Origin of the sequence: Planomicrobium okeanokoites (assembly GCF_003428875.1) — a bacterium.
GTDB lineage: Bacteria > Bacillota > Bacilli > Bacillales_A > Planococcaceae > Planococcus > Planococcus okeanokoites.
On sequence record NZ_QQRS01000009.1, the window covers coordinates 1 to 57,671 of the forward strand.

At 45.9% G+C, this 57,671-nt stretch carries 53 protein-coding genes and 2 pseudogenes (1 of these 55 running past the window's edge); 6 read left to right on the plus strand and 49 right to left on the minus strand.

Going from position 1 to position 57,671, the window contains the following annotated elements:
* Positions 1-231: 231 nt before the first annotated feature.
* From D2910_RS14275 to D2910_RS14285, 3 genes are read right to left on the minus strand one after another with little or no spacing between them, the layout of a single operon-like run.
* Entirely contained in the window at positions 232-789 is a 558-nt protein-coding gene (locus D2910_RS14275) for a GNAT family N-acetyltransferase (RefSeq protein WP_338088706.1), read from the minus strand.
* Positions 786-1,277 (minus strand): LURP-one-related/scramblase family protein, encoded by a 492-nt coding sequence (locus D2910_RS14280; protein WP_117313957.1) that lies wholly within the window; start codon positions 1,275-1,277, stop codon positions 786-788. The genes D2910_RS14275 and D2910_RS14280 overlap by 4 nt, the downstream gene beginning before the upstream one ends.
* 12 nt (positions 1,278-1,289) lie before the next feature.
* Entirely contained in the window at positions 1,290-3,359 is a 2,070-nt protein-coding gene (locus D2910_RS14285) for an ATP-binding protein (protein WP_117313959.1), read from the minus strand.
* Between the two features lie 249 nt (positions 3,360-3,608).
* On the opposite strand from D2910_RS14285, the gene D2910_RS14290 reads away from it, so the two are divergent.
* Entirely contained in the window at positions 3,609-4,166 is a 558-nt protein-coding gene (locus D2910_RS14290) for an ECF transporter S component (protein ID WP_101801018.1), read from the plus strand.
* Between the two features lie 71 nt (positions 4,167-4,237).
* Here D2910_RS14290 and D2910_RS14295 read toward each other — a convergent pair whose 3' ends face one another.
* From D2910_RS14295 to D2910_RS14305, 3 genes are all read right to left on the minus strand, one after another.
* A complete protein-coding gene (locus tag D2910_RS14295; protein ID WP_117313960.1) occupies positions 4,238-4,576 on the minus strand; it encodes a hypothetical protein in 339 nt (112 codons plus the stop codon).
* Between the two features lie 445 nt (positions 4,577-5,021).
* A complete protein-coding gene (locus D2910_RS14300) occupies positions 5,022-6,566 on the minus strand; it encodes a malate:quinone oxidoreductase (RefSeq protein WP_117313962.1) in 1,545 nt (514 codons plus the stop codon).
* 357 nt (positions 6,567-6,923) lie between these two features.
* Positions 6,924-7,703: a nitroreductase family protein gene (locus D2910_RS14305; protein ID WP_117313963.1), complete on the minus strand. Its 780-nt coding sequence runs from the start codon at positions 7,701-7,703 to the stop codon at positions 6,924-6,926.
* Between the two features lie 146 nt (positions 7,704-7,849).
* Between D2910_RS14305 and D2910_RS14310 the strand changes: the two genes are divergently transcribed.
* Complete coding sequence (locus tag D2910_RS14310) at positions 7,850-9,034, plus strand: hypothetical protein (RefSeq protein ID WP_117313965.1); 1,185 nt, start codon at positions 7,850-7,852, stop codon at positions 9,032-9,034.
* Positions 9,035-9,054: 20 nt separating this feature from the next.
* A pseudogene (locus D2910_RS14315) lies at positions 9,055-9,638 on the plus strand (YdeI/OmpD-associated family protein).
* 50 nt (positions 9,639-9,688) lie between these two features.
* Here D2910_RS14315 and katG read toward each other — a convergent pair.
* From katG to D2910_RS14340, 5 genes are all read right to left on the minus strand, one after another.
* On the minus strand, positions 9,689-11,953 hold the full coding sequence (katG, locus tag D2910_RS14320) for a catalase/peroxidase HPI (protein ID WP_117313967.1): 2,265 nt from the start codon (positions 11,951-11,953) through the stop codon (positions 9,689-9,691).
* A gap of 366 nt (positions 11,954-12,319) precedes the next feature.
* Positions 12,320-12,961: a Yip1 family protein gene (locus D2910_RS14325; RefSeq protein WP_117313969.1), complete on the minus strand. Its 642-nt coding sequence runs from the start codon at positions 12,959-12,961 to the stop codon at positions 12,320-12,322.
* A 225-nt stretch (positions 12,962-13,186) separates the two neighbouring features.
* Entirely contained in the window at positions 13,187-14,245 is a 1,059-nt protein-coding gene (locus tag D2910_RS14330; protein WP_117313970.1) for a GGDEF domain-containing protein, read from the minus strand.
* Between the two features lie 176 nt (positions 14,246-14,421).
* Positions 14,422-15,615, minus strand: a complete 1,194-nt coding sequence (locus tag D2910_RS14335) for a DUF4317 domain-containing protein (protein ID WP_101801010.1) — start codon at positions 15,613-15,615, stop codon at positions 14,422-14,424.
* A gap of 104 nt (positions 15,616-15,719) precedes the next feature.
* Entirely contained in the window at positions 15,720-16,673 is a 954-nt protein-coding gene (locus tag D2910_RS14340) for a VOC family protein (RefSeq protein ID WP_117313972.1), read from the minus strand.
* A 39-nt stretch (positions 16,674-16,712) separates the two neighbouring features.
* Between D2910_RS14340 and D2910_RS14345 the strand changes: the two genes are divergently transcribed.
* Positions 16,713-17,288, plus strand: a complete 576-nt coding sequence (locus tag D2910_RS14345) for an alpha/beta hydrolase (RefSeq protein WP_117313973.1) — start codon at positions 16,713-16,715, stop codon at positions 17,286-17,288.
* Positions 17,289-17,385: 97 nt separating this feature from the next.
* Here the strand turns inward: D2910_RS14345 and D2910_RS14350 are convergent, their stop codons facing one another.
* Positions 17,386-17,868: a nucleoside deaminase gene (locus D2910_RS14350; RefSeq protein WP_117313975.1), complete on the minus strand. Its 483-nt coding sequence runs from the start codon at positions 17,866-17,868 to the stop codon at positions 17,386-17,388.
* A gap of 15 nt (positions 17,869-17,883) precedes the next feature.
* Complete coding sequence (locus D2910_RS14355; protein WP_117313977.1) at positions 17,884-18,489, minus strand: TetR/AcrR family transcriptional regulator; 606 nt, start codon at positions 18,487-18,489, stop codon at positions 17,884-17,886.
* 211 nt (positions 18,490-18,700) lie between these two features.
* On the opposite strand from D2910_RS14355, the gene D2910_RS14360 reads away from it, so the two are divergent.
* On the plus strand, positions 18,701-19,480 hold the full coding sequence (locus D2910_RS14360) for an SDR family NAD(P)-dependent oxidoreductase (protein WP_117313978.1): 780 nt from the start codon (positions 18,701-18,703) through the stop codon (positions 19,478-19,480).
* 111 nt (positions 19,481-19,591) lie between these two features.
* Here the strand turns inward: D2910_RS14360 and D2910_RS14365 are convergent, their stop codons facing one another.
* From D2910_RS14365 to rpsF, 23 genes and pseudogenes are all read right to left on the minus strand, one after another.
* A complete protein-coding gene (locus D2910_RS14365; RefSeq protein ID WP_117313980.1) occupies positions 19,592-20,035 on the minus strand; it encodes an SRPBCC family protein in 444 nt (147 codons plus the stop codon).
* A 6-nt stretch (positions 20,036-20,041) separates the two neighbouring features.
* The gene (locus tag D2910_RS14370) at positions 20,042-20,551 is read right to left on the minus strand and encodes a GNAT family N-acetyltransferase (protein WP_117313982.1); all 510 of its coding nucleotides are present in this window, start codon (positions 20,549-20,551) and stop codon (positions 20,042-20,044) included.
* 24 nt (positions 20,552-20,575) lie between these two features.
* The gene (locus tag D2910_RS14375) at positions 20,576-21,532 is read right to left on the minus strand and encodes a hypothetical protein (RefSeq protein ID WP_117313984.1); all 957 of its coding nucleotides are present in this window, start codon (positions 21,530-21,532) and stop codon (positions 20,576-20,578) included.
* 423 nt (positions 21,533-21,955) lie between these two features.
* Positions 21,956-23,179 carry a TerD family protein gene (locus D2910_RS14380; protein WP_117313986.1) on the minus strand — a complete coding sequence of 408 codons (1,224 nt, stop codon included), beginning with the start codon at positions 23,177-23,179 and terminating at the stop codon, positions 21,956-21,958.
* Positions 23,180-23,521: 342 nt separating this feature from the next.
* Positions 23,522-25,030 carry a DUF1846 domain-containing protein gene (locus tag D2910_RS14385; protein WP_117313988.1) on the minus strand — a complete coding sequence of 503 codons (1,509 nt, stop codon included), beginning with the start codon at positions 25,028-25,030 and terminating at the stop codon, positions 23,522-23,524.
* Between the two features lie 392 nt (positions 25,031-25,422).
* Positions 25,423-25,902: a 23S rRNA (pseudouridine(1915)-N(3))-methyltransferase RlmH gene (rlmH, locus tag D2910_RS14390; protein WP_084243459.1), complete on the minus strand. Its 480-nt coding sequence runs from the start codon at positions 25,900-25,902 to the stop codon at positions 25,423-25,425.
* An 89-nt stretch (positions 25,903-25,991) separates the two neighbouring features.
* Entirely contained in the window at positions 25,992-26,165 is a 174-nt protein-coding gene (locus tag D2910_RS14395; protein WP_338066462.1) for a CxxH/CxxC protein, read from the minus strand.
* A 297-nt stretch (positions 26,166-26,462) separates the two neighbouring features.
* Complete coding sequence (locus tag D2910_RS14400; RefSeq protein WP_117313990.1) at positions 26,463-26,966, minus strand: DinB family protein; 504 nt, start codon at positions 26,964-26,966, stop codon at positions 26,463-26,465.
* A 106-nt stretch (positions 26,967-27,072) separates the two neighbouring features.
* Positions 27,073-28,287: a S1C family serine protease gene (locus D2910_RS14405; protein WP_117313991.1), complete on the minus strand. Its 1,215-nt coding sequence runs from the start codon at positions 28,285-28,287 to the stop codon at positions 27,073-27,075.
* A gap of 663 nt (positions 28,288-28,950) precedes the next feature.
* Positions 28,951-29,739, minus strand: coding sequence for an MBL fold metallo-hydrolase (locus D2910_RS14415; protein WP_117313995.1), 789 nt, complete (start codon positions 29,737-29,739; stop codon positions 28,951-28,953).
* A 12-nt stretch (positions 29,740-29,751) separates the two neighbouring features.
* Positions 29,752-30,564: a two-component system regulatory protein YycI gene (locus D2910_RS14420; RefSeq protein ID WP_084243454.1), complete on the minus strand. Its 813-nt coding sequence runs from the start codon at positions 30,562-30,564 to the stop codon at positions 29,752-29,754.
* A complete protein-coding gene (locus D2910_RS14425; protein ID WP_084243453.1) occupies positions 30,551-31,879 on the minus strand; it encodes a YycH family regulatory protein in 1,329 nt (442 codons plus the stop codon). The genes D2910_RS14420 and D2910_RS14425 overlap by 14 nt, the downstream gene beginning before the upstream one ends.
* The gene (walK, locus tag D2910_RS14430; RefSeq protein WP_117313997.1) at positions 31,876-33,702 is read right to left on the minus strand and encodes a cell wall metabolism sensor histidine kinase WalK; all 1,827 of its coding nucleotides are present in this window, start codon (positions 33,700-33,702) and stop codon (positions 31,876-31,878) included. Before walK ends, D2910_RS14425 begins: the two co-directional genes overlap by 4 nt.
* Before the next feature lie 5 nt (positions 33,703-33,707).
* Positions 33,708-34,415, minus strand: coding sequence for a response regulator YycF (yycF, locus tag D2910_RS14435; protein WP_117313999.1), 708 nt, complete (start codon positions 34,413-34,415; stop codon positions 33,708-33,710).
* 247 nt (positions 34,416-34,662) lie between these two features.
* Positions 34,663-35,952, minus strand: a complete 1,290-nt coding sequence (locus tag D2910_RS14440) for a M23 family metallopeptidase (protein WP_165850191.1) — start codon at positions 35,950-35,952, stop codon at positions 34,663-34,665.
* Positions 35,953-37,015: 1,063 nt separating this feature from the next.
* Positions 37,016-38,302, minus strand: coding sequence for an adenylosuccinate synthase (locus D2910_RS14445; protein WP_084243448.1), 1,287 nt, complete (start codon positions 38,300-38,302; stop codon positions 37,016-37,018).
* Between the two features lie 131 nt (positions 38,303-38,433).
* The gene (gene dnaB / locus D2910_RS14450) at positions 38,434-39,789 is read right to left on the minus strand and encodes a replicative DNA helicase (protein ID WP_117314003.1); all 1,356 of its coding nucleotides are present in this window, start codon (positions 39,787-39,789) and stop codon (positions 38,434-38,436) included.
* 12 nt (positions 39,790-39,801) lie between these two features.
* A complete protein-coding gene (gene rplI / locus D2910_RS14455) occupies positions 39,802-40,251 on the minus strand; it encodes a 50S ribosomal protein L9 (RefSeq protein ID WP_117314005.1) in 450 nt (149 codons plus the stop codon).
* A pseudogene (locus D2910_RS14460) lies at positions 40,248-41,696 on the minus strand (DHH family phosphoesterase); the annotation flags it as partial. The gene rplI and the pseudogene D2910_RS14460, both read right to left, overlap by 4 nt.
* A 51-nt stretch (positions 41,697-41,747) precedes the next feature.
* Complete coding sequence (locus D2910_RS14465; protein WP_084243444.1) at positions 41,748-42,707, minus strand: YybS family protein; 960 nt, start codon at positions 42,705-42,707, stop codon at positions 41,748-41,750.
* A 342-nt stretch (positions 42,708-43,049) separates the two neighbouring features.
* A complete protein-coding gene (gene rpsR / locus D2910_RS14470) occupies positions 43,050-43,286 on the minus strand; it encodes a 30S ribosomal protein S18 (protein WP_084243442.1) in 237 nt (78 codons plus the stop codon).
* Between the two features lie 51 nt (positions 43,287-43,337).
* Positions 43,338-43,817, minus strand: a complete 480-nt coding sequence (gene ssb, locus D2910_RS14475) for a single-stranded DNA-binding protein (RefSeq protein WP_084243441.1) — start codon at positions 43,815-43,817, stop codon at positions 43,338-43,340.
* A 50-nt stretch (positions 43,818-43,867) separates the two neighbouring features.
* Positions 43,868-44,155 (minus strand): 30S ribosomal protein S6, encoded by a 288-nt coding sequence (gene rpsF / locus D2910_RS14480; RefSeq protein ID WP_084243440.1) that lies wholly within the window; start codon positions 44,153-44,155, stop codon positions 43,868-43,870.
* 257 nt (positions 44,156-44,412) lie between these two features.
* On the opposite strand from rpsF, the gene D2910_RS14485 reads away from it, so the two are divergent.
* The gene (locus D2910_RS14485) at positions 44,413-44,976 is read left to right on the plus strand and encodes a DUF3267 domain-containing protein (RefSeq protein ID WP_117314006.1); all 564 of its coding nucleotides are present in this window, start codon (positions 44,413-44,415) and stop codon (positions 44,974-44,976) included.
* A gap of 253 nt (positions 44,977-45,229) precedes the next feature.
* On the opposite strand, the gene D2910_RS14490 is transcribed toward D2910_RS14485, so the two are convergent.
* The 13 genes from D2910_RS14490 to yidC all read right to left on the minus strand — a co-directional run.
* Positions 45,230-45,604 carry a gamma-glutamylcyclotransferase family protein gene (locus D2910_RS14490; protein WP_117314008.1) on the minus strand — a complete coding sequence of 125 codons (375 nt, stop codon included), beginning with the start codon at positions 45,602-45,604 and terminating at the stop codon, positions 45,230-45,232.
* Between the two features lie 120 nt (positions 45,605-45,724).
* The gene (gene ychF, locus D2910_RS14495; protein WP_084246658.1) at positions 45,725-46,825 is read right to left on the minus strand and encodes a redox-regulated ATPase YchF; all 1,101 of its coding nucleotides are present in this window, start codon (positions 46,823-46,825) and stop codon (positions 45,725-45,727) included.
* An 87-nt stretch (positions 46,826-46,912) separates the two neighbouring features.
* Positions 46,913-47,119 (minus strand): DUF951 domain-containing protein, encoded by a 207-nt coding sequence (locus tag D2910_RS14500; protein ID WP_084243437.1) that lies wholly within the window; start codon positions 47,117-47,119, stop codon positions 46,913-46,915.
* Positions 47,120-47,172: 53 nt separating this feature from the next.
* Positions 47,173-48,027, minus strand: coding sequence for a mechanosensitive ion channel family protein (locus D2910_RS14505; protein ID WP_372867904.1), 855 nt, complete (start codon positions 48,025-48,027; stop codon positions 47,173-47,175).
* Positions 48,028-48,106: 79 nt separating this feature from the next.
* The gene (locus tag D2910_RS14510) at positions 48,107-48,823 is read right to left on the minus strand and encodes a DUF554 domain-containing protein (protein WP_117314011.1); all 717 of its coding nucleotides are present in this window, start codon (positions 48,821-48,823) and stop codon (positions 48,107-48,109) included.
* Between the two features lie 85 nt (positions 48,824-48,908).
* Positions 48,909-49,742, minus strand: coding sequence for a ParB/RepB/Spo0J family partition protein (locus D2910_RS14515; protein WP_084243435.1), 834 nt, complete (start codon positions 49,740-49,742; stop codon positions 48,909-48,911).
* Positions 49,735-50,496, minus strand: coding sequence for a ParA family protein (locus D2910_RS14520; protein WP_084243434.1), 762 nt, complete (start codon positions 50,494-50,496; stop codon positions 49,735-49,737). Before D2910_RS14520 ends, D2910_RS14515 begins: the two co-directional genes overlap by 8 nt.
* Before the next feature lie 155 nt (positions 50,497-50,651).
* Positions 50,652-51,512 (minus strand): nucleoid occlusion protein, encoded by an 861-nt coding sequence (gene noc, locus D2910_RS14525; protein ID WP_101800993.1) that lies wholly within the window; start codon positions 51,510-51,512, stop codon positions 50,652-50,654.
* Between the two features lie 105 nt (positions 51,513-51,617).
* On the minus strand, positions 51,618-52,331 hold the full coding sequence (gene rsmG, locus D2910_RS14530) for a 16S rRNA (guanine(527)-N(7))-methyltransferase RsmG (protein ID WP_117314013.1): 714 nt from the start codon (positions 52,329-52,331) through the stop codon (positions 51,618-51,620).
* Between the two features lie 143 nt (positions 52,332-52,474).
* Positions 52,475-54,364 (minus strand): tRNA uridine-5-carboxymethylaminomethyl(34) synthesis enzyme MnmG, encoded by a 1,890-nt coding sequence (gene mnmG / locus D2910_RS14535; protein WP_101800991.1) that lies wholly within the window; start codon positions 54,362-54,364, stop codon positions 52,475-52,477.
* Positions 54,365-54,386: 22 nt separating this feature from the next.
* A complete protein-coding gene (gene mnmE / locus D2910_RS14540) occupies positions 54,387-55,772 on the minus strand; it encodes a tRNA uridine-5-carboxymethylaminomethyl(34) synthesis GTPase MnmE (protein WP_101800990.1) in 1,386 nt (461 codons plus the stop codon).
* A gap of 381 nt (positions 55,773-56,153) precedes the next feature.
* Positions 56,154-56,915, minus strand: a complete 762-nt coding sequence (gene jag / locus D2910_RS14545; protein WP_117314014.1) for an RNA-binding cell elongation regulator Jag/EloR — start codon at positions 56,913-56,915, stop codon at positions 56,154-56,156.
* Positions 56,912-57,671, minus strand: partial view of a membrane protein insertase YidC gene (gene yidC, locus D2910_RS14550; protein ID WP_117314016.1) — the 3' portion only. 20 nt of this gene lie beyond the right edge of the window; only the last 760 of its 780 coding nucleotides appear in the window; its start codon lies off the right edge, out of view; the stop codon is at positions 56,912-56,914. The genes jag and yidC overlap by 4 nt, the downstream gene beginning before the upstream one ends.

Genomic DNA, 57,671 nt, shown 5'->3' on the forward strand with positions numbered 1-57,671 from the left:
TCCGTCTTTTAAAAGATAAGAACTCACGGAAAAACCTCTTTGAAAATGATTAAAAACTATTGACTAATCGTAAGAAACACCCTGCCAAAAGGCAGGGTGCATCGATATTTGCGGCGTCCAAGCCACGCTCCACAACGTGTTCCTCTAGGGAATGCTTGTCCGTCTTACGCAAATGAGCTCATCGCGTCTCTAACAATAAGCCCTAAACGGCAATAAGTCAATGCATTTCGCTCATCGCAACGCGTATTCGGCCGCTGTGATCTTGTAGAGCACATGTCTTTTCAACGGGCTGCCGTCTTTCAGTTTCGGGTGGTCGAACTCGCCCGCTTTTTTCATGCCGATCCGTTGCATGACCGTTTCGGAAGGATGGTTGAGCGTCGCTGTAAATGACAGAATTTCATTCAAACCCAAAACACCGAACGCGTAATCCAGACAGGCTTTTGCCCCTTCTGTGGCATAGCCCTGTTTCCAGAATTTATTGTCCAGCCGCCAGCCAATTTCAACTGCACCTTGGAAACCGGCGTCAAAGCCCACTTCCAGCAATCCGATAAAACCGATGAACGCAACGTCTTCCTTGCGTTCGACTGCCCAGATACCAAAACCTCTTTCATCTGTATGCTGCTCGAAGCGCTCGATCAGACCATCGGATTCAGCTTGCGTCAGCATGTTCGGAAAATACTCCATTACCTGCGGATTTGCATTCATGCGGGCAAACGCTCCTCTATCGTCAGCCTTCCATCTTCGGAAACCCAGCCGTTCTGATTCGAAAATGTACCTGCCGTCCATCATGTCGCCGCAGCCGCAGCTGCTTCATCCGCCTTCACGCAATCGATTGCCACGACAAGCGCAATCAGAAGATGTTCCATCTCTTCGTCGATCACTTTAACCTCGTACGTGTCGCCCCAGGTCAGCCATTGCTTGCTGACGGAACCGACGACTTTGCCGTGCTGCAATACTTCGAAATTCATATCCCACCAATTGCCCTGCACTTCGACCCCTTCGGCATCAATGGTGTATTTCGCTTTGAAAAAAGTGAATTCCTTTTTGATTGTCAGCACTTCACGGCCATCCACTTCCACGAAAAACTTCGGCAGCAGGCTGAATGTTTTTTTGGTGATCAACGCAATTTCCTTGCGGGTAGGATCCATGATGGTGAATGTCTTCGGAATTTGCAGGAAGCTGCCTTCAACGTAATAGATATCCTGCTGTTCCTTGTCCTTCACCGTGAATTTGCCGCTTAGACTAAAGACTTTCTGCTTCATGTAAAGCTGTCTCATTGCCGTTCCCCCTTATTCGTTTTCAATTGACTTATCAATCGGAAATCGTGTGAAGAAAATCGTGCCTTCAGGACTGGTTTCAATTTCGATTTTAGCGTTGTGCCTCGCTGCTACAGCGTAGCAGATGCCAAGGCCAAGACCCGTCCCTTCATCTTTGGTCGTGTAGAAAGGCGTGCCGATTTTCTCGATGATTTCGGAATCGATTCCGCAGCCCTGATCCTGCACCGCCAGCACGACACAATTATCATTCTCCACATAAGTCCCGATTGTCAGCGTCCGTCCCGGTTCCATCGCTTCCAGGCCGTTGCGGTATAAATTGATGATCAATTGACGGATTTCGTTATGATTCAGCAATAAATCAGGAATTTCCTGCGTATAGATCTCAAGGTGTTTATTTTGATTGAACGTATCGACTTTGATCAATGGCGAGATATCATTGATGATGGTATTCAGATTCATCTTTCTCATATCCGAAGTCCGGGTGTTGCCGACCGACAGGAACTCTGTGATGATGGCATTGGCACGATCGAGTTCATCAATCATCAGATTGAAATGCCCTTCGTGCGGCGCCAATAATTCATCTGTTTTCAGCAATTGCAGGAAGCCTCTCACCGTCGTCATGGGGTTGCGGATTTCATGGCTGATTCCTGCTGCCATCTGGCCGATCAAGTCCAGATTCGCTAACCTCTTCAGCTCTTTTTCATACTTCTTTTTTTCCTTGACGTTTTTGAGCATACAGCAAATGCCATCGTCGAAAGGATACGCCGTTACTTCATACCAATAATCTTCCTCGTCGGATTGCGTCTCAAAACGCACGGTCATCCGCTCATCCATCGCCCGGTGGAATTCAGTATAGATGACGGTATCCACTGTATCCGGGTAGACTTCCCAGATGTTTCTTCCCATCACATCTTCCGCTTTTTTTCCTCCAGGCAGAAAATGATGCTGATTCATGAAGACATATTCCCAATTTTTATTCAGCGCGAAAAATCCGTCGGTAATACTTTCGACGACACTGTTGACCCGCTTGTTTGCAGCGTACAGTGCACTCGTCCGCTCTTCGACCATCACTTCCAATTGATCCATGTACAATAAATTCGAGAATACCGGCGCAGTAGCGTCCACAATCGATTGAGCCAGAAGAATCTGCGGATCTTCAATATAATTCTCCCGTTCCAACGAGCTTATCGCTGAAATGACGCCCTGCACTTTCCCCATCGAAACCAACGGAAACAATAGTAGATCTTTATCGCCGTTCAGGACCAGCCGCATCCGCTTCCTTAAAGAAACCGCGTCATCCAGTAATTCCTTATAGCTGGCCAGCGAACCCAGCTGTATCAGGTGTTCATTCCATTCCGCTTCCGTCTTTTCGCCTGCCTTATAGAATTCCAGCCGCTTGCCGCCTTGTTCCAAGGAAGGCTTTACAATATGCGCTGCAAGCTCACAGCCGGCAGCCGTTTTATCCAGGTAAGTGAAACAGGTTTTCAAGCTTTCCCGTATCGTCGAACACAGCGACAGCTCTTGGGCAAGATCCAGCAGCAATTGCTTTTCTTCAAGCAATTTTTCTTTCTGGGAAATGGATTTCGCATTTTGAATGGCGACGGCCGCCATATTCACGTAAGCTTCAACACTTTCTATCTCGGACTGGGTCAAATCCATCGGTGTGCCGGAATCGAACAGAAACACCAGGCCGAATAATTCCCCGTTATAGGAAATCGGCAACGCCAGCAGCGACTTGATCTGGAATGCTTCAACCGAACGCGGATCCGGACGATGGTCGGTCGCGGTGTCCCGTATATAGATGGTTTTTCGGGTTGCAATGACATCCGCTGCGAGGGGATCGTTTGCCGGATCGATTACCTGCGATTGCAAAGTCATACCACCCATCAGCTCAGGTTTCCCCACGAAGCCCCGGTAAGTGCCATCTTTTTGCGGCAGGTAGATGCCAACTGAATTGCATCGCACAATCTCCTCTGAAATGGCCGTTGTCACCTGCTCCAGCACTTCCCGCAATTCCAGTTTCGTATTAATGATTTGGGTGATATTGGCAAGCCTCGAATATCGCGACTGTTCGTTCTCCATACAAGTATTCTCCAATCTATGCCTGGCAAATTAAAAATCATGTATCTCTCGAATCAATTTCATACTGACATTGATTCGATTGCTCCCTACATTTTACCAAAAAGAACCCACAGATACGCGGGTCAACCTACTTTATTAAACTGACCCCTAAGAATTTATCGGAATTGGCACTTTTAAGTGGGTCAACCCTTTGCTATTCTTATCAGGAAAGTAAGATGACTAAAAGAACCGAAGAAAGAAGGTAAATCCATGCAAAAAACAACTGCCCCAACAACTGTTTCCAGCAAAAGCACGTTCGACCTGATCCTGACGTCGATGGCGATTGCGCTGGTATTCGTAGCTACATTATTATTGAACATCCGATTGCCGATTGCCGCAAACGGCGGACTTGTCCATCTCGGAACAGCGATGCTGTTCATCATCGCCATGCTTTTCGGCCCGAAAAAAGCCGCGCTTGCCGGCGCTTTCGGTATGGGATTATTCGACCTGGTATCCGGCTGGACAGCCTGGGCACCGATTTCATTTATCGCACGCGGCCTGCAGGGCTATATCGTCGGCCAGATCGCCTGGTCCGCTAGCCGCATGGGCAACAGCAAAACTTTCAACATCGTCGGAGCCATCGCCTCTGTGCCGGTCATGCTGGCCGTCTATTACATCGGTGAAGCCATCATCTTCAGCAACCTGATCATCCCGGCCGCTTCGATTCCGGGCAACCTTGTCCAAAACGCTGTCGGTCTCATCGTCGCCATTCCGGTGGTCATCGCGTTGAAGAAAGTGCCGTTCTTCAAAAGAGATTTCCAAAAATAAAACCAATAAAGGAGAGAGCTTCCGTGACGGAAGCCTTCTCCTTTTTATGTGCAGAAAAATTCTTTCTCATTCTATCCTATGTAATGGCGAATAATTTGATAGCACGCAATGGCCAAACCTAAAAAGCAGGCTTTCATTTTAGCTGTATGATACCTTTCACTCCGGAATAAGTAAAAGAAAACAACGACAAACCCGATAGGAAACATGAGCTGAAATTCACCGTCTCGGTCTGAATAGCTGGAGTAAATCGGCATGATATAAGCACTGATCAAAAAATAGAAGTAAACCGTAAACTGACGGTTCTCCAGTTGCTTGCTCCACTTCACTAAAAGGTAAATAATAATGACCGCCATAATCATGACATGCAAAGAAGGCAGCATAAGCGTCCCGTTTCCTAGTTTGAACTCCATTCGGATTCACCCATCTTTTCTATTACGTATTCTGGTATACAGCAAAATTTGAAATACCAATTTATAGTATTTCCACATATTTTATGTAAAACCCTTTATTGGGGGTTAAAAGCTTTAGGATGAAAAGCTTTCGCGGACGCGAAAGCTCCTTTTAAGACATTGGAGTTTTTCGCATGGCGAAAAACATCCGCTTTAAGCTTTTGAATTTTGGTGTGGGAAATAGGAAGCTGGGTCAAGCTTTACAGATTACGTAAATTCACTAAATTTCGCACATATTTGGTACTGCGCACATAAATTTTATTCACCGCACACAAGTCTCTCTCACCGCTCGCAAATCTCGTTCACCGCACACAAATCTCGCTGTGCGCACATAAATCCCACTCACCGCACACAAACCAAAAAAAGAAGAAAGCCCCACCCGGGACTTTCTCCTCCACTCATCTATTTACGCTTTTTCTTTAACAGACTTCGCTCCTGCTCCGACTGTTTCATTTGTATCAACTTCAATATTATTCAAACCAAGTGCTTTATCGGTCATTTCATGGATTTCCTTGAACAATTCAGGGTTGTCCACTAATGAGACGCCGTACGATGGCACCATTTCACGGATTTTCGGCTCCCATGCTTCTTTTTGTTCCGGGAAGCATTTATTGAAAATCTCGAGCATTGCATGCACTGCTGTAGAAGCACCCGGGGATGCGCCAAGAAGTGCGGCAATCGAACCGTCTTCAGCTGTTACGATTTCCGTACCGAATTGAAGTGTTCCTTTGCCTTTGTCGTCTGTGTCTTTGATGACCTGGACGCGCTGGCCGGCTACGACTACGTCCCAGTCTTCAAGTTTTGCGTTCGGGATGAATTCACGCAATTCTTCGACGCGTTTTTCATCTGACAGCATAACTTGCTGGACGAGGTATTTCGTCAAGCCCATTTCTTTAGCTCCAGCTGCAAGCATCGTCAAGACGTTGTTCGGTTTAACCGATCCGATCAAATCCAGGTTCGATCCAGTTTTCAGGAACTTCGGTGAGAAGCCTGCAAATGGTCCGAACAGCAATGATTTTTTATTGTCTATATAGCGTGTGTCCAAATGCGGCACGGACATCGGCGGTGCGCCGACTTTCGCTTTACCATAGACTTTACCGTGGTGCTGATTGACAAGCTCCGGTTTGTTGCAGACCAGGAACAAGCCGCTTACCGGGAAGCCGCCGATTTGCTTGGATTCCGGGATGCCTGTTTTCTGCAATAAAGGCAAGCTTCCACCGCCGCCGCCGATAAAGACGAATTTTGATGTATGGTATTCGATTTTGTCGTTTTTCACATCGTGGACTTTGACTTCCCACGTGCCGTCGCTCAACCGTTTGATGTTTTTGACGGTATGCTCGTAGTTCACTTCGACATTTTCCTGCTCCAGATATTCGAACAGCATTTCAGTCAATGCGCCGAAGTTTACATCCGTCCCAGTGTCGATTTTCGTTGCCGCGATCGGCTCCGCAGAAGTACGGCCTTCCATAATCAACGGGAACCATTCTTTCAATTTTTCAGGAGAATCCGTGAATTCCATGCCGTCGAACAATGGAACCTGCGTCAACGCTTCAAAACGGTTTTTTAGGAATCGCACATTGTTTTCACCTTGCACCATACTCATATGTGGAATCGGCATAATGAAGTCCTGTGGATTCGTGATGCGTTTGTTATTTACAAGGAACGACCAGAACTGTCTGGAAAGGTGGAACTGTTCATTGATCTTGATCGCTTTGTCGATTTCGACAGTGCCATCCGCTTTCTCCGGGGTGTAGTTCAATTCGCATAACGCCGCATGTCCTGTACCCGCATTATTCCACTCGTTGGAGCTTTCCGCTCCCGCTTTCTCGAGTTTCTCAAATACTTTGATTTCCCAGTCCGGTGACAGCTCTTTCAACATTGAGCCCAATGTCGCGCTCATCACGCCGGCTCCGATTAAGATAACGTCTGTTTTCTTTGGTACACTGCTCATTATACCCTTCCTTATCCTATAAATTTGCAAAAAAATGCCGGCCATCCTGCCTCATTCGTTCTCAAGCCAGTCTTTCCGGAAGTCATCTCTTTGCCTCAGTTTTTCGTAAAATCTATCGCAACTTGCCATAAAGTAAATAGTTCTACTTCTAAATGATAATTATATACCATTTCCGGGCGGCAATAAAGAAAAGCTACCTATTTTACAGGGTATGAACGTAAAATTCTTTAGCTGGCTCAAAAATCTTTTAATTTCCTATGGAGAGGATAAAAAGTCGGCACAAGAATAAAAACACAAAGCAAAAGCCCACGATTCCGATATATCCGGAATGCGGGCTTTCAGTACTTGTAAGGAAACTCAATCGTTATTCATGAAGTTCTGCTTCTCCAAATAGCTCAGCACTTTCTGCGAAAAGGCCGTATGCGATTCTTTCGTGTACTTCGCCATCGTATACACTTGGGCCAGGTTTTTCACACCCAGCTCTTCCACCATTTCTTTCAGGCGCGGAATGGCCATATACCGGTTCCATCCGTTTTCATTCCGTTCCTCATAGATCTTCAAAATGTCGTCCTCTGAATAATCCTGGTACTGCTCATAATGGACGATCCCCTCCAGCGGCAAACGGTCCCGCGGCGCCGGATCTTCTGCCGGATAGCCAAGCGAAAAGCCGACAATCGGGACAACGTTTTCCGGCAGATTCAATAATTCGCCGACCTGGTCACAGTTCGCCAGCGTCGATCCCATATAACAGATCCCGAGCCCCCGGTTTTCCGCCGCCAGCGCGCAATTCTGCGACGCCAAAGTGGCATCGATGGCGCCGATCATGAGGCTCATGAAATTATCGAAATGGACCGGCGCGTCATTGAGCACCAGCCATTTCCGCATCCTATTGAAATCCGCGCAAAACGTCACCAATACCGGTGCATCCACTACCATCGACTGCTTCATATGCGCTTCGTACAATTTCTCACGCAACGCTTTATCTTTCGTCACCACAATCGAATAGGTCTGCATATTGCCGCTCGAAGAAGCCCGTATTCCCGCTTCCAGTATCTCATCCAGCAATTCTTGGCTGATTTCACGGTCCTCGTATTCGCGTATTGATTTATGGTTATGTATAACATCCTTCAATTCCAAATTCACCACTCCCTATGATAAATAATAGCATTAATAGGAATGTTCAGATATTGGTTTTAAGTAATTGAGTTCGGATTCCTTTTTATCAAACAAGGAAATTCCTCCCCCAACGTCAAATAGTTACAGAATAAAGAGGGGGAATTGTCATGCAGGAACTGGCTGAAAAAATTTTGACGGCATTGCCGACGATGGACTTCGAAAAATATTGGGACGCATTCCATGGAAGCGCATTTGCCATTTACAACGCCGACGAAGTCTGTCTGTTCAATCATCCGAAATGTGCCGGCAATTCCTATATCTCCATTCCCAAGACTGATCAATTTGTTTCCTGCACTTACATATTCTTTGAAGAAGTTCCCACCGCGATCGTCGATATCCGGTATTTTGATTCGTTTGAGGATATTTATTCGCTTATCGTCCATGAATCGTTTCACGCCTACCAGAATTCACTTGGTGAAAGCCGTTTTCCAAACGAAGCCATCGGTCCCGCCTTCCCTGCCGATTTTCAGCTCATCCAGCTGCGCATCCTGGAACGAAAGGTGCTTTTTGATGCTGTAATGCAAGGTTCGAACGGCCATCTGCTGGATGAATTTATTGCGCTGCGCGATGAACGGCTACGGCTTTTCCCCGCGGTGGTCGAATATGAAAACCGCGTCGAAACGATTGAAGGTCCTGCTTTTTTCGTAGAATACCAGGCGCTGCGTGAGATCGACGACAGTGAAACCGCTCTCCAGCGCTATTCCAGCCTGCTGTTGAATGCTGAAGATTCCCATGTCCATATCCGCAAAAGCTGCTATGGCTCGGGGCTGTTTCTCTGTCTGCTGCTCGATCAGATTGCTTCCCGCTGGCAAGACGATTTCATGCATTCCGAACTCGACCTTTATCATTTTTTCAAAACGCTGAAACCTGATTATCGCTCTGCCCCCATTTCGTTGGATGGCAATAAAGACGAAGTAAATTACATCATCGAGAAAATGCAGCAGCAAAAAAAGGATGCTTTTCAATCCTTCAATGATCATTCCGGCATCAAGCTGACGCTTACGGGCACGATCCAATCTGCCGGTTTCGATCCGATGAACCTCGTTATTCACGGCAACCAGGCCCTCCACAAGCATTTTTTGAAAATACGCATCGGTTCAAATGAATATTTTATAGATGGTCCTGTGCTGACCCTGTTTGCCGATGATTTTATGAAGATAAAGACACTGGAAGTCTTTTTGAAAGAACCGCCTGCCAGATCGGGCGATTCGCTTGAGATTGAAGGCATGGGCACGTTCACGGGTCATATCGATGATACAAACAAATCTTCAATTCAGGTTTCATTGAAATAAAACCGGAAGGAGCCAGGAAAATGGAGATTGAGAATCTAATCAGCGTGCAGACCAGAGAAGAATTACGTGCCTGGCTGGAAGAACATTCGCGGACAGAAAAATTCTGCTGGGTGCTGCTGGGCAATGCTGACCAGGCAGATCGCCTCCAGTATTTGGATGCGGTGGAAGAAGCATTGTGTTTTGGCTGGATTGACAGTACCAAAAAGAAAATATCCGATACTGAACTGGCCCAACGCCTTTCTCCGAGGTCGAAAAAGAGCAATTGGACCGAGTTGAACAAAGAAAGAGTGAGGAGACTGGAGAAACTGGGGTTAATGACAGAGGAGGGCCGGAAAGCCCTTCCCGACATGCGCCCTGAAGCGTTTACGATTGATGAAGAGATTGAAAAACGGTTGAAAGAAGACGAACAGGTCAGCCAGAACTTCCTCAATTTCCCGGAACTCTACAGAAGGATTCGAATCGACACAATCCAAAGCATAAAAAAAACCCTGCCGTTTTCAATGCAAGGCTGGATAAATTCATAGAAAACACACGCGCCAATAAGATGTATGGGCAGTGGAATGATAAGGGGCGTTTGCACAAGCAGGAAGAAAAATATCCATAAAAAAAACCGCAAGCACTCAGTGTGCTTGCGGCAAAATCGAGAGGTTCGATTTATTTTTTCAGATCAAAACGGTCAGCGTTCATCACTTTGTTCCAAGCTTTGATGAAGTCGCGAACGAATCTTTCTTTGTTGTCATCTTGTGCATATACTTCAGCAATGGCACGAAGAATCGAGTTAGAGCCGAATACAAGGTCAAAACGTGTCGCAGTCAGGCCTGTTTCACCTGTTTTGCGGTTTTTGCCTTCGTATTTGTTGAACTCGGACGGCGTCCAATCGATGTTCATATCCAGTAACTTGACGAAGAAATCATTTGTCAACACACCGACGTTGTCAGTGAAGATGCCTTCTGCAGCGCCTGCATGGTTTGCACCAAGGGCACGCATACCGCCGACAAGCACAGTCATTTCCGGTGCAGTCAAGCCGAGTAATTGCGCTTTATCAAGCAGCATCTCTTCAGGGCTTGTCGAATATTCTTTCTTCTGGTAGTTTCTGAAACCATCCGAAACCGGCTCCAGCACGTCGAAGCTTTCTGCATCCGTATGTTCTTCAAGCGCATCTCCGCGGCCTTGGGCAAATGGTACTTCCATATCGAAACCTGCCGCTTTTACAGCCTGTTCGATTGCAGCATTTCCTCCAAGGACGATCAAGTCAGCGATGCTGATTTTATTGTCCATGCTTGCTTGCAGTTTTTCATAGAAAGAAAGCACTTTTTCTAATTCTTCCGGCTCGTTCGCTGCCCAGCTGCGTTGTGGAGCGAAGCGGATGTGAGCTCCGTTTGCACCGCCGCGTTTGTCTGAATCGCGGTATGTGCTGGCAGATGCCCAAGCAGTTTTGATCAATTGCTGCGGGTTTAATCCGCTTTCCATGATCTTCCCTTTCAGCTCTTCCAATTCAGCTGCAGTCAGAACGCCTGGTGCTGCTGGAACTGGATCTTGCCAGATCAATACTTCTGTCGGTACTTCCGGTCCCCAATAACGCTCGATTGGTCCCATGTCGCGGTGAAGAAGTTTGAACCAAGCACGGGCGAACGCATCCTGGAATTCTTCCATGTTTTCATAGTAACGGCGTGAAATCTTTTCATAAGTCGGATCCATGCGAAGCGCCATGTCCGCTGTTGTCATCATTGTCTTCACTTTGACGGAAGAATCTTCAGCATCAGGTGCCATGTGATCTTCCGGTAAATCTTTAGCCGTCCATTGGTATGCGCCGGCAGGAGATTTCGTCAATTCCCATTCGTAGCCGAATAATTGCTCGAAAAAGCCGTTGTCCCATTGCGTCGGGTTGGCAGTCCAAGCACCTTCGATACCGCTTGAAATCGTATCGCGGCCTTTTCCTGAACCGTAAGTGCTCTTCCAGCCGATTCCCTGGTTTTCCATTACGGCTGCTTCCGGATCGTCACTGACGTTGGAAGGATCTCCAGCGCCGTGGGCTTTACCGAATGTGTGGCCGCCTGCGATCAACGCAACAGTCTCTTCATCGTTCATACCCATACGTCCGAAAGTTTCACGGATATCGACAGCACTTGCAAGCGGATCCGGTTTGCCGTTAGGCCCTTCCGGGTTCACATAGATCAAGCCCATCTGAACGGCTGCGAGCGGGTTTTCCAACTCGCGGTCGCCGGAATAACGGTTGTCTTCCAGCCATTCTTTTTCATTGCCCCAATATACGTCTTCTTCCGGTGACCAGATATCTTCACGGCCTGCCCCGAATCCGAAAGTTTTGAAGCCCATCGACTCAAGTGCCACGTTACCCGTCAACACAAGCAAGTCAGCCCATGAAATTTTGTTTCCGTATTTCTGCTTGATCGGCCAAAGCAAACGGCGCGCTTTGTCCAAGTTTACGTTATCCGGCCAGCTGTTAAGCGGTGCAAAACGCTGGTTTCCGGTAGAACCGCCTCCGCGGCCATCTGCTGTACGGTATGTCCCTGCAGCATGCCAAGACATACGGATGAACAGACCGCCGTAATGTCCGTAATCAGCCGGCCACCAGTCCTGGCTGTCAGTCATCAAGTCACGAAGATCCTGTTTCAGTGCAGCGTAATCCAATTTCTCGAATTCCGCTTTATAATCAAACTCATCCCCTAGAGGATTTGTTTTTGTATCGTGCTGATGCAGAATATTCACATTCAGCATGTTCGGCCACCAGTCTTTGTTCTGTGTTTTGCCTGGTTTGTTGGATGTTGTTATTGCACTGTCAGCGTGTCCGCCTGTTTGGCTGCTTGGCTGTCCGCCGCCTGCACCAGTAAACGGACATTGTGCATCCGAAGCTGCAGTGTGGTTTTTTTGCTCGTTAGTTCCTTGTTCATTGTTTCCCATTCTCTAAACCCTCCTAATTGATAATGAAAAAACTAAATCTCTCTTTAAATCTGCGATTTTTATGCATTACTGCTGGCAGATAATAATTCTTACATTAGAATTATACTAAACTAGAGAGGGACTGAACAGCAGAATGACTGCAAATGACGATTTTTTTCATATACACCCTAATTAATGTAAAAAAGCGTATGCGGACGGTTTCATTCCAACCGCCTGAATACGCCAGCCAATATTTTATTCACCGCTGAAGAAATGAAAACAAATGGATGTTCAGCAGACCAATTAACCCTACATCTTAAAAAACGTTGCCGGGCATTAACAGCAGTTCCGGAATGAATATGGCTCTTTTTATCCTGACCTCCCTTCCTAATTAAACATATTGAAAAATGAGGCGAAAAGGACAAAGATGATAAGAACGACAATTATCCCGATAATAACGCCTGGAATCACGACGATGAAAAATCCTTTCCAGGATGACACCTGATGTGCTTCACCCACCGCCTTACAGACGATGACAAATGTCCAGATTGAAACTGCGGCCATTACAATAGACATGATGACCGTAATCGGATTTCCTTCCACATCCATACGATCCGCAAAGAACGTTTCCGGGGATGCCAGGGCCCAGATGATCAGCAGCGGCAGGAGCCAAATCTGCGGTATCTGCGCTGTGGGAAGCGCCTTAAACATTTCCTGATAAGTGGCCTTTCCTTTGAATAGGCGTCCGACCAGTGTCAAGATAGCGGCACCTATAAAATAACCGAAGGCACTTCCGATCGGACCGCCGATCAACACCTGGAAAAAGGCCGCCCAGGGGCCCATTTCAGCGCTGCGGTTGTTCATGAGTCCAATCAAGCCTGATGCAAACCCCGTGAGGACAATCAGCAGAATAATGTATTGGGCAGATTTCCGTTCGATGACGAAACGGACGGTTTCACGCGTTCGCAGCCAAATATCCGTGAAAGGATTGATATCTTGCTCCTTGCGTATTCGATCTTCCCTTACCATGGTTTCTTCCTCCTTTCTTTGTGGCGATAATCGTGTACGGCAGAGGCATCTCCTATTTATTCTAATGTATAGCCTGATGCATTGCTAATATATTTATCAGAATTATCAAATAATTTAAAGCGATTTGCTTTTATTTATTACTCTTCAATTTGAAGAGGTTTGTTCAGCAATGGTTATACAAGCAAAAAAGCGGATGAAATTTGCTCACCCCCTTTTTTCCGTATTTTATCCTGCAGTTGAATAGACGATCCTGTTTCTGCCGCTGTCTTTTGCCGCATAAAGCAATTTATCCGCTTTCTTCACCAATTGATCCGGTTTTTCTCCGTTTTGCTTACAACTTCCGAAACTCATGGTCACAGAAAAAGTTTCTCCGTTGCTGTTGAATACGTGGTCCGCAACGGATTTCTTGGTTGCGACCAGCAGCTTATCCACCTCATCCTGTTTATTCGTATAGAGGATGATGGCGAACTCTTCCCCTCCATACCTGAATACCCTTCCTTGTTTGACTGGAATGATGGAAGTGATGATCGCGCCAACTTCACGCAAAACGGCATCCCCCATCACATGTCCATACTTATCATTTACCGCTTTGAACTTATCGATATCGGTGAGAGCAAGGTGGAAATCTTTGCCGCTCTCCAAATCTTTCCGCAGGCATTCCTGAAATGACCGATGATTTAGTAAGTCGGTGAGGTAATCCCGGTTTGCCGCTTCTGCCAATATATTTTTATCTGAATGATGCTTTCTTTCTCTCGAAACGATAATGCCGCCCAAGCCGCCGATTATCACTAAAAAGACCGTCTGACTGATATATTCGGTAAAACTATTTAACGTAAACACGTCCGGGACCTGTGTGAAGAAAATAATCGAATAGACAAAAATGAACAGGAATGCAGCGATTATTCCGCCTGTGAACCTCCAATAAACCGTGATATGCAAAATAATTAAATAGGCCAAAGGAAAAAGCGGACTGTCCACTCCCCCAGTTAAAGGTATAAGGGCAGAAAAAGAAATAAAGTCAAAAAGCGGCCCGCATTTTGTCATGATCGTGTATCTTTTAGATCCTTCAGGTGATTTATGTAAATAATAATCGGAGACAGCCATGTATAAGATGCCAAACGCAACCAAAGATGAGAATAGAATCATTGTTGTCCGGTCTGGCTGTCCAATGTATTGAATATAAAAAACAGCTATTGCCATGACCAGAAAAAACCAGCGCAGCGAAGAAAAGATAATCTCCAGCGCATGATCCGAATGATGCGTATTCTTCGATAAAATCTTCATCCTTTTCACATCCCATACAAATTCTTACTTTTCTTAATTATAAGGTAAAAATTATTATTTGCGCTAATTTCAAAAAAATTATCACGCTTCAGGCCTATCCATGGGCAATTTCCCTTCATAATAAAAACTGCCCCAAAAGTTAAACTTCCGGGACAGCTCCTCTCATTTCCGCGCTTCTATTCCAATTCCTCTTCCGCAATCAGCTTGAAGCCTTCGATGATCGTATCTTCTTCCACTTCAATCAGCAAACAGCGCTTGCCGTTGTAATTCACTTCTTTGACGTAACGTAAGTCTTGCGGGCTGATCTTGATATCCGCGACTTTCGTGCTGATCTTGATCGATTTCGAAGCGTAGCTTGGTACAATATGGCTCGCTTTCATCTCGTAATTGCGGTCTTCCACAACTTGCTGGAATGCCCGCTCCACTTTTTCCGTGCTTAAATCCTTCACGCCGCTCGCCTTCAGCACCCGCTCCATTTCTTTTGCATCCAGTACAGGCGTCTCTTCGTCTTCGTCGTCGTACTCTTCATCCACTACAAGCATGGCGTTGATTTCGTCGTAGACGTTGGCCAGCGTTTTCGAATTCACTTCGTCCCCGATGACCGCTTTGACGATTTCCTCGAATACCGCTTTATCTTCTTCTGCCGTGACGATTTCGTCTCCGTTCAGCACATTCTCGATAAACTGGAAATCCGGTTTATTGGCCTTGCTCGCCGCGTAAAGCACGTGATGGATGTCTGCCGCATTGTCCGTAAAGCTTGGGAACAGGAATCCGCCGATCGGCGATGTCAGTTTGATGACCGGATCCGTCACCAGGTTCGATTTGAATTCCTTTTCGACGAAATCAAACACCAGCGAACTTTTCGGCAGCTCGGTCGTGTTCATGCTGCACAGGATAAACGGCGTCGTGAACACTTCATCGCGCATATCGATCTCTGTTTCATCCGCCTCGCGCTTCGTCGTCTTGAAATAAGTCCCGCGGATGAACGTGACGACCATGTCCTTCTCATACTGCTTGTCCAGCACCATCTTGAGCGCAAGCTGCTGCATATTCTCCTGCCACTCGGCCGAATCGTCCGCTTCCAGCCCTTCATAGAGAAGATGCTGCGTGTGGTCCGTCTGCCCTTCTTCCTGCGGCTGGAACTTCACTTCGAACAGCTTCTGATCCAGCTTCCCGCCCAATACCTTCTTGAAGTTGGCAAGAAACAGCTCCTGCTGCTCCCGGTCCAATAACGAAAAGGAACGGCTTTCTTCGTGAAAAATTTCACTGCTTTCCTTTTGGATATATACATTATAAATTTCATTGATTTTCAGTAAATCCGTATCCAGCTTAAACCGTTTGCGGATATCGGCTATGTCTTTCTTATTCATCTTTAATTCCAACTCCCTGATTAGTAAAATCCGTGCTGTCTATAAAAAAAGAGTATCGAAAGCTGGGATTCAGCTCTGACACTCTACCATTATAACAATATCTTTCACTGCCGTTTAATCCGGTTTTCTATATAGCTGCGGCGGTCTTCCAGGAAATCCGGAAGAAATAAAGGAATAGCATCATAATCCTCTGTTTCTCCAGGCAACTTTACGAAGTTCGTCTGTTCAGTGGCTACTTCTATCAATAAATTATTCGGCTCACGGTAGTATAAAGATTCAAAGAAATCACGTTGTTTTATGCCCGAGTATCTGAAATTGATGTTCAGGATCATTTCTTCCACCTTCAGTAAATAATCACGAGTTACAGCATTCAGCGCAATATGCTGGACGGAACCGATGCCCTCCTGTTCAATATCACGGTTACGGTCTTCAATCAGATGGAGCTGCTGGCCAAACAAAACATGATTGCGTCCCAAGACGGTTACCTGGTGATCATTGTGTTCATAGGTCTCTATCTTTTGTAGATCGTGCATTTTTATGAATGCACGTGCAGAAGCATCTGCGTACCGTACGCGGCACTGGAAAGAATCAATGCCCAGGATTGCATGCTCCAGTGGAATACCAGCCGATTGATGCGGTGCCTGCTGAGATGGATCGCCGCTTCTCAGAGGTGTCAACGCGAGCTGTATGCCGTCACGGTCTTCAAAATGAAGATATTTTCTGCCCTGATATTGTTCAATTTCACAATTGAATACATCAAAGGCTTCGAAACGGGCTAACCAGAATTCGAGCGACGCTTCAGAAGGCACTGCAAAAACAGTGCGTTCCAGGCTATTGGTGCCAAACTGCTTTTCCGGGGCGCTTGGCATTTCAAATACGCTGAATTCGGTTCCTGGACGGCCTGCTTTGTCGCCAAAGAACAAATGGATCATTTCTATCTCATCCTGGTTTACGGTTTTCAATAGAAATTCCAAACCGAGTAGCTTATGATAAAAATCAAAGGTCACGTAACGGTCACGGTTGATAACTGACACATGGTGGATAATCGGACTTGTCATAGGACACACACCTGCTTTATTGGGATGGGAGAATGAATTATGGAACAGTTTAACATAGCTGCAAAATCAAATACATCCTTTGTCGTTTTTCACGGTACAGGCGGAAATGAATATTCGCTGCTGCAAGTTGTAGGGGATATCGATCCGACTGCCAATATCCGCGCCTACATCGGTGAAGTGGGCAAAGGAAAAGAACGCCGCTTTTTTGCACCGCTGCAAAACGGGCAGCTGGATCGGGCAGACCTTGATATCCATGTAGCCGCATTTTTGAAAGACTGGGTTGAGCAAAAACCTGAAGGCAAAGTCATCATGCTTGGCTATTCGAACGGAGCCAATTTCTTGCTGGCGCTTCTGGAAAAAGAGCCGAACCTGGCAGATGCAGTCATCCTGATGCACCCTTCTAATCTAACTTATCATTATTCCGGTATATCCCATACGACGCTTATTATGACCGCCGACGCACGCGATTTCATCTCTATTCCAGGTGAATCCCTGAAATTATCGAAATCGCTCGCTGCCCATTTCCCGCAAACCACGTTCAAATTATTTGATCACGGACACGAAATTGCAGACGATGAGGTCCAATGGCTTCGTGCCCATCTAGCACAACTATAAGGATAAAAAGAGAAAAACATACAGAGTCGTTTTCTGTATGTTTTTTACCACTTCTATATCGAGTTGAAATTAGACCATTCTAGCTTTCAACCACTGTTTACCCTTTCACCTCATGCAGCCGCCGATGGAGCTGGTGAACCATTTCCGCGAGTTCCGGAACAGGGCCGTCGACTGCCGGATCTTTAATGACATCTCCAATGGCCAGATTCCGGACAGGCGACGGCGGAGCACCTAATTCACTTAGCCAGCCGCTCAATTGCTCCGATGAACTGGCGTAAACGATCCTGCCGAGGCCAACCCAGCCGTGAGCCGCTGCACACATCGGGCAATGTTCGCCGGACGTGTAAACCGTCGCCTTGCTTCGTTCTTCAGGAGACAGGTTATTGGCCGCCCACCTGGCAATCGCAAATTCGGGGTGTTGCGTATGGTCGCCTCCCGCCACATGGTTATGGTCTTCAAACAGCACTTCGCCATCAGCTGAAACCAGTATGGATCCGAACGGCTCATCGCCTTTCTCCAAAGCCGTTTCGGCCAATACCACACAGCGGTGCAAATGTTTTAAATCGATTTCGTTGATCATTTTGGGTCCTCCTTTTTAATGCCCTTTATCTTTAATATTTATGGTTGGCGTATAGAATCTCATGATTTGGATGAGTTGATCCGCCATATACGCCGAGGCGTTTTTGAAATCTGATTCGATCCATTCCTGGATTATGCCGATAATGCCGTATATCCGATAAGTGATAAAAAGCTCAATATCAATATTGGGCGCATTTTCAGTAATCGGGAATTCAAATTCTTCCCGGAATAAGCGATTCAATTCTTTTATCATTTTCGTGTGAAACGGATATGTGGTTGAAGGTTTCAGCATAAGTCTGTAAAATCTTTTATTCTCCAGGAAATGATCAAAGAGAATAATGGAACTCGCGGGTATTTCGTTGAAATCGACAACCGATAAACCAGCATAAGGTTTCCGGATCGCTTCCGTCAATTGCTCAAACATCCCCTCCACAATCTCTTCCAATAAATCTTCCTTTTTCTCATAATGGGCATAAAAAGTTCCACGATTGAAATCTGCCCGCTTAACGATTTCTGTAATCGTGATCTCATCGATGCTTTTTTCTTCCATCAGGTCCAACAGAACTTCGCTGAGTTTCTCTTTTGTCCTCATCACACGCTTATCGGGATATTGTATAGGCATATTCAGGCTCCTTCTAAATACTTTTAACATACAAATTCCAATGCTTTGTCCATTAACATACATTTTTCTAATTATTGCATATTGAAACTCTTTTACAACTATTTTATGCTTGAAGCGTCAATATATCTCGACTTCAAGATAATAAAGTAAGAGAAGTGTAAATTCTTCGCTTCGGCACGACCAAAAATTTTATTAAAAGGAGAGATTTCAAATGAATTTCGAAGGCAAAGCAGTCATCATTACAGGTGCAGCCGGCGGTATTGGAAAAGAAGTAGTACGCAAATTAGCCAACGCACAAGCGAAAGTCGTATTGGTGGATGTAAACGAAGATGCGATCAAAGCTGTCCAAAAAGAACTGGGGTTAACAGAAGCAAATAGCCTAGTCGTCAAAGCGGATGTTTCAAACGAAGCAGAAGTCAAAAGTTATGTAGATCAGACCATCTCCAAATTTGGACGCGTTGATGGCTTTGTAAACAATGCTGGTGTTGAAGGACCCGCTAAGTCGATTGAAGAAATTACAGAAAAAGATTTCGATTTTGTCTATGGCATCAATGTAAAAGGCGTACTTTACGGCCTGAAATATGTGCTGCCAGTAATGAAAGAGCAAAAATCCGGTTCAATCGTGAACACATCATCAGTAGCCGGTTTAATCGGTTCACCGAACATGGCCTTGTATAATTCGTCTAAACATGCGGTCATGGGCCTTAACAAAGTTGCTGCTGCAGAAGCCGCTGCATTCAACGTCCGTGTGAACACAGTGAATCCAGGCGTGATCAATACCCAAATGATGCGCAATATCGAATCTAACGTTGCGGCAGGCTCGGCCGAAGGAGCGAAAGCTGCACAAACGGCATACAATGACGCTGTGCCGATGAAACGTTACGGGGAGCCTCAGGAAGTAGCGAATGTCATTGCGTTCTTGTTATCTGATGAAGCTTCTTACGTAAGCTCGTCTTCTTATACTATCGATGGCGGTTTGTACAACGTATAAACACGTATACAAAAAGGGATGTCCCAGCAAGTCAGTAAAATGACTCGAGGACATCCCTTTTTTGGGTTGAAATCGGTTCCTTCAGAAAGTGAAATCCTGATTGCAAGAACATCAAACCGTCTTCTGCTGCTCAATATACTCTTTCAATTTTTTCAAATGATCTTTGTCTTCTTTTTTCAGAATCCGTTCGAACACGGGACGGATTAATGCGTTTTTCAAGCCTTTGGAATGGATGGAACCGGTAAAATCGATGGTCGTGCCGCCTTCTTTTGCGGCGAACTCGTACCGGTAAACAACGGTCATGCCGGTACTGTCACTTTTCACCGAATAGGTTTGATGCGGAACGTATTCAGCGACCGTCAGTACCGTTTCGATTTCCCGCCCTCTGACATTTCGGACTTCCTTAATCTCGGTCCCCGCCTGCATCGGCCCGTCCGTTAACTTTTCCGTCCTGATGACAGTTTCCATTATCGCTGTCGCGTGTTCAAAATCCGTGGTGATGTCAAACACCGTTTCCACAGGTGCATCGATATAAACACTTTCCTTAAAAGCCATGTCCACTCACTCCTTCGTCTCTGTAGTGCCTGATGAACGGTGATGCAATAAAAAGATGGATTCCCCATTCTCTTCATCAACCTGTGCAAACCCCAATTTCTCCAGCAACTGTATAGAAGCAATATTCTCCGGCGCCGCTCCGGCCATAATCTTATAATCGCCCTGCCGCTGGATCCACTGGATCAATGCCCGGGTTATTTCATAGGCATACCCCTGCCTTTTAAAGGCCGGGCTGATGGTATAGCCGATCCAGAAAGTATAATCTTCCTTTTTAATATAGACATCGCCAAGGAGCGTTTGGTCGGCTTTCCGGATGATCGCAAATTGCGCCCCGCTTTCCACCGACTGTTCCTTCAATAAAATCTCTTCATATTCTTCCCGCGACAGCCCTTTAAAATATTGATATTTCATCCATTCCTCGTTGTTGCGGTAGGTGATGAAATCATCGAGATCGTCTGCGGCGAAGGGTCTTGCGCAGCATCTTTGGGATTGGAAGATTGGTTGTGGGTTATTCATGTTAAACACCTTCACTCTCGTTCATCATTCACTGATGATCATTTGAGCTAGCTTAATAGTCTGTAGTTCCTTTTGAACGTTGTTTATCGATGTAATAGTGTCTTGGGATTGTTTAGCTAATTCATCAGGTAGATTTTTAAGCTTTTCTTTAGAAGCTGCTAAATCTTTTTCAGTCTCTTCTTTTATGCGTGCTTCAATTTCAGAAACATCATCATTGTCTTTCCAAAATTGAACTGCATCTAAAGTGTTTTTTCCAGTTTCTTGAACAAAATTTAAAATTGCTTCCGCTTGATTAACAGTAGTAATAATACTTGAAGATAGTTCAACAACCTCATAAGCTTCAATAGTAAGAGTTCTTAAATCATCAATCTGATAAACTAAGTTTGAATTTAATTCTTCTTCAATTAAAAGTAATTGCTCCATGTTTCTTTCTTTTTCATATTCTTCAAATAATGACTTTAATTTCTGATTAGAATCACTTATTTCTTGTTGGATGACAGCTAAGTTCTCTAACCGAACTAAAATATTATTAACTTCATCAAGTTTGATCTTAGCTAATTCTATTTTAGTACCATATTTATTTACAAGAGGTATATTAGTAAGAGTATTAACTCCACCAACAATAGTAATCACTGTTTTAAATGCTCCGGTTGACTCTCTTATAGGAGCTAAACTAGCTTTTAACCATTTAATATTTTCATCAATTAAGTTTATATCCTGATTATATTCATCTAAATCGGAAATTATTTTTGGTAGTTCTGTTTCTATTACTTTTATTGATTCATTCCTAGCCTCTATTACTTCCTTCTCCATTGCATTTATCTCTGCTGATTCACTCGCATTATTGCTGATCGCTAATTGACTGGCTCCATATCCCACCACACCGGAAATAAATATTGAAGAAATTATAGTGATTGGAAACATATATTTTTGAATTGCTTTTTTCGGACCAGACTTAGCTCGCTTATTTTGCATATGCATCTGCAGCTCTCTCTTCTTATAGGATTAAAATACTTTAAAACTTTAATGAATATAGGTATTAACTCAAATATATGGTTTTTAAAAACAAGCGGATACATCATATCTTTGATAATCTTTTCATCCCCTCCATTTTTTATATTATCACTTACTTTTCCAAAGTATATCCTTATTATTAAAAAATACTAAATGTTTCCATAAATAAAAAAAGTCTACACTGATGTATAAGTTTTTTTATTAATATATTTATTAAATTGAAAGTGCTATGTGTGAAAACACTCTTTGTACTGCATCTAAATGAAGTTTATCTGCTTTATTTTTCTTTAAAACAAAAAGAGCTAAGTCTAATGACTAAGCTCTTTTCGCGAAGTTGCGTTTCATCAATTCTATTATGTGATTGCAAACTCATTAAAATCGTATCCCTGTTTACTTATAGTTATTTTTTGGTCCCTGATCCATCATAACCTCTACCATATTCGAAGATCCCATCTTAAGTTTAGGTCTATATTCTGAGTTTGGCATACTGTAAAGCTCTATAGGACTGATAATCACACCGTCTTCTGTATTTTGAAGAATTCCAGGCACACAAGTATAAATTCTGTCATTATTGTTTGCATTTTTGGAGGAGATGGTAACAGAAGTCCCATTGTGATTATCTATACTCATGGATACCTTGTATCTGTAGAATGAGCCTGTTCCATTTGACTGAGCAGAATAAACCACGGGAACCACTGCGAGAATATCATTCGTTAATCTTAATTTAATGATCTCTTTTTTCACTGAGCCGCTGTTTCGTCCAACATCCCCCATATGTTCCACTGCGCCGTTGCCAAACCGGCTGAGAGGTGGGGTTCCAGTTGCACCAAACATAGCGACATCCACCTGCTTGCCGTTCTTTGTGTAGACTAAAGCATATATATCGTAGTCTGTCCCAGTCTTCCAGGATACTGTAGCTGTAATCTCCGGTGTTTTATCAATTATAATCGGCTTTTGACCTTTATCGAGATTTATCTTGCCTTTTACTTTTTCAAGATTTATCGATGAAAATGCATTCTGGCTGCTTTTATTTTTAGGTTCCGCGGGGAGTTTCTCCGGCTCTTTTGGCTCGGAAGGCTTTATCGACTCCACCGGATCAACTTCCACTCCATAATTCTTACATAGCCCTTCAAGACCGGAATCAAATCCACGCCAGATTGATTTGGCCTTTGTTTGGCCATTCCTTAAATATAATTCTAATACTACTATTCCATTTTCCTTTGAGAAGTTAGCGGGAGTTAACTGGATACTACTATCACCGCTTCGTATCTCTGCCTTTAAGTTTTTTACGTTTGAAAAACCCGTGTTATTATCCTCCGTAAGCGTAACAGCTATTTTAGTAATACCTGGTGGAACTTTACTCAGATCAAAATCAATCTTATGTACTTTTGTATTCCCCACTTTTGCAGAAGGTCTAAGAGCAGCTGCTCCAGAAGAGCTCTCCGGCTGATTATAAAATATAATTCCATTGTCTCCCTGTACTTTTTCTAAATCAGTTAAAAGGAAAGCCGTTAAGGAAATATCTATTGCATCTGAAATTTCGTAGCTCACCGCAACATTACCTTTTGGAGAATTCAAAGCGGTGTTTGCTCCCATTTGAAGCAGTTGATTCATTTAAACCACGCCTTCCTCATTTATGGATTAACTAAGTGTTGTAAAGTTTTCTTATTATTAATTCTCTTTCATTATAACAAAAATTTACATTTCGATGAAATATATCTATTTGTATTCAGCAACCAAATTTCAAAAAAAAAGAGGCATTAAATTTCTTTAATACTTCTTTTTTGCTTCCTTATCTTTAAAATTTTTCGTTACTTGTGACAAGGTTCTCCGTAATGAGTATAAGTGCCGTCTTCTCTTTAAAAGAAGAATGAACCTTTCTCGTAAACTCTATAAATTAAGAACACCTGCCTCAGACTTCTAGGTTAGAAGAAAAAGGCAGGTGTTTTCTAAAATCTAATTATAATACAGGTTCTCAGTTGGATATACCGGATCATTGGTGATGTCGATTCCAAGCTTCTTAAAGGTTTGTTCGTTTTCTCTATTCAATATGACCGTGGAATGAGCCTGGGTGTCTTTTAAATTTGGCAATTGCTTATAAGCCAGCTCAGAAGTAGGGTTGGTGACCGCACTGATTGCCAGTGCAATGAGCACTTCATTGGCGCTTAATGTCGGCACGCGGCTATTCAAGTCATCGGTTTTCAAACGTTGAATCGTCTGCAGAATCATCGGCGACAACAAATTGATTTCATCAGAAATATTGGTCAATTTCTTCAGCCCATTCAGAATCGCGGCTGCCGAAGCATCCATTAAAGTGGTCGTTCGACCGGTGATCATCTCGCCATTCGGCAGTTCTAATGCAATTACGGCCTGTAAATTCGTGCTGTCAATTTGCGCTTGGATTGCTTTCGCATAATTACGGGCCGGCAATACAGGTGCCCGGTCCTCTTTCTTTAAACCGGTCTCTTCCAGAATCACTTGCATGTGGCGTACACTGTCTTCATCCGCAAGCCCTTTTTTATAGTCGTTCTCTACGATGAAACTGCGCCGGATGATTTCCTGCCTGGCAGCTTCCTGGACAACCATATCGTCGGTGATGCCCGATTTCAGGCGATTAACCCCCATATCAGTCGGTGAGCTGTAAACAGAGTCTTTGCCGGTAATCCTTTCAATAATCCGTTTGATGACAGGAAACGTCTCAATATCACGATTGTAATTGATCGCAACTTTGCCGTATGCTTCATAATGATAATTATCAATCATATTTACGTCTTTCAAATCGACGGTAGCCGCTTCATAAGCGATGTTTACCGGATGCTTTAACGGCAAGTTCCAAACCGGGAAAGTCTCAAACTTGGCATAGCCGACTTCATTTCCCAGTTTGTTCTCATGGTACATTTGGTTAAGGCAGGTGGCTAGCTTTCCGCTGCCCGGACCAGGGCCCGTTACTACCACGATCGGCTTTGTCGTTTTGATATAAGGATTTGTCGCAAATCCTTCTTCCCCAAGGACCGCATCCACGTTTGTCGGATAGCCTTCGATTTCGCGGTGAATACAGACGCTGATTCCGCTTCTCTCCAGCTTTGTCATAAATACTTTGACTGTTGGCTGCCCTTGATAACGAGTGATCAGGACACTGTTGACAGAAATGCCATATGCCCGATATTCATCGATTAAGCGTAAGACATCCTGGTCATAAGTGATGCCGTAATCTTCACGGACTTTGTTTCGTTCGATGTCTCCAGCGTATACACAAATGATGATTTCCGCATTTTCTTTCAGCGTGTGCAATAGTTTGATTTTGGCATCTTCATCAAATCCAGGCAAGACACGCTTGGCATGTTTGTCGCCTATCAATTTTCCGCCAAATTCCAAGTAAAGTTTATCGTACTGCTCCACCCGTTCCAGGATGTAGGCTGATTGTTCCTGCAAATATTTCTCCGAATCAAATCCAATTTTTTTCATTAATTTCCGTCCCGCCTTCTATGCTTCAAGCTTTCTCTTAACCCAGTATATAAAAACTCCTTAAGAGAAAATCTCAAATAAAAATCCATACTTTATCATTATAAATTTTTGAAAAAAAAGTAAATCGGTCCAATTGCTTCATTGAGTGGGTCATTCTCATAAACGCAGTGGCCTTACCAAGGATATATTCAACTAATATAAAAGAATTTAAACGTCAAGTTTAGCACATCCAGATGATAAAAACCTGTTTCTCTTGGATAGTCTCAATAACTGAATTGATTTGATTTATCGGTATAAAGAAAACAGTATAATTCAGTTTAATAACTGGATTGCCTTTAACATTTGGACAAATCATGTATAAGTTAGAGTTTATTTAATAGTATAAACCTCATTTACTTATGATACGGTTCACCCTTCATAATCCTAAAAGCCCGATACACCTGCTCCACCAATATCAGCTTCATCAATTGATGCGGGAACGTCATCTTGGAGAACGACAGTTTCTCATCCGCCCGCTTCAAAACCTCGTCATGCAGACCCAAAGATCCACCGATGACGAAGACGATTTTGCTGCGGCCGTAAGTCATCAGGGATTCCAGGTCCTTTGCCAGCCCTTCCGACGTTTTCATCTTGCCGTCGATTGCCAGGGCGATGACATAAGCGTCGGCCGGGATTTTTGCGAGGATGCGGTCGCCTTCCTTCTTTTTGACGATTTCCATGTCCGCGTCGCTCAATTGCTCGGGCGCTTTTTCGTCGGCCACTTCGATTTCGCTTATTTTGCTGTAGCTCCCCAGCCGCTTCGTATATTCTTCAATTCCTGATTTCAAGTATTTCTCTTTTAATTTTCCTACAGTGATAATTGAGATATTCACAAGATATCCCCCTTTACAGTAAATTTACAAACAAGTTATCCACCATTGTTATACACATATCCACAGGCATTTCTATATGTTGTGGCGAATTAAGAACTGGCCACAAGATACAAAGCCGGCTCTTCGCAGTACTCGCACTTTGTGGATAACTTTTCGTCTTCTGATAATTCTGTTAGGATAGGATAACTTTCTGTCTTAGCGACAAATACATCCAAGCCATGTTCCACGTGGGTTTTGCAGCATTTAATCTCCATAAATTCCATTCCTTTCGATTTCCGAATATTCCACACAGTTATGCACAATTCATTCACTTTTATCCACAAGTCATTGTAACAGAAGAAAGCGTTTACGTATAATCATGTTTTCTTCCTTCTGTGGATAGTTGCTGTTTCTCAATTCGCATGAAAGTTATCCACATGTCATTTTTCTGCTTTTCCGAACGATACAACTGTATTCTATGATTTTTCTTAACAAATTTTACAATAATGTTACAAAATAAAAAGAGGGCACGTTAAAACGAAAGTAAAAAACCGCAAAGCCCGACAGCTCTGCGGTTCCATTTATACAATCGGAGGCTCTGCTCCCATAGCAGCCCATTCTTCTTTGGCCGGTCCATACAATCCCGGCACTTTCAATCCAGCCTGGCGCATCAATACGGTCATCTGTGCCCGGTGATGCACTTGATGGAGCAGCAGCACTTTCAAAAGAGTGGCCACAGTCCACGTTTCTCCGTACAGGTCGTGTTCTTCATCCAGCGTTTCATCTGTCCATTTTTCTTTCATTGCCGTGATCATCGACTGGTTCGTGAATCGATAAGCTTCAGCAATTTCTTCTGCCGTATCGGGTACCGGCTTGCTGAAATCCGCTCCTGAAAATTGAAGGCCCGTAAGCGAGACCATTTCTTCCAATGTTGTTGCCAAATGCCATCCGAGACGTCCCAGCGTGCGGTAGCCGGCTGTAAATTCCTGATGCAGCGATTCATCCGTCAGCGACTCGAGCACCTGCTGCGTGCCTTTGGCTTCATCTTTCCAGACTTCATAAAAGTCATCCATCGATCTGAACATTTCCATCCTCCGTTCTTCTATTTCTGCTCTCTATTCATTTCGCCCGAAACTCTGTTTTTCCTGCATAGAAAAAGCCGGAGATTTCTCTCCGGCTACCTTACAGATTTTATTGCAATGAAGAATTATCCACCAGCTCAAATTCGAACTCCAATAATTCCCCGTCACGATACGCTTTCACCTGCAGCGTTTCACCAATTTCCTTTTCTTCATATAGATGCTTGCGAAGCGCGATGCTGCCGTTTATCGGTTCACCGTCCATTTCAACGATGACGTCAAACTCCTGCAGCCCCGCTTCAGCAGCTCCGGAATCCGGAATCACCGAGTTGACCACGACGCCGGCAGTAACGTCAGCCGGCAAGTTCAGCGTATCTTCCCGGTACATCTGCGGCACTTCGTTCAGGTCCATCAAGGTGATGCCCATCGCCGGACGGATCATCTGCCCTTCGGACTCCAGCGTTTCAATGATCGGGATGGCTGTGTTGATCGGAATGGCAAAACCGATGCCTTCCGCCGTCGCCGCATTGATCTTCATCGAATTGATGCCGATCAGCTGGCCGCTGATATTGATCAACGCGCCACCGCTGTTTCCTGGGTTGATCGCCGCATCTGTTTGGAGCACATCGACCTGCCAGTCGATCACATTGTCTCCATCGATGTCGACGGGTACTGCCCGGTCCTTACCGGACACAACGCCGGTCGTTACCGATCCATAAAAATCAAGTCCCAGCGGATTTCCGATGGCAATGACCGTCTCTCCCTGTTTGAGAACATCCGAATCACCGAATTCGGCAATATCTTCAATCCCATCGCCGTCCATGCTGAGGACAGCCAAATCCGTCCACACATCACTGCCGACAAGTGTCGCCGATTTTTTCGCGCCATCCGGCATTGTCACTTCAATATCGGTGGCTCCTGTCACAACGTGATGATTGGTCACCACGAACGCGGTGCCATTTTCATTTTTATAAATAACTCCAGAGCCTGTGCCCACTTCCTGGCTTGGCGATTCGGAAAAGAAATCCGATTCCGCCTGCAGGTTCGTGATGCCGACAACTGTATCATCGGCAATTTCCACAGCCTCGGTGACATCATTCGTTACTTCGACTGAACGCTGCTCCGTCTGCCCATCTTCACTGGTCTCCACCGTTTCAACCTGGTTCTGTGACGTTTGCGCGCTGTTGCCCGGCAGTAAATCCGGACGCGAATAAAACAGCAGCCAGATCAGCAACGCGCCAATCAGCACACCGCCCAATCCCGCCAAAAATGTGCGCCCTCGGTTCGAGCGCCGTCTTCCATTAGGTGTCTGATCGTAATACCCCATCTGCTCCATCCTCTCAGAAAACTTCTTTCTCTAATTTTATGAATAGAATTCTGACAATGCAAGCTTGAGCACTCTGTTAGAGCTTCTATATATCTAGACTTACGAGTAAGAAAATTTGAAATCGATATTACGCAAAACAGCTTCGAAGACTTGAACGAAGCTGGCGAGGTCAAGTCTTTGCGACGAAGCAGCGAAGCGATGCAGGAGCACAATGGTTTTTCCTAGGGGCTTGCACTGAGCTAACTCGGACTCAGTCTCCTTCGTCCGAGTGGATCTCAGCACTTCGCTCGAAACGGAGTTGGAAAGCCAACTCCGTTTCTGTCTCTGCATCGCTGCGCTAGCTTCGAGACATGGAAGGGCGCTGTTCCCTTGGGAGTCTTCGCTGTTTTGCTCCATATCTCTGATTGCATCTATAAAGGATTATCCGCTTATGTCTGTTAAAAATGGTAAGTCGACATTTCAATACTTTAGCTAAACTGAATGAAGCAATAGACGGCGACTCCTGCGGGATTTAGAGCGAGTCCTGAGACCCCGCAAGGAGCGAAGCGGATGAGGAGGCTTAGGCCGCTCCCCGCGGAAAGCGTCCGGCTAAAGCGAAATGATTTAAGATTTTATTGTTTTTCGATAACTAAAAAAGGCTCCGCAAGTGCGAAGCCCTTTTCTTTATACCAATACTAGTTTAGTCGGCACATTCGCGTCCGTATCGAGCAGATCGACATACTCGCCGACAATGATGCCTTTCGTCTGCAAGGTCTGCTCCACGCTCATGCGCGCCAAATCCTTCATATTATTGTCTTTGCTCAAATGCGACAGATAAATCTTCGTCGGCTTTTCAGCCATCACTTCGCTCATCGCGACTGCCGCGTCCTCATTGGAAACGTGCCCGACGTCGCTCAAGATGCGGCGTTTGACCGACCAAGGATAACTGCCCATCTGCAGCATCCCCACGTCGTGATTGCTTTCAAACACGTAGGCGTCGGATGCCTGGATGATGCCTTTCATCTTGTCACTGACATAACCGGTGTCCGTGATCAGCGCCAGCTTGCGACCGTTTTCATGGAACACATAAAACATCGGGTCAGCTGCGTCATGGGATACCGCAAATGACTGGATATCCAATGAACCGAAAGTCTTCACACTATCCATATCAAAATGGAATCGCTGTTCAACCGGAATGGCACCGACCAGATTCTCCATCGCCAGCCAGGTTTTGGCGTTGGCGTAAATCGGCACTTTATGTTTGCGGGCTACTATTCCAAGCCCTTTGATATGATCGCTATGTTCATGAGTGACCAGGATGCCGTCCAGATCACTCATTTTTTTGCCGATGGAAGCGAATAATTCTTCCATTTTCCGGCCGCTTAAGCCTGCATCCACCAGGAACGAATGCTGGTCATTTTCTATATAGATGGCATTGCCGCTCGAGCCGCTTGCCAATACACTAAAACGCATAGTAAAAACTCCTTATTGAGAACCTTCTTCTTCCGGCTTGTTGAATTCAATGACTCCGTCTTTGATGGCATTCACAAAGTGATCCGTCGTTGAACCATCTTCAAGTTCCACCATGATCCGCCAAGTCGGCAGGAACATGCGTGTATCTTCAGAAACGGAAACGTATACCGAATAACCAAGAACCACTGAAGTGATTTCGGAATTCTGCTGCAATGTACCTTTTCCATAGAGTGTTTCAATCGCTCGTTTTGGAGGAATGACATCTTTGCTCTGGGCATTTTCAACAAGGTCCGTAAAGATGGTTTGTTCGTAGCGCACAGCTTCTCCTTCTTCATTCCAGAGAAGCGTCACTTTTCCGCTATCACTATGATACAACGTTTTGCCGTTGATTTCCTGATAGAAGATTGCTTTGTTCTCTTCTTCCATGACATCCCATAGTACATAGTCTTCGCCTTTATAGATGTTCGCAGCAAGAAAAGCTTCGAGGCTTTCCTTGTTTTGCTCGTCCCCGATGCGAATGGGTTCATTGAATGCGACATTCAACATATATTTATCGACGACCGCGACCCGGGTGTCTTTAACCGGTACGTCTTCTTTAGTGAACACTTTCCGGGTGCCGCTGATATACGGCTCCTCGCCCGGCTCCGTTTCCAGATCATCCGGGTAAGTGATCTGGTCACCGGCAAGCCTGTCGTCCACCGCTGATTCCGTCAGGACTGAAAAGTTTTCGGCTTCTGTGTAACTTTCCAAATACAGGGTGTATAAAAAGATATTCAAAATGGAAAAGACGATGATAAAAATCGACTTTGTTCTACTCCAGTCCAAATGGTCCCCCCCCTAACACTTCATTCGTCAACTTCAGCCATGTGTCGTTGATTTTGAAATACCAATTCGGTTCGACCATCATCAGACGATCGGAATCGTTCGCATTCCGGGTCAACTCATAGCCCGGCATGATTTCTTCGACTTGCGCTCTTTCTTCCTCACTCAAGCGTGACAAGGCCGCAAGAACCGCCGTACCTGATGCCTGTTCTTTCGTCACTGTTCTGCCGGTAGGTTCCACTATATAAATTGGCCGGTTATAGCGGAAAACCTGCTCTTCGCCGTCGGCCGTCCCCCATTGCAATTCAATGACAGGCGATACGGTTGAACCGAATACCGGAAGATTGTTGATGAACAAGCGATAGTCGATCAACTGGTTGATCGGCTCCATGCCGAAATAATAATAGTCGTTGGTCCAGCCGCCATGGTCGTTGATGAACTTTGTCGTATTGAAAACTAGTTCAGAAGGAATGGCAGGATCGGTTGTTTCTGCCTTGGATTGAACAAATTCCAACCCTTTCGTGGTTTCATTTCTTTCCAGGAACGCCCCGGTATTATCTGTAAAGCTTCCGTCAGTAAGATTGTTTGCCGGTCCGTCGAAGAGCCGGCTCGCATATGCGTCCAACGGCGTTTCTTCATATAGATAAACATAACTCGAAGTATCGACAGGCTCTTCCGGTATATAAATCGGCAGCGTTCCTATCGAATTATCGGTTATATAAAGGGGATATTGTTCAGCAGGGACGATAATGCTCTGTTCAAAGCTTGCAATATCACCCAATTGCACAGCACCTTCGTAGATGCGTCCCGAATCCGAGTTCACGAAATAAATTTCAAGCGCTCCGTTCGAAGAGCTTTCCCAGTTGATGACCATCCGGTTGAAGGTTGCTTCCGGCACATTGGTGTCTGTAATATTCATCATCGCGTCGAACACCGGAAATGGCACGGCACCCGGGTAATAGAGAACCGCGCGGGCCGGGTCATGCATGATGTCTGTCATTTCACTCACTGTCGCTTCATCCGACAGCAAGGTCAAATCGCTGATTTCCCATTGGTTCATCGACTTCAATAATAAGTCTATCTCATCTTTATTCACTGTTCCGTTGACGTCTTCTTCCCCGTGGTAAAGAATTTTCACCGGTCTGACTACTTGCTCGATTTTTTTCGTTTCCACAATCGCGGATTCGAGCGAAGGTGCCGGGTCATCAATCGGAGCCAGCGTCTTCGGCGTGAAATTCCAGATTGTAAACGTCAGACCGAGACTGAGAAACACAAGCAGGAACAGGACGATCGATTTTATCTGTTCGATATATTTCATTCCCACTCACCTCCGTCATCTGTTTCAAATGGAAGCGTGAAGAATATCGTTGTCCCTTTGCCGTAATCGCTTTCCGCCCAAATGGCGCCGCCATGGACATTGATCACTTCCTTGGAAATCGCGAGCCCCAGTCCGGTGCCGCCCATTTCCCTTGAACGAGCCCTGTCGACACGGTAGAAACGATCGAAAATCTTATCCAGATTCTCTTTCGGGATACCCATCCCCTGGTCGCTGATTTTCGTTTGCAGCAGGCCATCCACTTCACTTACCTGGAATGAAACCTTGCCGCCGTCAGGTGAATACTTCAGCGCATTGGAAATGATATTATCGAAAACCTGTGTCATCTTATCGGTATCGATTTCCACAAAATACGGGGATTTAGGCATATCACGTTCAAAAATGACATTCTGGGACTTCGACATCTCAAAACGGTCGATGATCCGGTTGAAGAATACTTTGAAATCAACCATTTCCTTATTGAGTTCGGTTTCGCCTGAATCCATTTTCGATAATTTCAGCAAGTCATTCACTAAACGGATCATTCGCTCTGTTTCCGTTTGCGTGACATTCAGGAAATTTGGAGCCAGCTCTTCATCCCGCCATGCGCCTTCCGCAAGCGCTTCAAGATAGCTGCGCATGGTCGTCAGCGGCGTACGCAGTTCATGCGATACGTTCGCAACGAATTCCCGGCGTTCCATATCAATTTTTTCCTGTTCCGTATTATCATGCAATACAGCAATCAAGCCATTCACAAATCCGGTCTCTTTCTGGATAACCGAGAAATTTGTCCGCAGCAAAGCACTCTGATCGTAAGTACCGAAATCGAGTGTGATCGCATCTTTCATGTGGATCAGATCTTCAAATGTATATTCACTTTCAAGTCCAAGAACAGTTGTAATCGGACGGTTCATCACCGTTTCACGTGAAACATTCAATAGGCGCAGCGCCGGATCGTTGATCAGGATGATTCTTCCCCTGCGGTCCGTCGATAGAACGCCATCCGTCATATTCGCCAGAATGGAAGCCAGTTTTCGGCGTTCACTTTCTGTTGATTGCTGGGATTCCTGCAAACGGTTCGTCAAATGGTTGAATGCTTTCGCCAATTGCCCGATTTCATCGTCGCCGTAAACACGGACCTTGCGGGAGAAGTTCCCTTTTGCCATGGCCTGGGCGTGTTTCCGCATATCTGAAATCGGTTTGGAGATGGTTTGGGCAACCAGAATACCCAGAATTGCCGTTATCACCAGGGACAATGCCGTCCCTCCGGCTAAAATCGAATTGATTTCGTCCATCTGGTCATAGACATTTTCCACTTTCGCTTCTATATAGAGGGTTCCGAGCAACTCGCCTCCAACCGTCATGATCGGCTGCGTGGCGACCCATACCCGTCGTTCGGTTTCTTTGTTTATTTTAATCTGCTGTTTGGCTTCCCCACTGAGGATGGTTTCCCTTACCAATCCATCCGCAGAACGGTGACCGATCAACGGCTGTTTTTCGATGGCCGAAGAGCCGATGATCCGGTACTGGGAATTGACCACACGGATTTCAGAGATATCATCGGATCTGAAGCCGTTCAATACTGAACGCAGGCTTTGCTCCACGGTCAAGTCGTCATCCGTCCGGTTCCTGATCATCTCTTCCCGCACACTGAATTCGATGATTTCCATCCGGTCGTTCAGGGATTCTTCAAAGCTCTCAATTAACGATTCTTCCAATTGCTGTACAAAATAAAGGCCGATGATCTGCATCGCCAAGAGGATCAGCAGGATATAAATCAGCACAATTTTCACATGAATTGATTTAAAAAAGGTTACTTTCTGCATTCAGTCTACTCCTGTTCAGGATTTCGCAAATAATACCCTACTCCGCGGCGTGTAACGATCCATGCCGGATGGCTCGGGTTATCTTCAATTTTTTCACGCAGGCGTCGGATGGTTACGTCCACTGTGCGGACATCCCCGAAATAATCATAGCCCCATACTGTCTGGAGTAAATGTTCACGCGTCATGACCTGACCGATATGCTTGCCCAGATAATGCAGCAGCTCAAATTCACGATGCGTCAATTCGATCGTTTCCTCACGTTTAAGTACCAGGTAGGCATCCGGCTGGATGGTTAAAGCACCCACTTGGATGTCATTCGAATTCGGTCCTGTTTCTTCAGAAGGAACGATATTCTGACGGCGAAGATTGGCTTTCACGCGCCCCACCAATTCTCTCGTCGAGAACGGTTTCGTCACATAGTCGTCCGCGCCCAATTCCAGACCCAAAACTTTGTCGATTTCCGAGTCTTTCGCAGTCAGCATGATAATCGGGAAATCGTATTTTTTGCGTACTTCCCGGCATACTTCCATGCCATCGCGGTTCGGCAGCATGATATCCAAAAGCATCAAATCGGGCTTCACTTCTTCCGCCAGTTTGATCGCTTCATCTCCGTCGTAGGCACAAACGACATTGAATCCTTCTTTTTTAAGATTAAACTGCAGAATGTCTGCAATCGGCTTTTCATCATCCACTACCAAAATTGTCTTATTCATCAATGATCTCCCCTTTTTTGAATAGGAATTCCCATCCTGATCGTAAACTTTTCTACCTTAACTTTATCACTGTTCAAGCGGTTTAGCATCTCTCATTCATTGCGTGATATTTCCCGGGAAATATTCAAAGGTTTTTTGGCGGAATTGCCTGTTTATTTGCCGTAACATCCAGGTTTTTACGCCGACAGAAAAATGAATGCCAGCGAATCGGAAATCATATTTCCTGCTCGCTGGCATTTCTATCATTTTATTGTTTTACATAATCCAATGGATTTTGAGTGGCGCCATTTTTCGAAATCTCGAAATGCAGATGGATTCCGGTTGATCGTCCTGTCGTTCCCATCACACCGATTTTCGTCCCCTGCGGCACTTTAGCGCCGACTTTGACGTCGATAGTTTTGAGGTGCGCATATATCGTTTCATAGCCATTGCCATGATCAATGATGACGCGATTGCCGAAAGTGCCATCTGCACCTGCCGCTTTCACGACGCCGTGATCCGCAGCCAGAATATCAAAACCGTCCGGCTGGGCAATATCGATGCCTTTATGCTCTCTGCCCCAGCGCGGCCCTTTTTTGCTTGAAATGTAACCGCCTTGAGCCGGCCACACAAATTTGCCGGTTCCGACAGACGGCAATTCTTTCACGCCATTCAATACCACTTTTTCAACCGGCTCTGCCGTCACTTCTTCCTCCACGGCTTCACGTCCAGATTGTTCTCCATCAGTTTCCGTAATCGTGTAGACGACCTGCTTTTCACCGTCTTTGCCTTTTTGCTCGACTTTTGACTTGCCGATAAACAGCTCTTCGTCTTCTTTCTCGACTGTCTCAAATTTGAGCCCTTCTTTTACTTTTTCCTCTTTCTCAACAGTCACTGTGATGTCCTTTTCTTCCAATAGCAGCGTTGCCGCTTCTTCAGGCGTACTGATGTCTGCCGGTGCAGCCTGGTCGGACATGCCGGAAAGATTATCTTCTATATCGATCAATGTGACGCGGGTTTCGCCTGCTTCCAGTTCAGGTAAAGCTTCTGGAGTACGTTTGCTGGCTTCCCACTGATCCAATTCTTCCGGACTTGCGTATGCTAGCAGCACTTGGCGGAGCGTTTCATCGTAAGCTGAACGGTCTTTCAGTTGGGCGATGACTTTACCGTCCATTGCCAAAGCGAAAGTGGATGCTTTCACCTCCAGCTCTTCGTCCAATGCCGCCAGGATCTCTTCCTCATTCTTGGCTGCCGGTTCGAAAACCTGCTCCGCGATCATATTGAAGCTTTCGTCAGGCTCCAGATTCAATTCCTTAAATTCCTGTCCGGCTTCAGCGACTTTCGCCTCCACCAAGTCTTCCACTTTTTCGTCTTCATTTACGGCGCCGATATACTTGCCGTCATTATATATGTGATAAATCGTTTTTAAACCATCATGGCCAATATTTTCTGCTGCTGCAGGGTTCGTATTCAAGCCCATCACCAGAAAAACCGATGCCGCTATTTTAATAAGGTTTGAGCCGCTAATGCTGAAGCTCTTGTCAGTTAAGTTCCTCATATAGTACTCATAATCCCCCTTCATTGATTCTCTCTGAAAATCTCCTGTTCAATTAAACCTCCATCACTTTATCACAAACTTATACCAAAATAGCATAAAACTGCTCAGTGTAAATAAAACGTATTGTTTAACCCATTTAATTACATTTAATGGTTTTTATTAGAATTATTTCTTACGTATACGGTTGTTTTTTCTTTTTCTATTCAATAAAAAAGCCTTTTTAAGGTAAAAATCCGTCATATATGTCATATATCTGTAGCATTTAAAGTAATAAAATGTGGATGTTTTATTAACATAGCGAAAATTATGGACAGAATATGTACGACTTTAATAATCACTCTAAAAAAGAAGCCGGACTAAGCGTACGGCTTCTTTTGGGTCTATTGAATAGCAGATGATAACCGATATTCCGCAAAACAGCTCCGAAGACTTGAACGAAGCAGCGAAGAGATGCAGGAGCACATCTTTGCCTTCATCGCCTGTCGCTTCATTTAAGTTTCATTTGAACTGAAGAAGCGTCTTCTTCAAATATCATAAGTAAAAGACTTTTCTATTATAGAGAGCGAATTGAGATATGAAGCAAAACTGCGAAGACTCCCAAGGGAGTAGAACCGGAGTTGGCAAGCCAACTCCGGTTCGTGCGAAGTGCTGAGATCCACTCGGGCGAAGGGGACCGGGGCCGAGTTAGCTCAGTGCAAGCCCCTAGGAAAGCGAAGCTGTTTTGCTGAATATCGTTTTAAAAAAACTTTCTATTTCTCTGAATCAAAAAAAGCCGGACACAATGTCCGGCTTCTTGCTATATATCAAATCAACGTGTCCAGTCTCCGGCGACCCAGCTCTTCGGGTCATAAGCCACTTTGGCTGTGCGGCTGAAAACACGCCGCTTCGCCAAATCGTCTTATGCCTTTCAGAGCTTAACGGGTGCCGTCGCTTTTCTTTGTCTAGACTCCAACGGCCAACTCCTCGAGTCGTAAGTCTCTCTGGCTAGGCGGCTGAAAAAACGCCGCTACGCCAGAGCGCCTTACGCTTGTCGGAGCTGAACGGCCGTTTCCGCTTTTCTATGCTATCTCCAAACACTAGTAACAATGTTCGTTTGGTTACGGTCAGGTCCCACAGAGAAGATGGAAATTTGGACGCCTGTCAATTGCGCGATGCGCTCCAGGTAATGGCGCGCGTTATCCGGCAATTCGCCAAGCGATTTGCATTTCGTTACATCTTCCGTCCAGCCTGGAAGTTCCTCGTATACCGGCTCACAATCAGCCAGCATGCGAAGGTTCGCTGGGTATTCCGTGATCAATTCACCTTTATAGCGGTAGGCTGTACAGATTTTCACTGTTTCAAGACCTGTCAAAACGTCGATCGAGTTGACCGTCAAATCCGTCAATCCGCTGACACGTCTAGCATGGCGCACGACAACGCTGTCGAACCAGCCGATGCGGCGCGGACGGCCCGTCGTTGTGCCGTACTCCTTGCCGACTTCGCGGATCTGCTGGCCCGTTTCATCGAATAATTCAGTCGGGAATGGTCCGTCACCTACACGCGATGTATAGGCTTTGCAGACACCGATAACATGTGAAATCGTCGTCGGTCCAACGCCCGCTCCGATCGTCACACCGCCAGCAACCGGGTTGGATGACGTGACGAATGGGTATGTCCCTTGGTCGATATCAAGCATGACTCCTTGTGCACCTTCAAATAGGACACGGCGGCCTTCGTCGAATGCGTCATTCAATACTTTCGATGTATCCGTTACGTATTTGGCGATTTCCTGGCCGTATTGGTAGTATTCTTCCATGATTTCCTCGACAGTAAAGCCTTCTGTTTCGTAGAATTTCTCGAACAGGCGGTTTTTCTCTTTCAAGTTCATGCGAAGTTTTTCTTCGAATACGACATGATCCAACAGGTCGGCCATACGGATTCCGACACGCGCAGCTTTGTCCATATAAGCCGGCCCGATGCCTTTTCCTGTAGTCCCGATTTTATTGGCGCCGCGGCGCGCTTCTTCGACTTCATCCTGTTTGATGTGGTAAGGCAGAAGCACGTGCGCGCGGTTGGAAATGCGCAGGTTTTCAGTGGTCACTCCACGGTCGTGAAGGCCTTTCAATTCTTTTACCAAAGCTTTCGGATCCACAACCATGCCGTTGCCGATTACTGAAATCTTATCTTTATAAAAAATCCCCGATGGAATCAAATGCAGTTTATATGTTTCTCCGCCAAAGATGATTGTGTGCCCAGCGTTATTTCCGCCCTGATAGCGTGCAATCACTTCCGCGTGCTCGGATAGAAAATCCGTGATTTTCCCTTTTCCTTCGTCTCCCCATTGCGTTCCTACTACTACGACTGATGTCATTGTCCGCACCTCCGTCAGGCTTGCGCCCTTGTTTCAAACAGGGTTAATTGTATCAATGAAAAGCGCTTTAGTCAATCAAAAACCAAAGAAAACACGAACGCAAATGTGTTTTCACATTTGAACGTTCGTGTTTAGAAGTCTCCGCCGGATTCGTGCTGACTCCAGTCGATGGTGACGAATTTATTGTATTCCTTCACAAATGCCAGCTTCACCGTACCGGTCGGGCCGTTACGCTGTTTGGCGATGATGATCTCGATCATGTTCTGGTCTTCTGTTTCTTTATCGTAATAATCCTCACGGTACAGGAACGATACAATATCGGCATCCTGCTCAATACTTCCCGATTCACGAAGATCCGACATCATCGGGCGCTTGTCCTGGCGCTGTTCCACTCCACGGGACAGCTGGGACAATGCGATGACGGGAACTTCAAGTTCACGGGCAAGGCCTTTCAGTGAACGGGAAATATCCGATACTTCCTGCTGGCGGTTTTCACCGGATTTGCCTGGTCCCTGGATCAACTGAAGATAATCGATCATGATCATGCCAAGGCCGTATTCCTGTTTCAGGCGGCGGCATTTCGCACGGATATCGTTGACCCGGATGCCTGGCGTATCATCTATGAAAATTCCGGCATTCGACAAACTGCCCATCGCCATCGTGAGCTTGCGCCAGTCTTCATTCTGCAAAGCACCGGTACGCAGCACCTGCGCATCGATATTGCCTTCCGCGCAGAGCATACGCATGACGAGCTGCTCCGCCCCCATCTCCAGTGAGAAGATGGCGACGTTTTCGTCCGTCTTGGTCGCGACGTTCTGCGCGACGTTCAGCGCAAAAGCCGTCTTACCGACAGAAGGCCGTGCAGCCACGATAATCAGGTCGTTCCGCTGAAACCCTGCCGTCACCTTATCGAGGTCCCGGAAGCCTGTAGGGATCCCTGTGACGTCCCCTTTGCGCGTATGCAGCAATTCGATATTGTCATACGTTTTCACCAATACATCTTTGATGTGAATAAAATCTCCAGCGTTCTTGCGGCTGGATACTTCCATCATTTTCTTTTCCGCTTCAGCAAGCAACGCTTCCACTTCGTCTTCGCGTGTAAAACCGTCTTCCACAATAGTAGTAGCCACACGGATCAGACGGCGAAGCAGCGCTTTTTCTTCGACGATATGGGCGTAATGGCCGACGTTCGCCGCGGTCGGAACCGCGTTGGCGATTTCCGTCAGATACGACAGCCCGCCGACATCTTCCAATTCCTTTTTGGCGGAAAGCTCTTCAGTGACTGTCACTACATCAATCGCTTTTCCGCGATCCGATAAATTGATCATCGTCTGGAAGATTTTCTGGTGCGCAATGCGGTAGAAATCTTCCGGCATGACAATTTCCGCGACCGAAATCAGGGATTGCGGTTCCAAGAAGATGGCGCCAAGAACCGATTGCTCGGCTTCCTGGTTATGCGGGGGGACACGATCCATAATATCGTTCATCGGTCCATCCCCTTACGCTTCTTCTGTTACGTGAACTTTAAGCGTCGCTGTTACGTCATGATGCAATTTCACCGGCACATTCGTGTATCCGAGCGCACGGATGGCGTCATCCAATTCCATTTTGCGTTTATCGATTTTGATGCCATGTGTTTTTTCAAGTTCCTTGGCAATCTGTTTCGTTGTGATCGAACCGAATAGACGGCCGCCTTCACCAGATTTTGTCTGCAGTTCGATTGTCAGGCTTTCAAGCTCTTCTTTCAGTTTCTGTGCTTCCGCCAGTTCATGCGCAGATTCTTTTTCCTCTTTTTTCTTCTGGCCAGCCAATTGGCTGATGGCTGCCTGATCGGCTTCTTTCGCCAGGTTGTTCTTCAACAGGAAGTTGTGTGCGTAGCCATCCGCCACGTTTTTGATGTCGCCTTTTTTGCCTTTGCCTTTTACGTCTTTCAGGAATATAACTTTCATTCGGTTTGCTCCCCCTCATATGTTTCTGAAATGGTTTCTTTTAATGATGCAATCGCTTCTTCGATTGTCGCTTCCGGCATTTGGGTTGCCGCATTCGTCAAGTGGCCGCCGCCTCCGAGATTTTCCATGATCACCTGGACATTCACTTCTCCAAGCGACCGGGCTGAGATGCCGACGCCGCCTTCATTCCGTTCAGCTACAACAAACGATGCGTTGACATCTTTCATCGTGAGCAGAATATCAGCGGTCTGCGCAATCAGCACCGGGCTGTAGACGCGGTCCGGCTGGCCGTGGGCAATCACGATGCCATTGCCCACAAATTCGACGGTTTCCACGATTCTCGCGCGTTCAAGGTACGTGTCCATATCTTCTTTCAATAAACGCTGTACAAGCACCGTATCGGCGCCATTCGCACGGAGATAGGATGCCGCCTCGAAAGTACGGGCGCCTGTCCGCAATGTAAAACTTTTCGTATCCACGATAATGCCGGCAAGCATCGCTGTCGCTTCAAGCATCGACAGCTTTTCATGCTTCGGCTGATATTCAATCAATTCCGTCACCAATTCGGCTGTGGAAGATGCATAAGGTTCCATATAAACCAGCATGGTGTTGGTGATGAATTCTTCGCCTCTGCGGTGGTGGTCGATCAGGACGACCCGTTCCATCCGCTGAAGCAGCCGTTCTTCTATCACCATCGACGGTTTATGGGTATCCACTACGACAAGCAGGGAATTATCCGTCATATCGGCAAGCGCCTCTTCCGGCGTGATGAATTGCTCAAACAGATCGGCGTCCCCTTCAATTTCCTCCATCAGCCGGCTGACACTGCGGTCATACTCATCAAAGTCGAGGACGATGCGCCCTTTGACTTTATTCATCGCGGCCATTTTGGCTACGCCTACCGCCGCGCCGATGGAATCCATGTCCGGCATCTTATGTCCCATGATGAAGACCTGGTCGCTATCCTGGATCAAATCACGCAAAGCGTGTGAGATGACGCGTGCACGAACCCGCGTCCGTTTTTCAACGGGGTTGGTTTTCCCGCCATAGAATTTCACCTTGCCGCTCGGATGCTTGATGGCCACCTGGTCGCCGCCGCGCCCAAGTACAAGGTCAAGCCCCGATTGCGCCATGCTGCCAAGTTCGACGAGCGATGCGGAGCCCGCACCCACTCCGATGCTTAACGTAAGCGCCAGATTATCCTTCGATGTCACATCGCGGATATCGTCCAGAATGGCAAACTTCGAAATTTCCAGTTGTTTCAGGATCGATTCATTGAAGACCGCCATGAAACGGTCGGATGAAACCCGTTTGACGAAGATGCCATGCGTCGCTCCCCAATCATTGATCAGCGAAGTGACCAGGCTGTTCAGGTTGCTTCGCGTCTGGTCATCCATGCCCTGCGCCAGTTCATCGTAATTATCGATGAAAAGGATACCGATGACGGGTACCTCAACTTCCTTTTCCTAAAAAAAGCCGACATTCATTTCAGCTCCTTATTTTCCTTTAAAATCATGTGCCTTTTTGACCCAGCCCCGGATATCGAATCCGAGGTCCACGATTCCAACGATTATTGTAAATGCCTGCAGCGGGAACGCGAAAACAGTGACGATCACTTTAACCCAATTCGGCCAGCCTTCCTGCTGAATATAGAAATGGTAGAAAGCGATCCCTTGCAGGAATAAAAGCATCTGTAATAGAACCATGGCGTTAGCGAAAGCTAAAAAGGCGATCGTGCCCGGTTCAAATTCTGAAAGCAGCGAAATAAGTAATACGATTAAATAATACCATAATACAGATTTCGGCAATTTCATATCAGCAAATGGCGGGAATTTCGGAATCGCTGTGCCAAGCCGTTTCAAAATCGGCAGATTGATCAGGAGATGGAACCAGACAATCACGAAAACCGATAAAATAATCAGAGCCGGCAATGTCGTCTCAAAAGTTGTCAGCATATTGCCGACAGATTCATTGTATTGTTCGATTTGTTCTTCCGTGCCGCCCAGGCGCTCCATCCAGTTGCTGCCATTCCTCAAAGTGGCTTTGGAAGCGGTGAGGTACTCCTCAATGACATTAATGCCGAACAGCCAGATCATGGCCACGTATTGCACCATCACCGATATCAGCCAGACAATGGAAGAACCCATAAACAGGAACAATTTGCTCTTCCCATAATGGATCGACAAGCCGATCATCAAACCAAATGGAATGTACAGAAGCGCCACCGGCACCGCGAAAACTCCGCCGATGATCAGACTCAGCAAGAAGGTTGCCAATGAAAACAGCGCAGACGGTTTCCATGGATATTTTGCGCTGTACCAGGCTATCGGCAAAGCCAGGAAAAACAATGTTGCTAAACTAATAATAGGAACGTATACAGTGATAGCCATCAATACCGTAAAAACGGCTGCCATCAACGCACCGTTCGTAATTTGCCTTGTTCGTTGATTTTGCATGAAGCTGTTTTTCCCCTTCTTTCGGGTTTATTTCATCCTTATAATTGTAACACGATTGAAAGTCGGGAACAAAAAACGGATATGGCGGCCCGAAGAACGTTTTCGCCGTGAAAATCGCGGCTTTTTCCTCTTCAGCGGCTTGCTGGTTGTCCATATTCCGCTTTGCCGGCCGCGATTTCCACTTTATCCGCGGCTAGGCTTCATTTATCCGCGGCATCCGGCTGTTTATCCGCGGCAAAAGACGGTTTATCCGCGCCAAAACATCATTTATCCGCGCCAGCCCTTTTCGCCGCCATCTAGGCAAATAAAAAAAGACCGGTTTCCCGGTCTTTTCTGCAGTAATTATCTTTCTTCCGCAACAAACGGAATAAGTGCCATGATACGAGCGCGTTTGATAGCGATTGTCAACTTACGTTGCCATTTAGCGCTTGTGCCTGTAACACGACGTGGCAAGATTTTTCCTCTTTCAGAAATGAATTTCTTCAATAGGTCAGTATCTTTATAGTCGATGTGCGTGATGTTGTTTGACGTAAAGTAACAAACCTTTTTACGCTTTTTGCCTCCGCGACGTGGTGCCATATCGAATTACCTCCTTTTTGTTAAGATTTTAAGCCCTCTGGCCAGTCGTTCTTAGAACGGCAAATCGTCATCCGATACTTCGATCGGGCCGCTGCCGCTTGAGAATGGATCCTGGTCTACACGGGTATGATTGTTTTGCTGACTTGTCGGTTGGTTCTGCTGATAGGATGAAGGCTGCTGCCCTTGTGAACGGTCTGAACCGGCTCCGGCATTCCGCGGTTCAAGGAATTGAACGCTGTCCGCCACCACTTCAGTCGTATATACACGTTTTCCATCCTGTCCCTCGTAGCTGCCTGTCTGGATGCGGCCTTCCACACCTGCCAAACTCCCTTTTTTAAGGAAATTCGCTGTGTTTTCAGCTTGTTTGCGCCAAACAGTACAGTTGATAAAATCCGCTTCCTTTTCACCTTGCGCGTTGGAGAACGTACGGTTTACAGCCAGTGTAAAACGTGCCACCGCCGCACCGCTTGGTGTGTAGCGAAGATCTGGATCTTTTGTAAGCCTTCCGACTAATACAACTCGGTTAATCATCAGAATTCAACCTCCTTTAAGTCAAAGTTATTTACAGTTCCATATGCTGCTTACGCGTCTTTGCGTACAGCGATATGGCGAATAATGTCTTCGTTAATGTTCGCAAGACGTGTAAATTCGTTGATAGCTTCAGATCCAGCGTTAGCTTTTACGATCTGGTAGAAACCTTCACGCAAATCGTTGATCTCGTAAGCTAAACGACGTTTACCCCACTCTTTCGACTCGATGATTTCAGCACCGTTAGAAGTAAGGACTTCGTTAAAACGCTCAACTAGCGCTTTTTTCGCTTCCTCTTCAATTGAAGGCTGAATAATGTACATTAGTTCATACTCTCTCATCGTGTTGTCACCTCCTTATGGACTTGGGCCCTACTGATTTCAGCGGGCAAGGAGCAAGCAATTAAAAATATTACTCACATCACTGTATTGTATCACAAATGGATCTTCCCCGCAACCGCCATTTCCTTACGAAAATCAGCTATACTTTTCCTGGAAGCTGTGTTTAATTAGCATTAAGTCTTTCCACCTGAACAAGACCGTACTCCACGCGAATAAAACTTTTGCAACCGACTCTCACCGTTAAAGGACGTGAACCGATGAAACCGTCATCCGTAATCGAGTTGAAACTTGAAGAAGTCGCGACGAAAATGCTCTGGATCAATATCTTGCTGGTTGCCGTTTTTGCTGCCGCTTATCATCTGCTAGTCGAACCGTTGGCATTCGGATTCTCTCTCCGGGGCATCCTTTACTTCATAATCGGCTATATGGTGCTGATCATTTTGCACGAATTATTCCATTTGATCGGATTCGTCATTTTCGGCAGAGTGCCGCTCTCCTCCCTGACCTACGGCTTGGAGCTGTCGAAAGGCTATGCTTACGCCACAACCAGTTCACCGCTGCAAAATAAAAAAATGCGCCAGGTTTTGCTGCTTCCCTTCTGGACGACCGCAGTGATTCCCACCATCATCGGCTTCTGGATACAGGATCAGGTGCTTGTGCTGCTCGGCGCGATGCTCGCTGCCGGTGCCGCCGGCGACTTTTTCATGTACCGGGAATTGCGCAAAGAAAAAGACGAAGCCTGGATCCTGGATGATCCGTCCCAGCCCCGTCTGCATGTATACAATGAATATCCGAATCCAAAAGAATCAGCGCATGACTGATGCTTCGGGATCTACTTAAAATATAAAAAAACATTTATTAAAATGGTAACTTTTAAAGCTTTGGAAACTTCCGCTTTATAGAAACCTTCTAAAAGATATGGAGCAAAACAGTGAAGACTCTATAGGGAGTAAGCGAAGTGCTGAGATCCACTCGGGCGAAGAGCAGGAAGCCCGAGTTAGCTCAGCGCAAGCCCCCAGGAAAGCGAAACTGTTTTGCGGAATATCGATTAGTTAAGACTTAATTCCTTCAATACTAGACGTAAACAATCTCCCAATTCCCGCTCGAAATCTTCGTTTTCAACAAGCTCTTATCTTTTGCCAGATAAACCGTCGCTTCCAGCACTTCGCCGTTGACTTCAACTGGAATCACCGATTTTTCGTAAAGATCGGTCGCTTCGTCCCCTGTGCAATCCTCCAGGAAATCGAGTGCCGGCCACAGCACTTCCGGAATTTCGTAAACTTCGCCGTGGATTTGGTCCGTCCCTTCCAGGCTCATTGCCGGATAGCCGAGACCTGTATCGTAAAGTGAACCTGTGGCAACTGCCTGCTCAGCTTTCAAAGACGCTTCTTCCAGATAGAAATGGTATTTTCCACCTGTTTTTAATGTTCCGTATACAAATAACAACATGTTTTTTCCCTCCCAAATTAAAAACCGGATGCAAATAGGCATCCGGTTTGGTTTATTATTCCTGACTCGGTATGTCGCCCTAGTTATTCTTGAATTGTATCCATGGCAACATCCAACGTCTTACACATTAAATCTGAACAACATAACGTCGCCGTCTTTGACAAGATATTCCTTGCCTTCCTGGCGAACCTTCCCTGCTTCTTTTGCGGCAGCCATCGAACCGGCTTCCACTAAATCTTCATACGCCACTGTTTCTGCGCGAATAAAACCGCGTTCGAAATCGGAGTGGATGATACCGGCACATTGCGGTGCTTTCATTCCTTTTTTGAATGTCCAGGCACGAACTTCCTGCACGCCGGCAGTAAAGTATGTAGCCAGTCCAAGCAAACTGTACGATGCTTTGACCAGTTGATCCAAGCCCGATTCTTCAATGCCAAGTTCTTCAAGGAACATTTCTTTTTCCTCGTCTTCCAGCTCAGCCATTTCTTCCTCGATTTTCGCACAGACAACGATGACATCCGAATTGTCTTCCGCCGCATACTCACGCACTTTTTGTACATAAGGGTTGCTGTCAGCTTCGGCAATTTCATCTTCAGACACGTTGGCAACATAAAGCATAGGCTTTAACGTCAATAAATTCAAGTTTTTTGCAATGCGCATTTCATCATCAGTGAAATCGATGGAGCGGGCAAGCTTTCCAGCTTCGAATGCTTCACGCAATTTGAAAAGAACCGGCTCTTCAGCAACAGCCTCTTTATCTCTTTGCTTCACAAGTTTCGCTGCGCGCGCAATTCTCTTTTCAATGCTTTCCATATCAGCCAGGATCAATTCGAGATTGATGACTTCAATATCAGAAACCGGGTCTACATTCCCCGATACGTGTGTAATGTTGTCATCTGCAAAACAGCGTACAACCTGACAGATGGCATCAACTTCACGGATATGGGAAAGGAATTTATTTCCAAGCCCTTCTCCTTTGCTGGCGCCTTTGACGATGCCGGCGATATCAGTAAACTCAAATGCAGTCGGTATGGTTTTCTTCGGTACGACTAATTCAGTCAGTTTGTCCAAGCGCTCATCCGGAACTTCTACAATCCCGACGTTTGGATCTATTGTACAGAACGGGTAGTTTGCCGCTTCCGCGCCCGCTTTTGTTATGGCGTTAAATAATGTGGATTTCCCTACGTTTGGTAATCCTACAATCCCTGCAGTTAATGCCAAAGGATTCACGACCTTTCTTCTTTGAAAAACGATTTATTTTTATACAGCCATTCTATTATAGGAACAGAATACTGAAATGTCCATTAATCATTCCGCTTCTGTTTCTGCCTTCACAAGCACTTTTTTCATTTTTTTGTTGAATTCCACTCTTGGAATCATGACACTATGCTGGCATCCTTCGCATTTGATGCGGATATCGGCGCCCATCCGAATAATTTTCCAGGCATTCGCGCCGCAAGGATGCCCTTTCTTCATTTCGACGACATCATTCAAACCGAATTCCTTCATTTCCATCGCCCATTCTCCTTCCAAATCAAGTGACACCAAAAATCCGATCTACCCACGCTTCACTTCTTGGCAATAGCAGCCGAATTCGAAGCTTCCGGCGACCGCTGCATCATCACCATGCGAGGATAAGGAATTTCAACCCCACGCTTATCGAGGAATTCCTTCAAATCACGGCGCATGCTTCTGGCAATTGCAAAATGCTGCATCGGCAGCGTTTCCGCTGTAATCCGCATGACCACTTCAGTGGTCGTCAAATTCTGCACCCCCAGCAATTCAGCCGGTTTGATGATCTGTTCGTAACGGTCCTGCAAAGTTTCAAGAAACTCTGCGATGAGATTCTCCACTCTCGCAATATCCGATTCGTAGGAAATATTGACATCCACTACAGCAATCGAATTATGGATGGAAAAGTTGACAACGTCTGTAACATTGCCATTCGGGAAGATGAATAACTCCCCTGTCCATGCTTTCACTTTCGTCGTCCGCAAACCGATTTCTTCCACCGTTCCCTCGGCTTGGCCGATACGCACGTAATCCCCGACCGAGAACTGGTCTTCAAAAATGATGAAGAATCCGGTGATAATATCGCGCACCAGGTTCTGTGCGCCGAAACCGATGGCGAGACCCAACACACCGGCACCGGCGATCAATCCGGTGATGTCTATTGTAAATGCCGACAAGACCGCTATAATAGCCACAAAATATACAACATAAGCTACGATATTCTCCAGCAATTTCGATAATGTCTGCTGGCGCCGTTCGTTGTACTTCAACGGACCGCGGATCCTCACAGAGAAGGTCTTCCTGATAACAACCCTCGCGACAATAACGACAATGTATGCGGCCAATAAGATGAAAATCACTTTCAGGAATACAACCCCGATACCAATCCACATTTTTTCATCGGTCAGCATATCAACGGCTGTCTGATAAAGGCTTTCTATAGTCAATCCTGCATCGCTGTCTAAACCTAAACTCATTTCGTTCACTTCCTTAAGGCATTAAATTGAATTGATAAATCACCGTGACTGCCAATGCAACAACTAAAATACCTGGCAATAAATTCGCCACTCTAATTTTTGTAATGCCCATCAAGTTCAAACCGATGGCAACGATCATTACGCCGCCGGTCGCCGACATTTCAGCGATAAACAGATCCAGCGCCGCTTCCGGAACCATCAAACTGATCTGCGTCGCAAAAAGCGCAATCAATCCCTGGTATACAAACACCGGAGCTGCGGATATCAAGACTCCTATGCCAAGCGTCGACGCTAGAATAATCGATGTAAATCCATCTATGATCCCCTTGGAAATCAGGACTCCATGTTCATTGCTCAGCCCGCTTTCCAGCGCGCCAATTACCCCCATCGCTCCAATGAGAAATATCAAAGTAGCGGTTACGAACCCCTGTGCGATGCTCCCTTTGCTTTCCTTCGCGCCGAGTTTCCTTTCAATCCAGTGGCCGAATCGATTTAATTTCTGATCAAGATCCGCCCATTCACCTATCACTGTACCCAGTACCAAACTGATGATGACGATGACAAAATTCGTGCTTCCGAATCCCATTTGCAAACCCAGCACAACGACAGCAAGTCCGATGGCATACATCACTGTCTCTTTCATCTTTTCCGGAATATTTCGAAGAGCTCTGCCGATAAGGGTTCCCACAATTATTAATGCTGCGTTTATCAATGTCCCCAAGAGAACCATTCATCCAGCTCCTTCCCCCACACTTTATAGCTCCAGCACATAAACAGAACCTATTCCCCATTATTGGAGAATAGGCACCGTCTCATTAATTCAAAAGTTCCAAAATCCGTTCCAGATCTTCTTCCGAGAAAAACTCAATTTCAATTTTCCCTTTATTCTTGTTCTTCTTGATTTGCACATTCGTTCCGAAGCGGTCACGAAGTTCGGATTGTTTTTCTTCTATAAAGATATCTTTCTTTTTTTCGATTGTTTCACGTGGAACATCTTCGTTCATCCGCTGGACCAGATTTTCAAGCTGGCGGACGTTCAAATTGTCTTTAACGACTTTTTCTGCTACATCCGGAATGCTCTTCTTCGCACGCAGTCCAAGCAGCGTCCGTCCGTGCCCCATCGATAATTTCTTATCTGAGATCAATTGGCGGACATCTTTCGGCAACGCCAATAAACGCACGTGATTGGCAATATGCGGGCGGCTTTTCCCTAAACGAAACGCGAGCTGTTCCTGGGTCAAATTTAATGCTTCCATTAATTTCTGATAGGCTTCAGCTTCTTCAATTGGGGTTAAGTCTTCCCGTTGAAGGTTTTCTAATATAGCAAGTTCCATCATTTGCTGATCAGTCAACTCTTTGACGATTGCTGGAATTTCATCCAGTTTTGATAATTTAGCTGCCCGGAAACGTCGTTCCCCGACCACCAATTCGAAACTTTTACCCGCTTTTCTTACGACAACCGGTTGCAGGATGCCATGTTCTTTGATCGATTCCGCCAATTCATTCAAGGCGGCATCGTCGAAAATTTTACGCGGCTGATAAGGGTTCGCTTTTATATCAGATACACTGATTTGACTGACCGTTTCATTTGTCGTTAAGTTCTCGCCTGGAAACAAGGCGTTGATGCCTTTGCCTAATCCTTTAGCCATTACGAATCACTTCCCTCGCCAATTCTAAGTACATTTCCGCGCCTCTGGATTTTGCATCGTAGATGATGATCGGTTCACCATGGCTCGGAGCTTCGCTCAAGCGCACATTCCGCGGAATGATGGTCCGGTAAACTTTGTCCTGGAAATATTTCTTCACTTCTTCGATGACCTGGATACCCAGATTCGTACGGGCATCAAGCATCGTCAATAACACACCGTCAATCTGCAAATCATGGTTCAAATGCTTTTGGACCAGACGGATCGTGCTTAATAATTGGCTCAAACCTTCAAGTGCGTAATACTCACATTGCACTGGAATGATAATGGCATCGGACGCAGTCAGGGAATTGATCGTCAATAAGCCAAGCGATGGCGGACAGTCGATGATGATGTAATCGTACATCTCCTTGACTTCTTCAAGCGCATTTTTCAAACGGACTTCACGGGACATTGTGGATACCAATTCTATTTCAGCACCCGCCAGGGAAATCGTGGCCGGCACCACATGAAGATTTTCAACTTTCGTTTCCATGATCGTATCTTTGATATCGACGTCATCGATCATGACTTCATAGATGCATTGGTCGACGTCCCCTTTATTGACGCCTACCCCACTGGTTGCGTTCCCTTGCGGATCTATATCTATTAAAAGAACTTTTTTGCCCAAGTATGCAAGGCAGGCACTCAAGTTCACTGAAGATGTTGTTTTTCCTACGCCGCCTTTCTGATTGGCGATCGCAATTGTTCTACCCACACCTGCACCAACTTTCTTTATGCTCTTCTCATTTTTTTACGGGAAACAGAGCTTGCGCATTTGTTTCCACCCCCGTCCCCCTATTGTATCAAAATATTTCTACAGTAGGATTACAAAGCTATTAAAAAAAGCCTTTCCCTCGCAGGAAAGAGCTTTTATGATTTTTTCTTCGGTATTTTCACGGTTATCTGGTAGTAATCATCATGCTCTTCCTCTTCAGAAGAAACATCAATCCCGCTTTTGGTCACCATCGTCAGCGATTGCTTGATCGTATTCATCGCAATCCGGACATCACGGCTGAACGCTTTGCGTTTCGGCTTCGCTTTCTTCGGCTCTGTAGACAGATGGTTTTTCACTTTCAACTCCAATTGCTTCACATTCAAGTTCTGCTCAACCGCTTCATTGAAGAACTTCAGCTGTACAGCAGGATCCTTCAATTGCAGCAGCACCCGCGCATGGCGTTCCGTGATTACCCGGTCCAATAAAGCCTGCTGCAGTTCTTCAGGCAATTTCAGCAAGCGCAGTTTGTTGGACACAGTGGACTGCCCTTTACCCAAACGCTGGGCTAAGGCTTCCTGTGTAATATCATGGATTTCCAGGAGATTCTGATAGGCATTAGCTTCCTCAATCGCAGTAAGCTCTTCGCGCTGCAAATTCTCTATTAAAGCAATGGACGCTGTTTCTTTGTCGTTCAATTGACGGACGATGGCCGGAACTTCTTCCCAGCCCAAAGATTTCATTGCCCGGTAACGCCGCTCCCCTGCAATGATTTCATAATTATCATCTTCATCTACACGGACGACAATCGGTTGAATGACGCCGTGCATATGAATGGTCCGTGCCAATTCTTCGATCTTTTCTTCATCAAAGATCGTTCTTGGCTGGAACTTATTCGCAATTACTTTATCAATCGGCAGTTTAACAACTTCTTCAGAAGCTTCACTTACCGGTTTTTCAACAACTTCTGTCTCTTCTTTATCTCCGCCCCCGAAGAAACGTGAAAAAGGACTTTTCATCCTCAAGCACCACCTTTTTAAAGCTCACTTGTACACAATTCGCTGTTTTCTGATCCAATACCTGCTTTTGTCAATGTTTCACGTGAAACATTCATTTTCGCCTTTTCAGGAAATAGGCGATTTATTTGGTACACCCGGTTTTCTTGGGTATTTTTTTGGTGTTTCCTTGAATTTGCGGAACACTTGGATATAACGTTCGCTTTCTTCGATCGGCAAGGTGAAAGCATGTACGTCTTCCAGTTTCACGCCGAGTTTTTCAAGCGCCGGCTTGGCGTCTTTCAGCTCATCCGGCGCAGAAGCTGCTTTCATTGCCGCAAATATTCCGCCATTTTTCACCAGTGGCACACATAATTCAGCTAATACAGACAATCTTGCAACGGCTCTGGCTGTCACAAGGTCATAGCTTGCACGGTGCAGGGACTGGCCGAAATCTTCAGCGCGGGCATGGACAAATTCAACATGGTCCAATTCCAATTTATCACTTAGATGATTGAGGAAATTTATGCGTTTATTCAATGAATCCACTATCGTCACCTGAATATGAGGAAAACAGATTTTCAATGGAATGCTTGGAAAACCGGCTCCCGCTCCTACGTCACAGACTTTCAGCGGCTTCGTGAAATCCAAGTAAAACGCGGCTGTTATGGAGTCGTAGAAATGCTTCAGGTAAACAGATGGCTGATCCGTGATGGCTGTCAAATTCATCTTTTCGTTCCATTCAACCAATTCTTGATAATAGGTGCTGAACTGACTTAACTGCCGGTCGTTCAGTTCAATTCCTTTTTCACTGAGGGCGTCTTTAAATTGCTGTTCATTCAATTCGCTTCTTCCTCCCTCTTTTTGTTCAACTTTCGCGTACTTGTATCAATATGTAAAAAGGGCTGGTGTATCCCAGCCCTTTTAATCGGCTTTTGTTTAATTATTAGTTAAAGGTCCAAAAGCTATTATTTTCTCTACCTGGATTACACCGAAACTTTAGCAATTCTTCCTTGTTCAATATACACCAAAAGAATCGAAATGTCAGCAGGGTTTACGCCTGAAATTCGGGAAGCCTGTGCGATGGAAAGAGGTCTGACTTCTGATAGTTTACCTCGGGCTTCCGTTGCAATCCCGGAAATCGCATGGTAATCGATATCTTCCGGAATTTTTTTGTTTTCCATTTTTTTGAGTTTATCCACTTGCTGCAAAGATTTTTCGATATAGCCTTCATACTTCACTTGAATTTCGACTTGCTCTTTGATTTCATCGCTGAGTTCAATGTCGGATTCTGTGAGTTTAGAAATCATATCGTACGTCATTTCCGGGCGTTTCAATAAGTCTGCCCCGCGGATGCCGTCTTTCAGCTCGCTGCCGCCTGCATCACGGATAGCTGCCTGCGTTTCTTCATTCGGCTTGATCATGACTTTCCGCAAACGTGCGATTTCATCTTCGATCAATTGTTTTTTCTCGACAAAACGCTCATAGCGCGCATCGTCGATCATGCCGATTTGATGGCCCAGCTCCGTCAAACGCATATCAGCATTGTCATGGCGGAGCAACAGGCGGTATTCAGCGCGCGATGTCAATAGACGGTAAGGTTCGCTCGTCCCTTTTGTCACCAAATCATCGATAAGAACACCGATATAGGCGTCGGAACGGCTGAGAATCACTTCTTCTTTGCCCAAAACTTTCGCTGCTGCGTTGATGCCAGCCATCAATCCTTGGCCTGCCGCTTCTTCGTAGCCGGAAGTTCCATTGATCTGGCCAGCTGTATAGAGATTTACAATTTGTTTTGATTCGAGTGTCGGCCATAATTGAGTCGGTACGATCGCATCGTATTCGATGGCATAGCCGGCACGCATCATATCCGCTTTTTCAAGTCCTGGAATGGATTCCAGAAGCTTGCGCTGGACGTGTTCAGGAAGGCTTGTAGACAGCCCCTGTACATAGACTTCACTTGTATTGCGGCCTTCCGGCTCAAGGAAAATCTGGTGTCTCGGCTTGTCGGCGAAACGGACGATTTTGTCTTCGATGGATGGGCAGTAACGCGGCCCTGTACCTTTTGCCATACCTGAATACATCGGTGACAAGTGAAGATTTTCATCGATGATCTGGTGTGTTTCGGCAGTCGTGTACGTCAGCCAGCAAGGCAATTGATCAAGAATAAATTCTTTTGTCTCGAAACTGAAAGCGCGCGGCTCGTCATCGCCGGGCTGGATTTCTGTCTTCGAATAATCGATGCTTTTGCTGTTGACGCGCGGAGGTGTACCGGTTTTAAAACGTACTGTTTCAAAGCCAAGCTCCTCAAGATGTTCAGCCAATTTGATCGATGGCTGCTGGTTGTTCGGTCCGCTTGAATAGCGGAGGTCACCGATGATGATTTCACCGCGCAGGAAAGTACCTGTCGTGATGACCACTGAATTGGCGCGGTAAATGCCGCCAGCCTGCGTAATCAACCCTTTGACTGTGCCGTCTTCAACAATCAGCTTTTCAACCACTCCCTGGTGGAGAGCGAGATTTTCTTCGTCTTCCATCAGGCGTTTCATTTCCTGCTGGTAAAGCACTTTATCGGCTTGTGCGCGTAACGCACGCACTGCCGGCCCTTTTGCCGTATTCAACATTCTCATCTGAATGTGTGTTTTATCGATAACGCGTCCCATGGCTCCGCCAAGTGCGTCAATTTCGCGTACAACAATCCCTTTCGCCGGTCCACCGATGGACGGGTTACATGGCATAAACGCGATCATATCCAAATTCATCGTCAAGGCGAGCGTTTTCGCTCCCATGCGGGCAGAGGCGAGTGCTGCTTCAGCACCTGCGTGTCCCGCTCCTACAACGATTACATCGAACGTGCCTGCTTCAAATTGTGGCATGTCCGTTCATTCCCTTCAAAGTTTATTTCCCTAGGCAGAACTGCGAGAATAATTGGTTCAGTAGGCCGTCATCCGCTGTATCGCCGATGATTTCCCCTAGTATTTCCCAAGTGCGTGTAACATCTATTTGGATCATATCGACCGGCACGTCCATTTCCGCGGCTGCTATCGCATCCGAGATGGTCTGGTGCGCCTGGTGCAGCAATGAGATATGGCGTGCGTTCGAAACGTATGTCATATCCCCTGCTTCGATTTCCCCTTCGAAAAACAGGTCGGCAATCGCCTGTTCCAGCTGGTCGATTCCTTCTTCTTCTATTAAAGAGGTTGTCACCATCAATTTATCGCCCGCAAGTCCCTGCAATTGCTCCATGTCGATTTTACGGGGCAAATCGGTTTTATTGACGACAACGATGTAATTCATCCCTTTGACCGCTTCAAACAATAAAACATCTTCTTCGGTCAATTCTTCAGCATAATTCAGCACATAAAGGATCAGATCTGCTTCCTTCAGCACTTTGCGTGAACGTTCCACGCCGATGCGTTCAACAATATCCTCAGTTTCCCGGATTCCGGCCGTATCGACCAGCCGAAGCGGTACACCGCGCACATTCACATATTCCTCTATTATATCACGGGTCGTCCCCGCAATTTCAGTGACGATGGCTTTATTTTCCTGGACCAGGCTGTTCAGCAAGGAAGATTTCCCGACATTCGGCCGCCCCACGATCACCGTGGAAAGCCCTTCCCGCAAAATTTTCCCCTGGGAAGAAGTCTGGAGCAATTTATCGATCTCCGCTTGTACCCATTTCGCCTTTTCAAGCATCATCGGGCGCGTCATTTCTTCGACATCGTCGTATTCCGGATAGTCGATATTGACTTCCATCTGCGCAATCGATTCAAGCAGCGCCTGGCGCAGCGTGCCGATCAGTTTCGACAGCCGCCCTTCCATTTGTCCGAGCGCCACATCCATGGCACGATCCGTTTTCGCCCGAATCAAATCCATGACAGCTTCCGCCTGCGACAAATCGATCCGGCCATTCAGGAAAGCGCGTTTCGTGAATTCACCCGGCTCTGCGAGGCGTGCGCCTGCGCGCAGCACAAGCTGCAGCACACGGTTTACCGAAACGATTCCGCCGTGGCAATTTATTTCAATGACATCTTCACGTGTAAAGGTTTTCGGCCCTTTCATGAAAGACACCATGACTTCTTCCACTACTTCCTCTGTCCACGGATTTTCGAGATGGCCGTAATGGATGGTATGTGTGGCTTGTGCAGCCAGATTTTTGCCGCTTGGTGCGCGGAACAGCCGGTCGGCAATTGAAATCGCTTCCGGTCCGCTCAAACGGACAATGGCGATGGCTCCTTCGCCGCTGGGTGTCGATATCGCAGCAATCGTATCGAACTCCATGATAGATCCTCCTCTATGTGCAGAAAAATTAAATGCCGGGCCAGAAAAATTATCCACACCCGCCATTTCATCTTTACATCTATAAAAATTATTGTTTGCTCTTTAAAAAAGTTGTCCACATGTGGACAACCTGGAAAAGTACATGACTTTCTAACATATTACAATAGCATAAATTGCCTTGAACCGAAAGACAGAGAACTTGGTTTGGCGGATTTATTTCGCCCACTGTCGGCTGAATCTTTCTATGCATTCATCTGTATGTTTACTCATTCTTCCTACTTTTACTGATCCCAGCCTCTTCTCCCTCTTTTTCTTCCTCGCTCCCCTCAGATTTTTGGCAATAAAAAAAGCAGCCCACTTCTGAAAGTGGACTGCTCATCTTCATCGCAATGGTTCAATGACCAGATAGCGGTTCGGATCTTTTCCTTCTGAATAGGTATCGATGTCAAGCCTTCTCGACAAAGCCTGGTGAATCACTTTGCGTTCGTAGGACGGCATCGGTTCAAACTGGACGCGGCTTCCGGTGCGGATCGCTTTGTCAGCCATCCGGTCCGCCAGCTGCTCCAATGTTTCCTGGCGGCGTTCCCGGTAATTTTCAGCATCCAATTCGACCATCATGAAATGATTTGCGTATTTATTGGCCACTAATTGCGCCAATTGCTGAAGTGAATTCAAGGTATGGCCTCTTTTTCCGATCAGCATCGCCACTTTTTCGCTTTCCAGATAAAAACTGGCTTGCTTGCCTTTGACAGTGTGGCTGATCGACAAATCTTCGATGCCCATTTCTTTCGCAACAGACTGCAGATATTTCTTGGTTTCTTCAATCGCCTGGTCATTTGAAGGGCGGGATTTTTCCTGCACATCGGCAGTCGCTTCCTCTTCTCCCTCTTTTTCAACCGTTTTTTCGCCAGGAACTTCATTTACTGCAGGAATTTCCGGTTCAACTTCGTTTTTCGGCGTTTCCGGTTCCGGTTTGTTCACCGTCACTTCGACTTCCGCCTCTTTCGCGCCAAATCCGAAAAATCCTTTTTTCTCTTCCTGGATTACGTTGATGCTCACTTCTTCGCGTGTAACTTGGAGTTTTTCTAATGCTGCAGATATCGCGTTTTCAACAGTTGTACCCGTCTGCGTAATCTGTTTCACTTTTTAGCCCCTCCTGCTTTCGTTTTAACAGGTTGCTGCACTGCTTTCTTTTCCCATGGACGGTAAATGAACATATTTTGAATGATTGAAATGATGTTTCCGACTACCCAATAAAGCGTTAGAGCCGACGGCAAAACGATACCGAACCCGACAATCATGACCGGCATGAAATACATCATGGCCTTCATTTGCGGATTGTCCATCGCAGGACCCGTACGCAACACGACAAATTGCATCAAGCCGGCGATTACCGCCAGAATAATGCTTGGTTCTGCCAGCGGAAAAATAAAGAACGATCCCAGATTAATCTCCGGAGTGCTGTTCATGCGGCTGATCGCGTGGTAAAAACCGATCAGAACCGGCATCTGCACGACAACTGGCAGACAGCCCGCCATCGGGTTGACGCCGCGTTCCTGGAACATCGCCATCATTTCTTTTTGGTATTTCTGCTGTGTTACAGCATCTTTTGATTTATATTTTTCTTTTAAATTCTTAAGTTCCGGTTGGATTTCCTGCATCCGCTTTGAACTTTTCGTCTGTTTGATCATCAATGGCAGCATCACCAAACGGATGATGATCGTTACTGCAATGATCCCGAATGCATAAGTTCCCAAGAGATCTGCAAAATAGGTGATGGCTGATACTAAGGGCCAAACTATAAATTCGTTCCAGAATCCTTCGCTGTCTCCGCTGATCGGCTGGTCAAATTCTGTACAGCCGGACAACAGCAAGGCAACGCCTATCAGCGCGATAATC

Coding starts and splice junctions, on each gene's coding strand:
- D2910_RS14380 (WP_117313986.1), bottom strand. CDS start 23,179: ATGAATCAACTGCTTCAAATGGGAGCAAACACCGCTTTGAATTCTCCA.
- walK (WP_117313997.1), bottom strand. CDS start 33,702: ATGCAGAAAGTAACCTTTTTTAAATCAATTCATGTGAAAATTGTGCTG.
- D2910_RS14385 (WP_117313988.1), bottom strand. CDS start 25,030: ATGAAAAAAATTGGATTTGATTCGGAGAAATATTTGCAGGAACAATCA.
- D2910_RS14405 (WP_117313991.1), bottom strand. CDS start 28,287: ATGGGGTATTACGATCAGACACCTAATGGAAGACGGCGCTCGAACCGA.
- D2910_RS14340 (WP_117313972.1), bottom strand. CDS start 16,673: ATGACAAGTCCGATTATCCACCATGTGTCAGTTATCAACCGTGACCGT.
- D2910_RS14485 (WP_117314006.1), top strand. CDS start 44,413: ATGAAACCGTCATCCGTAATCGAGTTGAAACTTGAAGAAGTCGCGACG.
- D2910_RS14490 (WP_117314008.1), bottom strand. CDS start 45,604: ATGTTGTTATTTGTATACGGAACATTAAAAACAGGTGGAAAATACCAT.
- D2910_RS14275 (WP_338088706.1), bottom strand. CDS start 789: ATGATGGACGGCAGGTACATTTTCGAATCAGAACGGCTGGGTTTCCGA.
- noc (WP_101800993.1), bottom strand. CDS start 51,512: ATGAAAAGTCCTTTTTCACGTTTCTTCGGGGGCGGAGATAAAGAAGAG.
- D2910_RS14360 (WP_117313978.1), top strand. CDS start 18,701: ATGAATTTCGAAGGCAAAGCAGTCATCATTACAGGTGCAGCCGGCGGT.
- D2910_RS14370 (WP_117313982.1), bottom strand. CDS start 20,551: ATGAATAACCCACAACCAATCTTCCAATCCCAAAGATGCTGCGCAAGA.
- D2910_RS14300 (WP_117313962.1), bottom strand. CDS start 6,566: ATGAGCAGTGTACCAAAGAAAACAGACGTTATCTTAATCGGAGCCGGC.
- D2910_RS14355 (WP_117313977.1), bottom strand. CDS start 18,489: ATGCCTATACAATATCCCGATAAGCGTGTGATGAGGACAAAAGAGAAA.
- D2910_RS14415 (WP_117313995.1), bottom strand. CDS start 29,739: ATGCGTTTTAGTGTATTGGCAAGCGGCTCGAGCGGCAATGCCATCTAT.
- rplI (WP_117314005.1), bottom strand. CDS start 40,251: ATGAAAGTTATATTCCTGAAAGACGTAAAAGGCAAAGGCAAAAAAGGC.
- katG (WP_117313967.1), bottom strand. CDS start 11,953: ATGGGAAACAATGAACAAGGAACTAACGAGCAAAAAAACCACACTGCA.
- D2910_RS14445 (WP_084243448.1), bottom strand. CDS start 38,302: ATGACATCAGTCGTAGTAGTAGGAACGCAATGGGGAGACGAAGGAAAA.
- D2910_RS14395 (WP_338066462.1), bottom strand. CDS start 26,165: ATGGAATTTATGGAGATTAAATGCTGCAAAACCCACGTGGAACATGGC.
- D2910_RS14280 (WP_117313957.1), bottom strand. CDS start 1,277: ATGAGACAGCTTTACATGAAGCAGAAAGTCTTTAGTCTAAGCGGCAAA.
- D2910_RS14335 (WP_101801010.1), bottom strand. CDS start 15,615: ATGAATAAGAAAGACATAGCCGATATCCGCAAACGGTTTAAGCTGGAT.
- D2910_RS14440 (WP_165850191.1), bottom strand. CDS start 35,952: ATGAGGAACTTAACTGACAAGAGCTTCAGCATTAGCGGCTCAAACCTT.
- D2910_RS14505 (WP_372867904.1), bottom strand. CDS start 48,027: ATGCTGACCGATGAAAAAATGTGGATTGGTATCGGGGTTGTATTCCTG.
- yycF (WP_117313999.1), bottom strand. CDS start 34,415: ATGAATAAGACAATTTTGGTAGTGGATGATGAAAAGCCGATTGCAGAC.
- D2910_RS14510 (WP_117314011.1), bottom strand. CDS start 48,823: ATGGTTCTCTTGGGGACATTGATAAACGCAGCATTAATAATTGTGGGA.
- D2910_RS14345 (WP_117313973.1), top strand. CDS start 16,713: ATGGAACAGTTTAACATAGCTGCAAAATCAAATACATCCTTTGTCGTT.
- rpsR (WP_084243442.1), bottom strand. CDS start 43,286: ATGGCACCACGTCGCGGAGGCAAAAAGCGTAAAAAGGTTTGTTACTTT.
- D2910_RS14310 (WP_117313965.1), top strand. CDS start 7,850: ATGCAGGAACTGGCTGAAAAAATTTTGACGGCATTGCCGACGATGGAC.
- D2910_RS14295 (WP_117313960.1), bottom strand. CDS start 4,576: ATGGAGTTCAAACTAGGAAACGGGACGCTTATGCTGCCTTCTTTGCAT.
- rpsF (WP_084243440.1), bottom strand. CDS start 44,155: ATGAGAGAGTATGAACTAATGTACATTATTCAGCCTTCAATTGAAGAG.
- mnmE (WP_101800990.1), bottom strand. CDS start 55,772: ATGGAGTTCGATACGATTGCTGCGATATCGACACCCAGCGGCGAAGGA.
- ssb (WP_084243441.1), bottom strand. CDS start 43,817: ATGATTAACCGAGTTGTATTAGTCGGAAGGCTTACAAAAGATCCAGAT.
- D2910_RS14375 (WP_117313984.1), bottom strand. CDS start 21,532: ATGCATATGCAAAATAAGCGAGCTAAGTCTGGTCCGAAAAAAGCAATT.
- D2910_RS14285 (WP_117313959.1), bottom strand. CDS start 3,359: ATGGAGAACGAACAGTCGCGATATTCGAGGCTTGCCAATATCACCCAA.
- dnaB (WP_117314003.1), bottom strand. CDS start 39,789: ATGAACGATATTATGGATCGTGTCCCCCCGCATAACCAGGAAGCCGAG.
- D2910_RS14400 (WP_117313990.1), bottom strand. CDS start 26,966: ATGTTCAGATCGATGGATGACTTTTATGAAGTCTGGAAAGATGAAGCC.
- D2910_RS14290 (WP_101801018.1), top strand. CDS start 3,609: ATGCAAAAAACAACTGCCCCAACAACTGTTTCCAGCAAAAGCACGTTC.
- D2910_RS14350 (WP_117313975.1), bottom strand. CDS start 17,868: ATGATCAACGAAATCGATTTAAAACATTTGCACCGCTGTGTGGTATTG.
- D2910_RS14500 (WP_084243437.1), bottom strand. CDS start 47,119: ATGGAAATGAAGGAATTCGGTTTGAATGATGTCGTCGAAATGAAGAAA.
- D2910_RS14425 (WP_084243453.1), bottom strand. CDS start 31,879: ATGAAATATATCGAACAGATAAAATCGATCGTCCTGTTCCTGCTTGTG.
- mnmG (WP_101800991.1), bottom strand. CDS start 54,364: ATGCCACAATTTGAAGCAGGCACGTTCGATGTAATCGTTGTAGGAGCG.
- D2910_RS14325 (WP_117313969.1), bottom strand. CDS start 12,961: ATGGTAAGGGAAGATCGAATACGCAAGGAGCAAGATATCAATCCTTTC.
- D2910_RS14515 (WP_084243435.1), bottom strand. CDS start 49,742: ATGGCTAAAGGATTAGGCAAAGGCATCAACGCCTTGTTTCCAGGCGAG.
- D2910_RS14365 (WP_117313980.1), bottom strand. CDS start 20,035: ATGGCTTTTAAGGAAAGTGTTTATATCGATGCACCTGTGGAAACGGTG.
- D2910_RS14465 (WP_084243444.1), bottom strand. CDS start 42,707: ATGCAAAATCAACGAACAAGGCAAATTACGAACGGTGCGTTGATGGCA.
- D2910_RS14330 (WP_117313970.1), bottom strand. CDS start 14,245: ATGAAGATTTTATCGAAGAATACGCATCATTCGGATCATGCGCTGGAG.